Below are 54,259 nucleotides of genomic sequence, written 5' to 3'. Positions count from 1 at the left end.
GTCTGATTCGCCACATCGAATTTCGACGCCCCGAACTCTCAGCGCCCCGCCGAAGGCTGGGGGAGGAACTGCGCGACCAGCCACGACGGCGCCGCAGGCGACCGACGGCATAGCACGGCCCTCCCAGCGGAGCGCTTACGTCGACTCGCGCCGCACCAGCTCCGTCGGCAGGATCACCGCCGCCGGGTCCTCGCCCCCAATCTGGGCGAGCAGCACCCGGACCATCTCGGTACTGATCCGGTCCCAGGGCTGACGGATGGTGGTGAGCTGCGGGGTCACCGCGGTGGCCGCCGGGGAGTCGTCGAAACCGCCGACAGCGATGTCATCCGGCACCCGCCGGCCGGCCCGCTGCAGCACCGCCAGCACGCCCTGCGCCATCAGGTCGGAGGCCACGAACACGGCGTCCAGGTCCGGCGCCTGCGCGAGCAGCCGCTCCGCCCCCGCCTCGCCGCTCGCCTTGCTGTAGTCCCCGGGCACGACGAGCGCCTCGTCGACCGCGATACCGGCCTCGGTGAGGACCTCCTTGTACCCGGCGAGCCGCTCCACACCGCCCGGGGTGTCCAGCGGCCCGGTGATCATGCCGATCCGGCGGCGCCCCACGTCCAGCAGGTGCCGGACCATGTCCCGGGCGCCGTCCCGGTCGTCGGCGGCCACGTAACTCACCTTCGAGCCGAGCCCGATCGGCTTGCCGCAGGCCACCAGCGGAACGCCCGCCTCGCGCAGTTCCTGCGCGACCGGGTCACCGGAGTGACTCGACACCAGCAGCACCCCGTCCACGTGCCCGGCCGTGATGTACCGGGTGATCCGCCGCCGCTCGTCCTTCGTGCCCGCCAGCATCAGCAGCACCGGGATGTCGTGGCTCGCCAGCGCCTGGGTGCAACCGCTCAGCAGGACGTTGAAGTTGGGGTCCTCGAAGAACCGCTCCTGCGGCTCGGTCAGCAGGAAGCCGACCGAGTCCGAACGCCCGGTGATCAGCGAGCGGGCGTGCCGGTTCACGACGTAACCCGTCCTGCGGATGGCGTCGTTGACCGCTTCCGCGGCGGCGGGACTGACGTAGTGCCCGCCGTTGAGCACCCGCGAGACGGTGCCCCGTGAGACACCGGCCTCGCGCGCCACGTCATGGATCGTCGGCGGTTTGCGCCGGCCCCCCGCACTACTGCTCATGGTCATGACTTTACGGCCCCGGACAGCAGGTCAAGGCTCCAGAAGCGCTGAATGACCAGGAAGAGCGCGATCAGCGGCAGCACGGCCAGGAACGCGCCGGTGATCACCAGGGTGTACAGGGCCGGAGTGCTGGCGCCCTGCTCCAGGAGCGTGTACAGACCGACCGTGAGCGGGAACTTCTCGTCGTCGCTGAGCATGATGTACGGCAGCAGGAAGTTGTTCCAGACGGCCACGAACTGGAACAGGAACACCGTCACCATGCCGGGGATCATCATCGGCAGCGCGATCCGGGTGAAGATCCGCCACTCGCTCGCCCCGTCCATCCGTCCGGCCTCCACCACGTCGGAGGGCACGGCCGCGGCCGCGTAGATCCGCGAGAGGTAGACGCCGTACGGGGAGAGGATCTGGGGCAGCAGCACGGACAGATAGGAGTCCGTGAGGTTCGCCTTGGCGAGCAGCAGGTACTGCGGGATGGCGAGGATGACCGGAGGCATCAGCACGCCGGCGAGCAGCACGTTGAAGATCGTCTCGCGGCCCTTGAAGCGGTAGGTCGCCAGGGCGTAGCCGCTGAACGCCGACACGCCCGTCGAGACCACGGCACCGAGACCGGCGTACAGGGCGGAGTTGCCCATCCACTTCCAGTAGATGCCGTCGCGGTAGGCGTTGAGGTCCTTCAGGTTGTCGGCGAAGCCGGAGCCGGGCAGGAAGGTGAACGTGGAGAACAGCTCGCTGCCGGACTTGGTGGACGCGATCACCACCCAGGCCACCGGCAGCAGCGTGTAGATCGCGCCGAGCAGCAGGGTGATCGTCGGGATCAGGGCGATACGGCGACGCAGCGGGGGTCCCTGTGCGGTCCCGGGCGTCGTACCGGCCGCCGGGGCGGCCTTGCGTACGGCAAGAGAACTCACTGTGCTGCCTCCTGCTTGTTACGGCGGTTCGCGGCCCGCAGGAACCCGAAGGACAGCACCAGCGTGGCGATGGCGATCAGGGTCGCCTCGGCGGCTGCCGAGTAGATGTCACCCCGGCGGAAGGCGTCCTGGTACACCTTCATCAGGGGGCTCCAGCTCAGGTTGACGGAGTTGGTGAACGGCTTGATGGTCATCGGCTCGTTGAAGACCTGGAGCGTCGCGATGATCGAGAAGAAGAAGGTCAGCACCAGCGAGGGCGCCACCATCGGGATCTTGATCCGCAGGGCGGTCTGCAGCGGGGTGGCGCCGTCCAGCTTCGCCGCCTCGTGGACCTCGGCCGGGATGGACCTCAGCGAGGTGTAGATGACGATCATGTTGAAGCCGGTGCCGCCCCAGACCGCGATGTTGGACAGGGCGAGGTACAGCGGGCCGCCGTCCAGCAGGTTCGGCTGCGGCAGGTGCAGCTTCGCGAGCACGTAGTAGAAGGGGCTGACGTCCGGCAGGTACAGGAAGCCCCACAGCAGCGCGGCCACCACGCCGGGGATGGCGTACGGCAGGAAGATCGCGAGCCGGGTGAACGGGGCGAGCCGGACCCGCTCGGAGTCGAGCATCAGCGCGAACAGGAGGGCGAGGCCCAGCATCACCGGGACGACGATGCAGCCGTAGCCGAGGACGCGCAGCGCACCGTCGTAGAACTCGTTGTCGGTGAGGGCGTCCTTGTAGTTCTCCAGGCCGGCCCAGACCTCCGTGCGGGCGCCGGCGCCCAGGCCGAGCCCGGAGACGTGCACCTTGCGGAAGCTGAGCCAGACCGCGTACCCGATGGGCAGCGCGAAGAACAGCGCGAAGAGGATCGTGGCGGGGAGAAGGAAGGCGTACGGGGCCCCCTTGACCCCGTACGACCTCCGGCCGGCGGGGCTGGTCACTGAGAGACCTCGAAGCCCTGCTTCTTCATGTCGGCGACCGTGTCGTCCTGCATCTTCTGCAGGGCGGCGGTGAAGTCCGACTTGTTCTTCGCGGCGGCGCCGAACGCGTCGTTGAAGGACGTGTAGGCGACGTTCACGTTCGGGCCCCACGCGGAGGGCGCCGTGGTCTTCGCGATCTCGGCGGCCTTGGTGTAGAAGTCCGACTGGTTCGAGAAGTAGTCGGGCGAGCTGGCGAAGGCGCCGCTGGTCTGGGCGTTCGTGGCCGCCGGGTAGATGCCGCTCTCCTTGGCCAGCGCGTTGAGCGCCTCGCCGTCGGTGTTCAGCCAGGCCGCGAACTTGGCGGCGGCCGCCTGGTGCTTGGAGTCGGTGGTGACGGCGGTGGAGGAGCCGCCCCAGCTGCCGGTGACGTTCTCGGACGCGGACCACTGGGGGAGCGGGGCCATCGCCCACTTGCCCTTGGTGTCGGGCGCGGCCGTGGTCAGCGTGCCCGGCGCCCACACGGCGGAGACCCAGGCGATCTGCTTGCCGGTGTTCAGCGCCTTGTTCCAGGCCGGCGTGTACATCGGCTGGTTGTCGATGACGCCCTCCTTGACCAGACCGCCCCAGAACGAGGCGACCTTCTGGGTGGCCGCGTCGTCGATGGCGACCTTCCACTTGTCGCCGGAGGTGGTCCACCACTTGGCGCCGGCCTGCTGGGCGAGGCCCGCGAAGAGGCCGGAGTCGTTGGCGGAGAACGTGGTCAGGTCGAGGTCGGGTGCCTTCTTCTTCAGCTGACGGGCGTCCTGGGCGAACTCGTCCCAGGTGGTCGGCACCTTGAGGCCGTACTTCTTGAAGAGGTCCGCGCGGTAGTAGAACATCATCGGGCCGATGTCCTGCGGCACCGCGTACACCGCGTCCGTGCCCAGCGTGACCTGCTGCCAGACCCCGTCGGCGAACTTGCTCTTGGCGTCGCCGACGTTCTTCGATATGTCGGCGACCGCGTCGTTGCTGACCAGCGTCGGCAGCGCCTGGTACTCGGCCTGCACCAGGTCGGGGCCGTTCTTCGCCTTGTGCGCGGTGAGGATCTTGGTGACCAGCGTGTCGCCGGACGCCTGCTTCTTCACCGTGACGGTGATCTGATCCTTCTTGCCCTCGCCCTTGTTCCACAGGTCCACGACCTTGTCCATACCGGGCGCCCAGGCCCAGTACGTCAGCGAGACCGGACCGGAGTCGGCCTTGCTGTCGTCGGACGAGCCGCAGGCGGCGAGGGCGGTGGCGCCGAGCGAGATGGCGATGGCGGTTGTCACGAGGCGGCGGCGCTTCGTGTGCGGCATGGATCTCTCCCCTGACCTGGGTCCCCGCCCGTCGCGGGGACCTGCCATGCAGATGTGTGAGCGTTCTCAGACCCGGATCATCGCCCGTCGCGAGTCCGTGTCATGCTCTGTGAGCGTTCACAGTAGAGAAACATCCCGGACACTTGTCAATGGTTGTTGCTGTGCGGTTATGTTGGGCTCACGCCACGATCGATGTGTGTGAACGTTCCCAAATGATCGACTAAACGGGAGAGATCCATGCCGGACACCACCCCCAGGGGCCTGACCAGGCTCGCCTTCGGCGGTGACTACAACCCCGAGCAGTGGCCGGAAAGCGTCTGGCACGAGGACGTCCGGCTGATGCGCGAGGCCGGGGTCACGATGGTGAGCGTCGGGATCTTCTCCTGGGCCCTGCTGGAGCCGGCCCCGGGGGAGTACGACTTCGGCTGGCTAGACCGGGTCCTCGACCTGCTCCACGAGAACGGCATCCGTGTCGACCTGGGCACCCCCACCGTCGCGCCGCCCGCCTGGTTCTACCGGGCCCACCCCGAGGCCCTCCCGGTCACCGCGGAGGGCGTGCGCTACGAGTTCGGCTCCCGCGGGGCCATCTGCCACTCCAACGCCGACTACCGCGCGGCGGCGGCGAACATCACCACCCGCCTCGCCGAGCGCTACGGCGAGCACCCGGCCCTCGCGCTGTGGCACGTCCACAACGAGTACGGCGTCCCCGTCTCGGCCTGCTACTGCGACTCCTGCGCCGCCCACTTCCGCGGTTGGCTCGCCGGCGCCCACGGCACCGTGGACGCCGTCAACGAGGCCTGGGGCACGGCCTTCTGGGGCCAGCACTACACGGACCTGGCGCAGATCAACCCGCCGCGCGTCACCCCGACCGTGGTCAATCCGGGCCAGGCCCTCGACTACAAGCGGTTCGTCGACGCCACGATCCGCGAGAACTTCCGTGCGGAGCGGGACATCCTGCACCGCCTCTCGCCCGGCGTCCCGGTGACCACCAACTTCATGACCGCGCTCAGCCAGTGCGACTCCATGGACTACTGGGCCTGGGGCCGTGAGGTCGACCTGGTCACCAACGACCACTACCTGATCACCGACGGCCGCCGCACCCACGTCAACCTCGCGATGGCCGCCGACCTCACCCGCTCGGTCGCCGCCGGCGCCCCCTGGCTGCTCCTCGAACACTCCACCTCGGGCGTCAACTGGCAGCCCCGCAACCCCGCCAAGGCCCCCGGCCAGATGGCCCGCAACTCCCTCGCGCACGTGGCCCGCGGCTCCGACGGCGCGCTGTTCTTCCAGTGGCGGCAGTCCCGGCGCGGCGCCGAGAAGTTCCACTCCGCGATGCTCCCGCACGGCGGCACCGGGACCCGGGTGTGGCGCGAGGTCGTCGAACTCGGCGCCTCGCTCGACTCGTTGAGCCGGATCAAGGGCACCCGAACCCAGGCCGACGTCGCCGTCCTGTGGGACTGGCAGTCCTGGTGGGCGCAGAACCTCCAGTGGCGCCCCAGCGAGGACCACGACCCGCGTGAACGCGCCGACGCCTTCTACGAGGCCCTCTACGACCGGCACCTCACGGTCGACTTCGCCCACCCGGAAAGCGACTTGTCGGCCTATCCCCTTGTCGTCGTACCGGCCCTGTACCTGATGACGGAGGCGGCCGGGAACAACCTCCGCGAGTACGTCGAGAACGGCGGCACCCTCGTCGTCTCGTACTTCTCCGGGATCGTCGACGAGCACGACGCGGTGCACGAGGGCGCCTACCCGGGCACCCTGCGCGAGACCCTCGGCCTCACGGTCGAGGAGTTCTCGCCCCTGCTCAAGGACCAGCGGGTGCGGCTGACCGGCCCCGACGGGTCCGAGCTGACCGGCGACGTGTGGACCGAGTTCGTCGTCCCGGGTGCCGCCGAGACCGTCTGGAGCTACGCCGACGGCCTCACCGCCGGCCGGCCGGCCGTCACCCGCCACCAGCTGGGGGAGGGCACCGCCTGGTACGTCTCGACGCGCCTGGACGCGCACGGCCTGGACGCCCTGCTCGGCTGGGCCGCCGAGGACGCCCGGATCGCGCCCCGCGCCGAACTGCCGCGCGACGTCGAGGTGGTCCGCCGCACCGGCGCGTCCGGCAGCTTTCTCTTCGCGATCAACCACACCGCCACCGACGCCAAGGTGCCCCTGGAGGCGCACGGCACCGAACTGCTGACGGGCGAACGCGCCGCGGGCCGGCTCGCGGTCCCCGCGGGCACCGTCCGGGTCGTACGACTCGACGGCTGAGCCCGCCCGCCGGGCCGGGCAGAGCCACAGGCCCGGACCCGCCGAGACTCCCCTCCGTCCGCGAGTGCCACGAGAGCCGCGGACGGAGGGGCCTCCTCCGGCCCCGCCGGAGGACACCCCACCCCAGTCACGTCGAAGGGACGACGGACGATGATGTTCCATCCCAGACGCACCCTCAGAGCCCTGCTGCTGCCGCTCCTGGCCGGGCTCGCCCTCACCGCCCTCCCGGCCCAGACCGCCCAGGCGGCGAGCACCCTCACCAACGGCGGCTTCGAGTCGGACGGTGCGGGCGTGGCCACGCCCACCGGCTGGTCGGAGTACGGCGACACGGGCGCCTCGTACACCGAGTCCGGCGGCCACAGCGGCAGTTACCGCCTGAGCCACTACTCGGCCTCCGCCTACAAGGTGGAGACCTACCAGTACCTGTCGGGTCTGACCAACGGGAACTACACCCTCACCGCCTGGGTCCGCTCCAGCGGTGGGCAGAACTCCGCCTACATATCCCTGAAGAACTGTGGCAGTTCGGACCAGAAGACCGACCTGCCGGTCTCCACCGGCAGCTGGGTGCGGATCGTCACCTCGATCGCGGTCACCAACAACCAGTGCACGATCAGCGTCTACTCCGACGCCAACGCGGGCAACTGGATCAACGTCGACGACCTGACCTTCGCGTCGGGTTCAACCGGCCTGTCCATCAAGGGCGCTGACATCTCGTCACTGGCCAAGAGCGAGGCCAAGGGCGGCGTCTACAAGACCAGCTCCGGCACCACCGGGGACGCGGTCACCATCCTCAAGAACGCCGGGATGAACTACGCGCGCCTGAAGGTCTGGGTCAACCCGGCCGACGGCTACAACGACAAGGCCCATGTGCTGGCCATGGCCAAGCGCATCAAGGCCGCCGGCATGAAGCTGCTGGTCGACTTCCACTACTCGGACACCTGGGCCGACCCGGGCAAGCAGACCAAGCCCGCCGCCTGGGCGAACGACTCCTACAGCCAGCTGAAGACCGACGTGTACAACCACACGTACGACGTCCTCAACGCGCTGAAGGCCCAGGGCACCACCGCCGACATGGTGCAGATCGGCAACGAGATCAACGGCGGCATGCTCTGGTCCGAGGGCTCCACCGACAACTGGTCCCAGCTCGCCGGCCTCATCAACTCCGGCTACAGCGCGGCCAAGGCGGTCTCCTCCTCCACCCAGGTCGCCCTGCACCTGGCGAACGCGGGCGACGACGCCACGGTCCGCTGGTGGTTCGACAACGCCAAGACCTACGGCATCAACTACGACGTGATCGGGCTGTCGTACTACGGCTACTGGCACGGCTCGCTGGCCGCCGCCCAGACCACTCTGGACGACGTGGCCTCCCGCTACGCCAAGCCGGTCTTCGTCGCCGAGACCGCCTACCCGTTCACCCTGGCCCAGGACGACTCGCTGGAGAACCAGATCGACACCAGCAGCGAACTGGTCACCGGCTACCCGGCCACCACCGCGGGCCAGCTGGCCTGGATGAACGCCGTCGCGAGCATCGTCGAGGCCGTCCCGAACGGCCGCGGCCTCGGCGTCTTCTACTGGGAGGCGACCTGGACCGCCGTCACCGGCAACGGCTGGGACCCGACCGACGCCACGTCCGGCAACGGCTGGGAGAACCAGGCCCTGTTCGGCTACGACGACAAGGCGCTCTCCTCCATGGCGTGGTTCAGCCACCGCTGAACCGCCACTGACGGGGGCCCGGCCGTAAGGGGACGGTCGGGCCCCTCCGCCGTGTTCCGGACATGCTCCGTGGGCAAGTCACCGACCGGCCGAACTCGTACGGCCGTTCGCTCTCGGACATCGCGCCCCGACTCCCGCGCGAGGGGGCTTCGGCTGCGGGACAGTGGGAACACACACTGCGAGGAGGCAGGGACGGAGGCCGGTCGGATGCTGAGGAACGCCACGAGCGCAAGCCGCCTGGAGATTCTGGACCTGCTCAAGGATCCGGCGGCCCACTTCCCGCCCCAGCGCCACGCCGACCCCGCCGAGGACGGCGTCACCGCCCGGGCCGTCGCCGCCAAACTCGGGGTCTCCCGCAAGGTCGCCGGCACCCATCTGGGCCTGCTGGCCCGTCTCGGCCTGCTCCGCACCAAGCGCATCCGGCACCGCGTCTACTACCGGCGCGACGAGATCCGGATCGCCGAAGTGGCCCGGATGTTCGAGAAGGGCTGGTGAGAGCGGTTACTCCTGCCACCATGGGACTCATGGACCGACCCACGCGCCTCGTCCCCCTCCACTACGTCGCCATCGGCGGCCGGGGCCCGGAAGACGTGGTGACGGATCCCGACGGCCGGATCCTGACCGGCGTCGAGGACGGCCGCATCCTGCGGCTGGACGGGCTCGGCGACCCGGACACCGCCCGGGTCCGGACGCTGGCCCGGACCGGCGGCCGGCCGCTCGGGCTCGACCTCCTCCCGGACGGCGACCTGCTGGTCTGCGACGCGGAACGCGGCCTGCTGCGCGTGGGCCTCGCCGACGGCGCCGTCCACGTCCTCGCCGACACGGTCGAGGGGGAGCCGTTGCGGTTCGCGAGCAACGTGGTCGCCCTGCCCGACGGCACCGTCTACTTCACCGCCTCCAGCCGCCGGTTCCCCCTCGACCAGTGGATCGGCGACATCGTCGAGCACAGCGGCACCGGCCGCCTGCTGCGTCTGGCTCCGGGTGCGAGCACGGCCGAAGTGGCCTGGGAGGGCTTCCAGTTCGCCAACGGGCTGACCGTGAGCGGCGACGGCACCTTCCTGATCGTCGCCGAGACCGGCGGGTATCGCCTCACCCGCTACTGGCTCACCGGCCCGCGGACCGGCCGCGCCGAGTTCTTCGCCGAGCTCCCCGGCATGCCCGACAACATCTGGCGCGACGGCGACCTCGTCTGGGTCGCCCTCGCGGGCCCGCGCAACCCCCCGCTCGACGTCTTCCACCACAGCCCCCTCGCCGTCCGCCGGGCGGCAGCCCGGGCCGCCGTGCACGCCCCCTACCGCCCCGTCGGCACCGTCGCCGTCCTGGCCCTCGACGACCACGGCCGGGTCGTCCACCACCTCGCCCGCCGCAACTCCGGCTTCCGCATGGTCACCAGCGTCTGCCGGACCGGCCGCCACCTCGTCCTCGGCAGCGTCTGGGAGCCCGGCGTCGCGGTCTGCGCGGCTCCCACCGCGAAGTGACCGCCGGGTACGCCCGGCGGTACCCTGAGGCACCCGTCAGGGGCGGTGCCGAACAGGAGACGTACGACCATGACAGCCCCGGAAGCCGAGAGCCTCCGAGTCCAGCCGAGCCCCCGGCGGCGGCCCGAGTGGCGTGCCCAGGCACCGGTCGTCGCGGTGGTCGCCGTCGGCGGCGCGCTCGGCGCCGTGGCCCGCTACGCGCTCGCCCTGGCCCTGCCCACGACCGCCGGGGGATTCCCCTGGGCGACCTTCTGGACGAACGTCATCGGCTGCGCGGTGATCGGCGCGTTCCTGGTGCTGATCACCGAAGGACTCCCCGCGCACCGCCTGGTCCGCCCCTTCTTCGGCACCGGCGTCCTCGGCGGCTTCACCACCTTCTCCACCTACGCCGTCGACATCCAGAAACTGGTCGACCACGGCCGGCCCGCCGTCGCCCTGGCCTATCTCGCCGCGACCCTGTGCGCGGCCCTCGCGGCGGTGTGGTGTGCGGCGACCGCGACCCGCCGTGTCCTCACCCGGAGGCAGCGATGACGAGACCGACCGGCCGCGCCCTGCGCCCGACCGTCTACATCGGCGAGGACGACATCTGGCACCACAAGCCCCTCTACACGGAGATCGTGCACCGCGCCCACGCGGCGAGGGACTCGTGACCTTGGACGACTGCGAGGTCATCAGGTACGTCGGCCGCACGCGCGAAACGGGCGACACGGACAAAGCGGACGTGAAGGGTAAGAAGTCGTTGTGAACTGGCTGTTGGTCGTCCTCGGCGCCGTCGTCGGTGCTCCGCTCCGCTATCTCACCGACCGCGCCGTCCAGGCCAGGCGCGACTCCGTCTTCCCCTGGGGTACCTTCGTGGTGAACGTCACCGGCTGCCTCATCCTGGGCCTGCTGACCGGCGCGGCGACGGCGGGTGCGGCGAGTCCGCACCTCCAGCTGCTCCTCGGCACCGGGCTGTGCGGGGCGCTGACGACGTACTCGACGTTCTCCTACGAGACCCTCCGGCTGACCGAGACCGGCGCCGGGCTCTACGCTGCCGCCAACGTCGTCGCGAGCCTCGCGGCGGGGCTCGGGGCGGCTTTCGCCGGGGCGGCGATCGCCCGAGCCGTCTGGGCGTAGGACTTGCTTCTCAACCGCGCCTGTAAGACTGTCTACAGCACTGTCGACCAAACTCTGCAGAACTGGATCCCATGAGCGCCATCTCTGTCGGCCAGGCCGCCATCCTCGGGGTAGTCGAGGGGGTGACCGAGTTCCTCCCGGTGTCCTCCACCGGCCACCTCAAGATCACCGAGGGGCTCATGAACATCCCCGTCGACGACCAGTCCGTCGTCGGGTTCTCCGCCGTCATCCAGGTCGGCGCCATCGCCGCCGTGCTGGTGTACTTCTTCAAGGACATCAAGCGGATCGTCTCCGCCTGGGGCCGGGGCCTTGTCAACAAGAACGAGCGCTACCACCACGACTACAAGTTCGCCTGGTGGGTGATCGCCGCGACCATCCCGATCGTCGTGGTCGGCCTCGCCGCCAAGAAGCTCGTCGAGGGGCCACTGGGGTCGCTGTGGGTGGTCGCCGGCTCGCTGATCGTCGGCTCCGGTGTGATGTGGTGCGCGGACCAGATGGGCCGCCACAAGCGCGGTGAGGACGACACCTCCTTCAAGGACGCGATGCTGGTCGGCTGCTCGCAGATCCTCGCCCTGCTCTTCCCCGGCTTCTCCCGCTCCGGCGCCACCATGTCCACCGCGCTCATCCTGGACCTGGACCGGGTCGCCGCCACTCGCCTCTCCTTCTTCCTCGGCATCCCGGCCCTGACCGGCGCCGGCATCTACGAGCTCAAGGACGCCCTCGGTGCGGGCGTCGGCGCCGCGCCGCTGGTCGTCGGCACGGTCGTCTCGTTCGTGGTCGCCTACGCCTCCATCGCCTGGCTGCTGAAGTTCGTCGCCAAGCACTCCTTCAACGCGTTCGTGATCTACCGGATCGTGATCGGCCTGGCGCTCTTCGGCCTCCTCGCCGCGGGCACCATCAACGCCTGACCGGGGCCGCCGTTCCGCGAGTCACCGCTCCGCCACGGGGTGTGATGCCTGCATTCAGGCGTCGCACCCCGTGAATGTTTTCTTTCGCGACACCTTGACAGCCTCGTCCCGCAACCCGGAACATCTCATCCGTGAACCTGTCAGACAGCCCGACAGCCGGACAGCCCCCGCGGCGCGTGAGCGCCATGGAGGCGGTGCTGGCGCACCTGCGTGCCGCCATCGAGCGCGGCGAGTACGCCGTGGGCGACAAGCTCCCCTCCGAGGCGGAGCTCTGCCGCACCCTGGAGATCAGCAGGCCCGTCCTGCGCGAGGCCCTGCGGGCCCTGCAGACCATGGGCCTGACCGTCTCCAAGACCGGCAAGGGCACCTTCGTGGTCGCCAGCGCCGTCGAAGACCCCACCTTCGGCGACTACGCGGCCAGCGACCTGCTCGAAGTGCGCCGGCACATCGAGATCCCGGTCGCCGGGTACGCGGCGCTGCGCCGCACCCCGGAGAACCTGGACCACCTGGCCCATCTGCTCGACCGCATGGAGCGGGAGACGGACACCACCGCGTGGGTCGCGATGGACACCCTCTTCCACCTGGCCGTGGCCGAGGCCGCCCAGAACCCGGTCTTCCGCCGGGTCATCGAGGAGATCCGGGACGCACTGGCGCGTCAGTCGGCCTTCCTCAACGAACTGGGCGGCCGCCGCGAGCAGTCCAACCGGGAGCACCGGGCCATCGTCGAAGCGCTGATCGACGGTTCCGAGATCGACGCCGTGGACGCCATGAGCCACCACCTCGACCGCGTCGAGACCACCCTCACCCACATCGTGCGCCCCGCGCGCACGGACCAGCACCAGGAAGGCGGAACCGAGGCGTGAGCGAACAGCACCTCAAAGACGAGACGCGCCCCTCGTCCCGTCACGTCGACGCCGGAGACCACGGCTACAGCAAGTCGCTGAAGCACCGGCACGTCAACATGATCGCCATCGGCGGCGCCATCGGCACCGGCCTCTTCCTCGGCGCCGGCGGCCGCCTCGCCGACGCCGGCCCCTCCCTCTTCGTCGCGTACGCGGTCTGCGGCATCTTCGCGTTCCTCGTGGTCCGCGCGCTCGGCGAACTCGTCCTGTACCGCCCGTCCTCCGGCGCCTTCGTCTCGTACGCCCGGGAGTTCCTGGGCGAGAAGGGCGCCTACACCGCCGGCTGGATGTACTTCCTGAACTGGGCGACCACCGGCATCGCCGACATCACCGCGGTCGCCACCTACACCCACTACTGGGGCATGTTCTCCGACATACCCCAGTGGGTGATCGCCCTGATAGCCCTGGCCGTCGTCCTGACCGTGAACCTGATCTCGGTCAAGATATTCGGCGAACTGGAGTTCTGGTTCGCGATCGTCAAGGTCAGCGCCCTGGTGATCTTCATGGTCATCGGCATCTTCCTGCTGGTCACCCAGCACCCCGTCGACGGCGCGACCCCCGGCCCGTCCCTGATCACCGACAACGGCGGCATCTTCCCCAACGGCCTGCTGCCCATGCTGCTGATCATCCAGGGCGTGGTCTTCGCCTACGCCTCGGTCGAGCTGGTCGGTGTCGCGGCGGGCGAGACCGAGAACCCCGAGAAGATCATGCCGAAGGCGATCAACTCGATCATGTGGCGCGTGGGCCTCTTCTACGTCGGCTCCGTGGTCCTCCTCTCGATGCTGCTGCCCTGGAACAAGTACACGGCCGGACAGAGCCCCTTCGTCACCGTGCTCTCCCACATCGGCGTCCCGGCGGCCGGCGGCGTGATGAACCTCGTCGTCCTCACCGCGGCCATGTCCTCGCTCAACTCCGGCCTCTACTCCACGGGCCGCATCCTGCGCTCCATGGCCGTCAACGGCTCCGCCCCGAAGTTCACCGCGAAGATGAGCCGCAGCCAGGTCCCGTACGGCGGCATCCTGCTCACCAGCGGTATCTGTGTCCTCGGTGTGGGCCTCAACTTCGTGGTCCCCGCCGACGCGTTCGAGATCGTCCTCAACTTCGCGGCGATCGGCATCCTCGCCACCTGGGGCATGATCATGCTCTGCCACCTGCTGTTCTGGCGGAAGACCCAGAACGGCGAACTCACCCGCCCCGGCTACCGACTGCCGGGCTCCCCCTGGACCGAGATCGTGACGCTGGCGTTCCTCGCCTCCGTCCTGGTCCTCATGTACGCCGACGGCGGCGCCGGACGCACCACCGTGCTGTGCCTGCCGCTGATCGCCGCCGCGCTGGTGGCCGGCTGGTACGCCATCCGCCGCCGCCTCCCGCGCCCGTCCACCGGAACCGACGCGTGAACCGCGTACCGGTCCGTCCCACCTCACCCGAGACCAGGCAGTGATGTACAGCAGTTCCCCCGCGGACCCACCCATCGTCCGTGAACCCCTCCACGCCCCCGTCGCCCACCTCATCCGCGGCGGGGTCGTCGAGGGCATCCACTACGGCTCCGTCGTCGTCCTCGGCGCCGACGGGCAGGTCCAGTTCCAGCTCGGCGACATCGAGGCTGCGTTCTACCCGCGCTCGGCCCTCAAGCCCGTCCAGGCCGTCGCCATGCTGCGGGCCGGGCTGCCGCTCGACGGCGACCTGCTCTCGCTGGCCGCCGCGAGCCACTCCGGCGAGGAGCGGCACCTCGCCGGGACCCGGCGGATCCTCGACCTCGCCGGGCTGACCGAGGCCGACCTGCGCAACGTGCCCGACATGCCGTACGGCCCCGCCGTGCGCGACACCTGGATCCGCGAGGGACGGCAGCCGTCCCGCCTCGCCCAGAACTGCTCCGGCAAGCACGCGGCGATGCTGTGGACGGCGAAGCTCAACGGGTGGTCGCTGGAGGACTACCTGGAGCCGGCCCATCCGCTCCAGCAGGCGATCGCGGAGATCGTCGAGGACCTGACCGGGCAGCGCATCGCCCGTACGACCGTGGACGGCTGCGGTGCGCCGCTGTTCTCCGTCTCCCTGCACGGGCTCGCGCGGGCGGTGTCGCGGATCGTCACCGCCGCTCCGGGTACGCCCGAGGCGCGGGTCGCCGACGCGATGCGGGAGCACGCGGAGATGGCGTCCGGTGCGGGGCGGGATGTGGCCGCGCTGATGGCGGCCGTGCCGGGGCTGCTGGCCAAGGACGGCTTCGAGGGCGTCGAGGTGGCTGCGCTGCCGGACGGGCGGGCCGTGGCCGTGAAGATCTCCGACGGGGCGGACCGGGCGCGGGTGCCGGTCGCTGCGGCCGCTCTGGCCAGGGCCGGAGTCGATCCGGAGCTGCTTACCCAGTTCGCTGGTGAGGCGCTGCTCGGTGGTGGGCGTGCGGTCGGGTGCGTGCGGCCCGTGCGATCGCTGGAGCCGGTTGTGGTTTCGGCCTGCGCCTAGTGGGGCGGGCCGATTTGTCGTCGGGCGGCTGCGGGCCGGGTGTGGCTGGTCGCGCAGTTCCTCCCCCAGCCTTCGGCCGGGGGTACCCCCAGCGCCCCTTTCGGGGCGCTTCACCCTCACTCTCTTGAAACAGGACTCATGACTGTTCGTAGCGAACACGATCTGCTCGGCGACCGTGACATCCCCGCCGACGTCTACTGGGGTGTGCACAGCCTGCGTGCCACCGAGAACTTCCCGATCACCGGTACGCCGATCTCCGCCTACCCGCACCTGATCGACGCCCTCGCCGCGGTCAAGGAGGCCGCGGCCCTCGCCAACGAGGAGCTGGGGCTGCTGGCGCCCGCGAAGGCCGCTGCCATCGTCGCCGCCTGCCGGGAGATACGGTCCGGCAAGCTGCACGACCAGTTCGTGGTCGACGTCATCCAGGGCGGCGCGGGGACGTCGACGAACATGAACGCGAACGAGGTCGTCGCCAACCGTGCGCTGGAATTGATGGGGTACCAGAAGGGGGAGTACCAGCACCTGCACCCCAACGAGGACGTCAACCTCGGTCAGTCGACCAACGACGTCTACCCGACCGCCGTCAAGATCGCGACCGTGTTCGCGGTGCGCGGGCTGCTCAAGGCCATGGCCGTGCTGCAGGACTCCTTCGGGCGCAAGGCCGTCGAGTTCCGGGACGTGCTGAAGATGGGCCGTACGCAGTTGCAGGACGCGGTTCCCATGACGCTCGGGCAGGAGTTCTCCACCTTCGCCGTGATGCTCGACGAGGACCGCAGCCGGCTCGCGGAGGCCGTCGAGCTGATCCACGAGATCAACCTCGGTGCCACGGCGATCGGGACCGGGCTCAACGCGCCCGCCGGGTACGCCGAGTCGGCCCGCCGGCACCTCGCCGAGATCACCGGGCTGCCCCTGGTCACCGCCGCCAACCTGGTGGAGGCGACCCAGGACTGCGGAGCCTTCGTCCAGATGTCCGGTGTGCTCAAGCGGATCGCGGTGAAGCTCTCCAAGAGCTGCAACGACCTGCGGCTGCTGTCGTCCGGGCCGCGTGCCGGGCTCGGCGAGATCAACCTGCCGCCCGTGCAGGCCGGTTCGTCGATCATGCCGGGCAAGGTCAACCCGGTGATCCCCGAGGTCGTCAACCAGGTCGCCTTCGAGGTCATCGGCAACGACGTCGCCATCACCATGGCCGCCGAGGCCGGACAGCTCCAGCTGAACGCCTTCGAGCCGATCATCCTGCACTCCCTGTCGGAGAGCATCACGCACCTGCGGAACGCCTGCCTGACGCTGGCCGAGCGGTGCGTCGACGGCATCACCGCCAACACCGAGGTGCTGCGGGCGACCGTCGAGAACTCCATCGGCCTGGTCACCGCCCTCAACCCGTACATCGGCTACACGGCGGCCACCGACATCGCCAAGGAGGCCCTCGTGACCGGCCGCGGGGTCGCCGAACTCGTCCTGGAGAAGGGCCTGTTGCCCGCCGAGCGGCTCGCCGACCTGCTGCGCCCCGAGGTCGTCGCGGGCAGTGCCTCGCCCCTTGCCTGACCTGCGCATACGCACCAGGACCGGTCCGGAGGCACAATGGTGATCATGACAATGACGTCGTCCCAAACCTTCCTGCCGGTCCTGGAGCGCATCGCCGAGGAGATAGCGCGGACGCCCGGTCGCGGTCGTCCCGCCGACTACATCCCGGCGCTCGCCGCCTGCGATCCGCGCAGCTTCGGCATGGCCGTCGCCGAGCTGGACGGCACGGTCCACGGCGTCGGCGACTGGCGGCAGCCGTTCTCCACGCAGTCCATCACGAAGGTCTTCACCCTCGCCCTCGACCTGGCCCGCGAGGGCGACGAACTCTGGGAACACGTCGGCCGCGAACCCTCAGGCAACCCCTTCAACTCCCTGGTCCAGCTGGAGTACGAGAACGGCATCCCGCGCAACCCCTTCATCAACGCGGGCGCCCTCGTCGTCACCGACCGCCTCCAGACCCGTACCGGAGACGCGGCCGGCGAGCTGCTGGCCTTCCTGCGCGCCGAGAGCGGCAACGCCGCCCTGGACTTCGACCGGGACGTGGCCGCCTCCGAGTCCCAGCACGGCGACCGCAACGCCGCACTGGCCCACTTCATGGCGTCGTACGGCAACATCGACAACGAGATCCCGGTCCTCCTCGACCAGTACTTCCGCCAGTGCTCCGTCGCCGCCTCCTGTGCCGACCTCGCCCTGGCCGCCACCTTCCTGGCCCGCCACGGGATCCGGGCCGACGGCACCCGCCTGCTGACCAGGAGCCAGGCGAAGCAGGTCAACGCGGTGATGCTGACGTGCGGAACGTACGACGCGGCGGGCGACTTCGCGTACCGGGTGGGGCTGCCGGGGAAGAGCGGGGTCGGGGGCGGGATCATCGCCGTGGTGCCCGGTCGATGTGCGCTGTGCGTGTGGAGCCCCGGCCTGGACGAGCGGGGCAACTCGGTGGCGGGGGTGGCGGCCCTGGACCGGTTCACGACGCTCACGGGTCTGTCGGTGTTCTAGAGGCCTGGTGCGGGGTCGTGGGACTCGGTCACGGCGTCCGGGACGCCGCCCGAAGCTCGGCGTACAACTCCGCTCCGGTCCATGTGCGCGGGGTGGTCTCCGCCTCGTGCACCAGGGCCGCGAGCCGGGCGTTGGCGGCGGCTCCGTGTCCGTGGCGGCGGGCGACGGCGACGATCTCGCCCTGCAGGGAATCGACCTCTGTCGGCCGTCCGCGTTGCAGGTCCTCCCACATCGACGAGCGCGCGTGCGCGTCGATCCGCAGGGAGGCCGCCGCCACCCGGCGGAACAGGGCATCCGGCAGTTCGAGCAGGTACGGGGTCAGGCGGGGCGAGGCCGGCCCGAGGCGGGCGGGGGCGATTCCGGCGGCGCGGTAGGCGGCGAGAGCCTCGCGCTGGCACAGGGCCAGGCAGCGGCGGTAGGCCCGTCGGCCGAGTTGGTCGCGCAGCGGCAGCCCGGACAGGGCGTTGATCGCGTTGTTGAGGTTCATCAGCAGTTTGGCGTGCTGCACGGCGGACATGTCGGTGCGGGCCTCGACGGCCAGGTTCGCGCCGCGCAGGGCCGCGTGGAGGGTGTCGTCGGGCTCGGTCATGAGCGTGCCCGGCATGCCCTGGTGCACGGTGCCGGGTTCGGGCTGGACCACGTTGTAGGGCACCATGCCGGCGAGCACGGTGTGTCCCGGCAGGGCGGCGCGCAGGGTGGCGGGGTTGTGCAGCCCGTTCTGGAAGCTGACCACGACGGTGCCGGGGGCGAGGCGGGCGGCCAGGTCCTTGGCGGCGGCCGCGGTCCCGGCGGTCTTCACGGTGACCAGCACGTAGTCGGCGCCGGCCGCGGCCTCGGGCCCGGTGGCGAGGGCCAGCCGGTCGGGCGCGAGGCGGACGGGCGGACGGGCCGAGGCGGTGAGCGTGAGCCCTCGCTCACGCAGTACCCGCACGCCGGACGGCCGGCCGATGAACACCACCTCGTATCCGGCGGCGACGAGGTGGCCGCCGAGATGGCAGCCGATGCTGCCGGCGCCGAGGACGGCGAAACGGGGCTTCGACACGGGTGACCTCCAGAGCGTGACGTGGAAACGACAGCGAGCCTGCTGATGACCGGGGCACGGGTGGCCCCCGGCTGTCCCCCCGGCTCGCGCAGACTCCCACGGCAGCCGGCGGATTCCTCGCCCGAACACCGCGGCCGAACTGTGCGCCCTGCCCGTCGAGCAGCACTGAAGCACCGGGCCGAACGGTGGGCACCGCGACTCGAGCGCCCCGGAAGGGGGCCCTCCCAGCCGCACTCGACCGCGATCCACCACCCACAGGTAACAACCAGGCCCCTCCCAAGAAAACACCCCGTCGCTTTCCGGCCACCCGCAATTGACACGCTGACCCAGTGTTGGCCATGGCTTTCCCCGTCGATCTACGCCGCTGCCAGGTTCTTGGCCTGGCCGGCACCGCCTTCCTTGCCCTGGGAGGTGAAACAGCCGGTGCCCTGCCCGTGGAGGATCTGCTCGCACCCAGCTCCGTACAGGCGGCGTTCGGCCTGGTCGGCGTCTATTTCGGCGTCGTGCTGCTGATAGCGGCATGGCTGCTGCTGGGCCGCCTCGTGCGCGGCTCCGAACCGCCCACCCCGCGACAGCTTTTGCTGGTCCTCGCCGTCTGGGCGGCCCCGCTGCTGCTGGCGCCCCCGCTGTTCAGCCGGGACGTGTACAGCTACCTCGCGCAGGGCGCCATGGTCGACGCGCACATGGACGTCTACACGTCGGGGCCCGCCCAGCTCGGCGGCCCGCTGGCCGACGAGGTCGCGCCGGTGTGGCAGAACACCGCCGCCCCGTACGGCCCCGCGTTCATGGGCGTGGCCTCGCTGCTGTCCGGGCTGACCCGTGGTGAACTCCCGGCGGGGCTCTTCGGGATGCGGCTGGTCGCCCTGCTCGGCGTCGGCCTGATGGCAGCCGCCCTGCCCCGGCTCGCCCGGCACAGCGGCGCCGACCCGGCCGCCGCGCTCTGGCTCGGCGCCCTCAACCCGCTGGTGCTGCTGCACCTGGTCGCCGGCGCCCACAACGACGCCATCATGCTCGGTCTGCTGGGCCTCGGCCTGGTCGCGGCGCTCGGCCGCTGGCCGGTCCTGGGAGCCGTACTGGTCACGCTCGCGGCGCTGGTGAAGGCGCCCGCCGCGCTCGGCCTGCTCGCCGTGATCGTCGTACAGGCACGCAAGGGCCGCAGTCCCGTGCGGGCCACCCTGACGACGGCGATCGCCTCCGGGGCGACGACGGTGGTGGCGACCGCCGTCGCCGGGACGGGGTACGGGTGGATAAGGGCGCTCGACACGCCCGTGTCCCCGCACAACTGGGCGCTCAGCAGCCTGCTGGGCCGGGCCACGGGCAGGGTCCTCGAACACTTCGGCAGCGATCTGGCGCCGCTCGCCGTCCCGGCCTGGCATCTGCTCGGGCTGGCGCTCACCGCGGTGACCGTGCTGCTGATATGGGTCCGGCTGCGGCCCCGCCCGGTCTACGCCCTCGGCCTGAGCCTCGCCGCGGTCGCCGCCTTCGGGCCGGCGATCCGTCCCTGGTACGCCATCTGGGGCCTGTTCCTGATAGCGGCCGCGGCGCCCAGCACCTCGGTACGGCACCGGGTGGCGGCCGTCACCGGCGTGCTCGCCCTCGCCGTGCTGCCCAGCGGCGGCCCCGCCGACATCGGCCAGCTGGTCCTCGCCGTCTCCGGCGGGGTGCTCGGCGTGGTCGTGCTCTGGCAGGCCCACCAGGCCGCGCAGGCCCCGGCCGTGGGACGTACGGCATGACGGGCGCCGTGCGACCGCGGACCGACCGGGGGAGGGCGCTGCTCGTCCTGGCCCTCGTCGCCGCCGTGACCGTGTTCACGTCCACCGTGCCGCTGCTGCGCGACTGGTTCGACCTGCGCGTGTACTACGGCACCGTGCACACCTGGGTGCACCACGGCGGGCGGATCTACGACTACCGCGTGCCCGGGACGACGTACGGGTTCACGTACCCGCCGTTCGCCGCCGTCGGCATGCTGCCCATGGCGCTGGTGGGGCTGCACCTGGCCATCGTGGCCTCGCTGCTGCTGAACCTGGCCGCGCTGGCGTTCGTGCTGCGCATCCTGGCCGGTCCTGGCTGGCGGCGCTGGGGCTGGTACCGGTGGGCGCTGGCCCTGTGCGGGCTGGCACTGTTCGAGCCGTTGCGGGACACCTTCAGCTTCGGCCAGGTGAACCTGATACTGCTCGCCCTGGTGCTCGCGGACTGCTGTCTGCTGCGCAGCGGGCGGGGCCGCTGGGCCGGGGTCGGCATCGGGCTCGCCGCCGCGATCAAGCTCACGCCGGCCCTGTTCATCTTCATGCTGCTGATCGGCCGCAAGTGGCGGGCGGCCGGTGTCGCCACGGCCGTGGCGCTCGCCGCGACCGGGCTCGCGGCCTGGGCCGACCCGAGGGCGTCGCGGTTCTACTGGACCCAGGCGCTCTGGGACACCAGCAGGGTCGGCCGGCTCGACTACGTCTCGAACCAGTCGCTGCAGGGCGTGCTGGCCCGGCTCGGCCATCCGGACAAGCCGCTGTGGGCGATCGTGGTGCTGCTCACGCTGGCCGTGTGGGCGTGGCGGACCCGGAAGGCGGTGGCGGCCGGCGACTGGACGGCCGCCTTCGCGCTCACCGGCCTCGCGGCCTGCCTGGTCAGCCCGATCACCTGGGTGCATCACCTGGTGTGGGTGCTGCCGTCGTTCGTGCTGCTGGCGCGGGCCGGGCACCCGCGGATCGCGGGCGCCCTCTACGCGGTGATGTGCACCAGCGTGGTGTGGCTGTGGTTCGACGACGCGTCCGGCATCGACGGGTTCTTCGGCAGCAACATCTACACCTGGATCACGCTGGGGCTGCTCCTGGGCCTGCCGGTCGGTCAGTCCCGCCCGGAGCGTTCGCCCCTGAGCCGCATCGCCAGGGTGACGGCGCCCGCGCCGAGCACCGCGAACCCCGCGACGATGGCGGTCTCCGACCAGTCGGAGTCGTCCTCGGGCGCCGTGGCCGCGGCCACCGCCACGGTGCTCGGGCCCGGCCGGGGCCGCGGCCTGGTCCGCAGACCGTCCAGCGAGCCCACCGGGTCGACCCGTCCGGCCGCCGCGAAACCCCAGTCGAGCAGCTGACGGGCCTCGTCGTACACGCCGCCGTCCTGAGGGTTCAGTACCGTCACGAGGAGGGTGCGCCCGCCGTGCCGGGCGGCGGCGACGAGGGTGTTGCCGGCGTTGGTGGTGTAGCCGTTCTTGATCCCGATCAGGCCGGGGTACCGTCCCACACCGTCCTCGCCGGTCAGCAGCCGGTTGGTGTTCTCGATGCCGAACGACCAGCCGGCCCCGTCGGGGAAGCGGGCCTCGGCGGTGGAGCAGTACCGCGCGAAGTCGGGGTTGCGCAGCCCCTCCCGGCCGAACACCGCCAGGTCGAACGCGGAGGAGACCTGCCCCGGCGCGTCGTAGCCGTCGGGGGACTTGACCTGGGTGTCGAGGGCGCCCAGGGCGCGGGCGTTGGCCTGCATCCGGGCGGCGGTGCGCTCCCAGCCCCCGTCGAGCGCGGCGAGGACGTGCACGGCGTCGTTTCCGGAGCTGAGGAAGACCCCGCGCCACAGGTCGGACACCCGGTAGGTGTGGCCTTCCTCGACGCCGACCAGGCTGCTGCCCTCGGGGACGTCCGCGAGTTCCGCGGGCGTCACCCGGTGCTGGAGGTCCGCCGGCAGGACGGGCAGCACGGTGAGCGCGAACAGGGTCTTGAGGGTGCTGGCCGGTGGCAGCCGGCGGTGTGCGTGGCTGGCCGCCAGCACCTGGCCGGTGTCCGCGTCGGCGACCAGCCAGGAGAGTGCGGAGAGGTCCGGGAGCTCCGGCGCACCGGGGTGCGGCCGCAGCTGCGTGCCGGAGTGGTAGAGCAACGACGGTCCGGGCACCACCGCCCTCGGGGGCGGGGCCGGGTCGAGCGCCGCGGTGCCGGCGACGGCCGCGCCGGGCGCCAGCGCCAGCAGGCCCGCCAGGCAGACGGAGCAGGTCGTCACCGCCGCTCGCCGAGGGAATCGGTCAGAGAATCCGATCGTCATATGATCAACGTAGGAATGGGGGCGGTGTCCAGCGCGCTGCCAGGGCCGGTCGGACGCCGTGAGCAACCCGGATGCCGCACGCCCGGCCCCGCTGTGGGCCTGCCGGGAAGGGCGCCCCGGGCTCAGCCCGCAGGCAGGGTCGGCTGCACGCGCCGCAGGAAGGTCGCGTTGTCCGGGGTCTCCCGCAGCCGCTCCAGAAGCGTCTCCAGGCCGCTCGGGGTGCCTTCCCGGCTCTGCAGGGCCCGGCGCAGTCCGCGTACGGCGGTCAACTCGGCCGGGGTGAGCAGGAGTTCCTCGCGGCGGGTGCCGGACGGGGCGATGTCCAGGGCCGGGAAGACCCGCCGGGAGGCCAGCTCGCGGTCCAGGCGCAGCTCCATGTTGCCGGTGCTCTTCAGCTCCTCGAAGAAGTAGCCGTCGGCCCGGGAACCGGTGTCCACCAGGGCGGTGGCGAGGATGGTGAGCGAGCCGCCCTCCTCGGCCTTGCGGGCGGCGCCGAAGAACCGCTTCGGGCCGAGCAGCGCGCCGGCGTCGACACCGCCGCTGAGGGTACGGCCGTTGGAGGCGGCCGCGTTGTTGTGGGCCCGGCACAGCCGGGTCAGGGAGTCAAGGAGGATGACGACGTCCTGGCCGTCCTCGACGAGCCGCTTGGCGCGCTCGACGACGAGTTCGGCGAGGGCGATGTGCTCCTTGGCGGGCCGGTCGAAGGTGGAGGCGTACACCTCGCCGCGCACCGAGCGCCGCATGTCGGTGACTTCCTCCGGGCGCTCGTCGAGGAGCAACACCATGAGGTGGCACTCCGGGTGGTTGCCGGCGACGGCGGCCGCGAACTGCTGGAGCAGCACGGTCTTGCCGGTCTTCGGCGGGGCCACGATCAGCCCGCGCTGCCCCTTGCCGACGGGCGCGAACAGGTCGGTGACCCGTCCGGCGAGCCCGGCGGCGGGGTGTTCGAGGCGGATCCGCTCGTGCGGGTGCAGCGGGGTCAGGTCGCGGAAGTGCCGGCGACCGCGCAGCTCCTCGGGCGTACGGCCGTTGACGCGCGTGATCTCGGTCAGGGTGCGCCGGTCGCCGCGGACGCCCTCGACGAGGTCGCCCTTGCGCAGGCCGTGACGGCGGATCAGCGCCGGGGAGACCTGCGGGTCGGCGGGGGAGGGCAGGCAGCTCGGGGCCCGCAGCTGCCCCTTCCCGCCCGCGTCGATGTCGAGGACACCGGTGACGGGCCGGGTGGCCGGCCCGTCCTGCTGCTGTACAGGGGGTTCGAGTGTGGTGGTCATGAGAGGTGGTCCTTTCGAGGACGGAAGACATGAGTGAAGGGGGGAGTGGGCCGCGAGCGGGAGGGCATGTGCGCAGGCCTCCGTGCGGCGGGAACGGCACCTCGGGAACGGCGGAAAGACCCTGGTCACGAGGTGGTGCTGAGAAGCCGGCGGGCCGGTCGGGAAACGACGGGCGACACGGCTGAAGGAGTGGAACCGGCACTCGGCGCCCGATGGAGGGGCGCTCACACGTGCTGATCGCACTATACCCGGGGTTCCGCGATCGTCAACATGGCACCGGTCACCGATATTCCCGCCCCGGTGCCGACCGTGGCATCGGTAGCCGCGTCCCGGTGCCGGACGTGACTGGCCGGGAAGTACCCCTTCCCAGGGGCCCGCCGGCGCCTACGATCGGCCGTGTCCGCGTCGTACCGCTGTCAGGAGCCCCTGGTGGAGACCTCGTCCGTGCCGCACCGTCCGGACCCCGCCGGCGGCTGCCCGCACGCCGACAACGCCAGGCTGCTGGCGCGCGGTGCGGTGGCCCCGGTCGTGCTGCCCGGTGGCGTCGAGGGCATGGCCGTGCTGGGGCACGAGGCGCTCAGGGAGTTCCTCCAGCATCCCGAAGTCGCCAAGGACGCACGGCACTTCACGCAGCTGCGGGAAGGCCGCGTCCCCGCGGGCTGGCCGCTGCTGACCTTCGCCACCGTGCGGGGCATGACCACCGCCGACGGCGCCGACCACCGCAGGCTGCGCGGACTGGTCAGCCGGGCCTTCACCCCGCGCCGGGTCGAGGAACTCCGGCCCCGGATCGAGGAGTTGACCGGCGTACTGCTCGACGACCTGGAGCGGGCCGCGGCCGACGGCGACGGTGTCGCCGATCTGCGCCGGCACTTCGCGCTGCCGCTGCCCATGGGCGTGATCGGTGAACTCCTCGGTGTGGACGCCGAGTTCCGCGACCGGCTGCACCAGCTGACCAACCAGGTCGTGGCCACCGACATCGGACCGGCCGAGGCCGTCGCCGCCAACCGGGAGCTGGTCGCGGTCCTCGCCGCCGTCGCCGCCGCCCGCGCCGAACACCCCGGCGACGACCTCACCAGCGCCCTGATCGCCGCCCGTGACGAGGACGGCGACCGGCTCGGCCAGGAGGAGCTGATCGGCACCCTGGTCCTGATGATCATCGCCGGGCACGAGACCACCCTCAACCTGATCACCAACGCGGTGCGTGCCCTGTGCGGCCACCGCGACCAGCTCGAACTCGTCCGCAAGGGCGACGCGAGCTGGATGGACGTGGTGGAGGAGACGCTGCGCTGGGACGCGCCGGTCAGCTACTTCCCGTTCCGCTATCCGGTGCGGGACCTCACCGTCGACGGGACGGTGATCCCCGCGGGCACGCCGGTGCTGGCCGGCTACTCCGCCGCCGGACGCGACCCGGCCGCGCACGGCCCGGACGCCGACCGGTTCGACGTCACCCGGCCCAGCCGCCCCGACGCCGTCCGCCACCTCTCCCTCGGCCACGGCGCCCACTACTGCCTGGGCGCCCCGCTGGCCCGCCTGGAGGCCACGGTCGCCCTGGAACGGCTCTTCGACCGCTTCCCGGCCCTGGACCTCGCCGTCCCCGAGGACGGCCTCGCCCGGCAGGCCAGCTTCGTCGGCAACAGCGTGCGCGTCCTGCCGGTACGGCTGCGCCCGCGGCCCGTCGGCTGAGGCGCATACCAGCCATACGAACCCCCGATGGCGTTTCGCTGACGCATTTCTTGTTCTGGCCATAGGCCCTACCTACGCTGCCACCACCGCACTTCGGCGGCATGGACAAGGGACTTGGCAATCATGGGTCGACTGGCCGGAAAAATCGCTTTCATCAGTGGAACGGGGGCTGGAATCGGCCGGGCCGCGGCACAGGTGTTCGCGGCGGAGGGTGCCACCGTATTCGGCTGCGACATCGACGAGAAGAGCGCCGCGGAAACCGTGGAACTCGTCGAGAAGGCCGGTGGTGTCATGCGTTCCCTGGCGCCGGTCGACCTTTCCACCGAGGCCGGCGCGCGGGAGTGGATCGAGGCCGGGATCGCGGAATTCGGCGCCATCGACATCCTCTACAACAACGCCTCCGCCCTGCGGAACGGTCCCTTCGAGACGATGCCCGCCGAAGACTGGTACTTCACCATCAGGAACGAGCTGGACATCCCCTACTTCTGCACGCAGGCGGCCTGGCCGCACCTGATCGCACGCGGCGGCGGGGCTGTCCTGAACGTCGCCTCCGTGGCCGCCGTGCGCGGCGCGCCGTTCATGCCGATGGTGCCGCACGGCGCCGCCAAGGGCGGGGTCCTCGCGATGAGCAAGCACCTGTGCGCGGCCGGCGCCCCGCACCACATCCGCGTCAACACCGTCGCCCCCGGCATGACCCGCACCGCGGCCACCGCGCCCTTCCTCGACGACCCGAACGGCCCGAAGGCCCAGCTGGAGGCGCGGATCCCGGTCGGCCGGGTCGGTCAGCCCGAGGACATCGCCCGCGCGGCGGCCTTCCTCTGCTCCGACGAGGCCGCCTTCGTCAACGGCGCCAACCTCATGGTCGACGGCGGCGACAGCGCGATGGCGGGCTGAACGCGGATGCACGCACGACTCGACCACGTGGGCGTCAACGTACGCGACCTGACCGCTCAACTCGACTGGTACAAAACGGCCTTCGGCCTGAAGACCGTCTTCGAGTTCCGTCTCGACGGCCCCGGACTGACCGGTGTCGTCCTGGAACACCCGCACGGCTGGCGGCTCGAACTGCTCGCCAGGCCCGGATCCGAGCCCGGCCTCAGGGCACCGGACCCGATGACCGCCGTCCTCACCGAGGGGTACGGGCACTTCGCGGTCACCACCCCCGAACTCGACCCCGTGTACGCCGCGTTGACGGCCCTCGGGGCGGGCGAGGTCCTCGCCCCCGGCCCGTCCCCCGAAGCGGGAGTGCGGATGGCCTGGGTCAAGGACCCCGAGGGAAATCTCATCGAACTCATAGAACGCGGCGAAGTCGGCGAGCACGGCGAACTCGCCGAAGTCGAAGAGCGCGGCACCACCGTTAACCCGTGAGATGGAGTAGGGAATGACCAACGCTGTGAAGAAACTGGACGTGGGCACGCTCATAGCCTGTTGTCTGGCAGTTGCCGCCGCGCAGCTGTGCATTACCGTCCCCTCGCCCATCAACGGGGAAATCCAGAGCGCATTCGGCGCCTCGGGGTCGCAGGTCGCCTGGGTCACCTCGGCGTTCATTCTGCCCACCGCGATTCTGGAACTGAATTTCGGTGTGGTGGGCGACCTGTTCGGCCGTAAGCGGCTGCTGGTCCTCGGCGGATTCGTGCTGGCGATCGGTGAACTCCTCAACGCCACCTCCCAGAACATCACCATGCTCTGGATCGGCCAGGCCCTCGCCGGCGTCGGCGCCGCCGCGCTCTTCCCCAGCTCCCTCGCCGTCATCGCGGCCGCGACGCCCGAGGAGAAGGACCGCGCCAAGGCGGTCTCCACCTGGGCACTGAGCATCTCCCTCGCCTCCGCCGTGGGCCCGCTCTCCTCCGGCATCCTGGCCACGGTCGCCGACTTCCGCTGGGCGTTCGTGCCCCCGGTCGTCCTCGGCATCGCGGTCGGCATCTCCTGCTGGGCGCTGGTCACCGACTCCAAGGCGCCCGAGGGCCGCGCCCTCGACTGGCCCGGCCAGATCAGCATCGCCGTCGGCCTCACCGCCCTGCTGTGGGGCATCATCGAGGGCGGCGACCGGGGCTGGAGCAGCCCCTCCATCGTCTTCGCGCTGGCCCTCGCAGCCGTTGCCCTGGTCGGCTTCGTGACGGCGGAGCGGCGCGCCACCTCCCCGATGTTCAACCTGGAGCTGCTGAGGATCCCGTCGTTCGCGGCGGCCGCGGTGGTCGCGCTGACCGGCATGTTCGGGTTCATCGGCACCGCCTACTGCGTCTCCATCCGGCTCGGCGCGGTGATGCATCTCAGCGCCCTGCGGGCCGGCATGCCGTTCGTCATCCTCCAGCTGATCCCGCTGCTCCTCGCGCCGGTGCTCAGCAAGATGCTCACCCGCGTCGAGCCGCGCTGGCTGCTGATGGGCGGCCTGCTGCCGATGGCCGCCGGCCAGTTCTGGATCGCCGCGCTGCCCATCACCACCACCTCCCTGGCGGCCTTCATCGGCCCGGTGCTGCTGCTCGGCATCGGCTTCATCTGCGTGGTCTCCTCGCTGACCTCGGCCGCCGTCAACGCGGTGCCGATCGAGATGACCGGCATGGCGAGCGGCGCCACCAGCCTGGTCCGCGAGTTCGGTCAGGGCCTCGGCCCGGCCGTGATCAGCACCATCGCGATGAGCGCCGCCTCCTCCGCACTGGTCGGCAAGCTGTCCGGAGCCGACGCCGGCATGGAGGCCGCGGCCGGACCGCTCGCGGTGGTCAACGCGGGCAGCGACAGCGCCAGGGCCGCCGCGCAGGACGCCCTCGCGCACGGCATGGCCCTCGGCGTGGTGATCTGCGGCTGCGCCTCGCTGCTCGGCGCGCTGGTCACCCTGCTGCTGGTCCGCAGGAACACCGCACGAGCGACGGCCCAGGCGCCGGTGCAGCCGGCATCCGCCTGACCGCCGACGTACCGAGAAGGCCGGGGCCGCTGCCCCGGCCTTCTCGGCGTGCCGCCCAACTGGCCTGTAACAAGCGGGGCTTGGCCGGTAGCAGATGTCCCCGGACCATAACGATCCCGGTCCTGACGGGGACTTGACGTCCGGTTATGCCGTATCTTCACGACATGTCCACGCCACCGCAGCAGCCGCCGTCCTCTCCGCAGCAGCCGCCGTCGTCGTCGGCCCCGCAGCAGTCCTCGCCGCCTCCGCAGCAGCCGGACCAGCCCCCGGCGATACCGCCGCAGCCCCAGCCGACCGCGTACCCGTACCCGAGCCCGCAGTCGCCGCCCCCGCAGAACCCCTACACCCAGCCCACCGTCGTCGGCCAGCCCGCCCCGCCGCAGCAGGCCAACCCCTATGCCGTGCAGCCCGGTTACGGCTACCCGCCGCCGGCCGCACCGCCGGCGACCGGCGGCAACGCGGCCGGAAGAGCAGTGCTGTGGGCCGTCGTGGGCGCGGTGGTCGCCTCCGCGGGCTGGGCGGCCGGACTCTTCCTGACCGGAGGCTTCGGGCACAGCGCGGACCTGCGCGGCTACCGGGCGCCCGCGAACCTCTGCTCCAGCGCGGACTACTCGTCGTTCAAGGACGAGTACCCCGTGGACGACTCGTCCCCGACGAAGAACGTGATGAAGGACCCCGCGCTGGACCAGAGTTACTGCAGTCTCAGTCTCAGGAAGACCAGCTCCAGCTACGGGGACGCCTACCTCTCCCTGGAGGTCGACCTGCACAAGAAGACCGACCCGGCACCGGAGTTCACGGCCACCTGGAAGAACTACGGCGACAGCCACAGCGACTACGACGTGACGCCGGTCCAGGGCATCGGCGACGAGGCCTACCTGGTCACCCAGGACACCAGCAACGGCTCCACCACCAGCGGCTCGCGGTACGCCACGCTCGCGGTGCGGGACGGCTGGATGACGTTCACCATGTACTACAGCGCGTACTTCTCCTCGTACGACAGCGACACCGACCCGCCGACCCTCGACGACGTGACCGGCTGGCTGAAGACCGACACCAAGTCCACGCTGGAACAGCTCAAGGACTGACGCTCAGGCCTGGTCGAGGGCGTCGGTGATCGCCTTCACCGGGCCGTGCGCCGCGTAGCCGCCGTCCACGGTGATCTCCGCGCCGTTGACGTACGAGGCCTCGTCGGAGAGGAGATAGACGACCAGCGGCGCCACCTCGTCGACCGTGCCCGGACGGCCCTGCGGCGTCATGGCGAGGTGGGCGGCGACGAACACGGGGTTGGCGGTGGCCATCAGCGGGGTCTCGATGAACCCGGGGTGGATGATGTTCGCCCGGATGCCGCGCGGGGCCAGCTCCAGGGCCGCCACCTTGGACAGGCCCCGCAGCGCCCACTTGCTGGTCGTGTACGCCACCGCGTGATGCGCGGTGAGCCCGGCGACCGAACCGACGTTCACGATCGAGGAACCGGCCGGCATCAACGGGGCGAGGGCCTGGATGCCGAGCAGCGCGCCGGTGGTGTTCACGGCGAACGCCCGGTTCCAGTCGGCGAGCTCGACGTGCCCGAGCCGGGCCCGCATCGGGATGCCCGCGTTGTTCACCAGGCCGTGCACGGTGTCCAGGGAGGCCGCCAGGGCCGCCCAGTCGTCCGGCGAGGTCACGTCCAGGTGGACGTACCGGACGTCCAGGCCGTCGGCGCGCAGGGACGCGGCGAGCTTCTCCCCGGCCTCGTCGAGCACGTCGGTCGCGACCACCGTCGCGCCCTCCCGGGCGGCCGCGGCCGCCTCCGCGGCCCCCTGTCCCTGTGCGGCTCCGGTGACGACGACGGTACGGCCCGCCAGGCGCGTGCGGCTCACGGCTTCCACGGTGTTTCCTCCCAGGGGGCGTGCGGAGATGTCCTCCCGTCCACGCTAGGAAGCCGCGGACAGCTCCGGAAACGCGCTCTCGGGATGGGTGGCATCCGCCTCGGCGATCTCCGGCGGTGCCTCCTCGCCCAGCGCCGCCCCGACCCTGCGGACCGTGTCCCGCAGCCACCGGTGCGCCGGGTCCGCGTGCCGGTTGTGATGCCAGTACATGGCCTCCACCAGCGGCACGTCCGGGAACGGCGCCGGTACGACCGCACAGCGCGCGAAGCCCTCGTAGCGGCGGGCCAGCCGCTCCGGGACCATGGCCACCAGGTCCGTGCCGCTCACCAGGAACGGCAGCACGCTGAAGCCGGGGGTGCTGACCTGCACCTTCGGGGTGATCCCGAGGGTCTCCAGCTGGCGCTCGGCGGGCGTGTGGCTCTTGCCGATGGCGCAGGCCGCGTGCGGCATCTCCGCGAGGTCCCGGAGGGTGAGCCGGCCCTCCACCAGGCGCGGGTTGCCCGGGTCGACGATGCACACGAACCGGTCGTGCATCACGGCCTCGCTGACCCCGGGGAGCTGGTAGCCGAGCGGCACGATCATCAGGTCGTGGCAGCGCAGATGCGTCTCCGTCTCCAGCTGCCCGTCGACGATCGGGTGGAAGTCGATCCGCACGCCCGGCGCCTCGGCCGCGATGACCCGCAGCAGCGGCTCCACGAACACCGTCATCACGTAGTCCGACATGACCACGGAGAATCGCTGGCGGCTGCGGGCCGGGTCGAAGTGCCGGGTCAGCGACAGCGCCTCCTCGGCCTTCTGCAGCGAGCCCTGGACGACCGGCAGCAACCGCTCCGCGAGCGGCGTCAGCTCGTACTCGCGGCCCACCCGGATCAGCAGCTCGTCGTTGAAGTGCCGGCGCAGCCGGGCCAGCGAGCCGCTCATCGCGGACTGGCTGGTGGACAACCGTACACCGGCGTGGGTGACGTTCTTCTCCTCCAGGAGCGCTTCCAGTGCCACCAGAAGATTGAGATCGATCGCTCCGAGACCCACGAGTGTCCCCTTCCGGCCGGCCACGTCCTTGAAGCTTCGGTGAAACGTGAGGTTAACCAGCGGACGGCCGTCGAGGAAGGGGGTCTGGGCGACTCTCAGGAAGATGCGATGCCAGGCATCCCGTCGCCGGATACCCGCAGGTGGGAGGCCTGAGCGTACCACAGGCCCCCCACAGCTTCGGGTGCTAGGGCCGCGGCGTGCGGCCCCTCTTGCGGGCCCGCGGAAGGTACGCGTCCGCCCGCCCGGGCACGATCCGGTTGGACACCGTGCCCAGCCCCTCCACGGTCAGCGTCACCTCGTCGCCGGGCCGCAGCGGGGGCGGAGTGCGTTCCCCGAGCCGCCCCCAGAACTCGGCCAGCGCGCCCCAGCCGCAGGTGCCCGAGCCGAGGATGTCACCGGGCCGCACCCAGGCGTCCCGGCTGGCGTAGGCGATCATCTCGTCGAAGGTCCAGGAGACGTTGGCGAGGGTGTCCCGGCCGATCAGCTCGCCGTTCAGGGTGACCGTCATCTCCAGGTCCAGGAAGCCGTCCGGATCCCGGCGGTCCTCGACCTCGTCGGCGGTGACCAGGTAGGGGCCGAGCGTGTTGGCGAAGTCCTTGCCTTTGGAGAAGCCCAGGCCGAGGTTCTTCTCCGGCTTCTGCAGATCACGGGCCGACCAGTCGTTGAAGACCAGGTAGCCGATGATGTGGTCCTTCGCCTGCTCGGGGGTGAGGTCCCGGCCGCTGCGGCCGATGACGGCGCCGACCTCCAGCTCGAAGTCCAGCACCGAGCAGCCCGCCGGGACCGGCACGTCGTCGCGGGCGCCGTAGGCGGCATGCGGGTTGGTGAAGTAGAAGTTCGGCGCCCGGTACCACTCCTCCGGGACGTGCTCCAGACCGTCCAGCGACTTCGACACGCCCTCGATGTGCGCCTCGAACCCGACGAAGTCCCGGATGGACGGCGGCTTCAGCGGCGGCAGCAACCGCACCTGATCCACCGTCAACTCGCCCGGGGTGTCCAGAGCTTCGATCCCGGCTGCGTACAGCACGCCCGCCTCGACCAGCGTCAGGACGCTCACCCCGTCGGGCAGTGGGTGGATCACCCCGTCCCGCACCACACCGGCGCGCTCCTCGCCGTCGTGCTCGTATGTCGCGAAACGCATCGCTGCTCACTGCTCCCAGTGGTTGGTGTTGGTGACGGTCCCGGCGCTCAGATGGCCGGCGAACACGCCCTTGGGGTCACGGGCGGCGCGGATCTCGTTCAGCCGCCGCCACTGCTCGTCACCCATGAACCTCAGCTGCCGCACCGTGAAGTCGGAGTCACCGAGGTACTGGCCCGCGGTCACGGGCTGCATCGCCGCCATCGCCTCGTCGAGCCAGCCGCGCAGCTCCGTGTCCCGCGCGGGGTCGTCGTACACGACATAACTGGCGCAGTAGATCTCCGACTGCAACGAGAAGGCCATGTCGGGGAGTTGGCGCAGCGGCGCCATGGAGAACCAGATGGTGAAGGTCTGCCGGGTCGGGTGCTCGGTGAACGCCTTGCGGATCGCCGGGACGACCTCCTCGGCGCTGCCGGACAGCCAGGCGTTGTCGACGACGTAGCGGTGGCCTTCGGGGTTGGCCGTGCGCTGGCCCGTCAACTGCTCGGCGATGGTGGTGGGTTGTGCCTCGATTCGGAACAGGGCCTGGTCCGCGTACGGATTGGCGTGCAGCGGCGCGAGTGCCTCGGCCGCCTCCTCCGGGCTGTCCGTCATCGAGACACCCGTGACCAGCAGCACCGGTCCGTCGAGGTCGGGCGGGGTCTGGGTGAGGGCGACGATCTCGACCAGGTCGGAGACCGTGTGATGGGTGTCGTGCAGCCAGGTCATGACCTCGTCGAAGAGGTCGAGCGGGTAGGCGTGCACGGTGTGCGCGAGATGCCGGGGAAGGGGGCGGGTGCGCAGGTGGAAGCGGGTGACGACGCCGAAGAAGCCGGGACCCGCCCCGCGTGCCGCCCAGAACAGGTCGCTGTTCTCGCTCTCGTCGGCCCGCACCAGCTCGCCGTCGGCCGTGACGACGTCGATCGCCACGATGCTCTCGGCCGCCCACCCCCAGCCGCGCGCGTTCCAGCCCTGCCCGCCCTGGAGCAGAAAGCCGCCGATGCCGACGGACGGACAGTGCCCGCCGTTGAAGAAGCGCCCGAACTCCCCGAGATACGGGTTGAGTTCGTCGCCGCCCTTGACGCTGGGCGTGGCCGTCACGATCCCGGTCGTCTCGTCGTACGCCATCTCGCGGAAGCCGCCGAGGTCGATCAGCAGCGCGTCCCGGCGCACCGACCAGGCGGCCCAGCTGTGCCCGCCGGAGCGGACCGCGACCTGCCAGCCGCGCTCCAGGGCGAGCCGTACACCCTCGAGGACATCCTGTTCGGTGACCGCCCTCAGTACGGCGGCGGGGATGCGGTCGGCGGGGCGGCGGGCGTTGAAGACCCTGCCGTGGACGGCCTCCTCGAAGTCCTCGTCACCTGGGAGGTGGAGGGTGCCGGAGAAACGGTTCTCGTTCGGGGGTTCGGGGGTCGTCCCCCGATTGATTGCAGACACGGGGCGGCTCACTTGACTGCGATGGGGTTGACGGGGGAACCGGCCGCGCCGGTCACCGGCAAGGGTGCCGCGACCAGCAGGAACTCGTAGACACCGTCGGCCGCGCAGTCCTCCGCAAGGGTCTCCAGGTCCCACATCTCGCCCAGCGGCAGGCCCATGTGGGGGACGGCGATCCGGTGCAGCGGCGACGACACCGGCTCGGTGAACTCGGGCGGCCGTACTTCGAGGCCCCACGTGTCGGTGGCGATGGCCGCGATCTCCGTGTGGTGCAGCCAGCCGAGGGTGGTGAAGGACAGGCCGGGTGCGTCACCGGCCGCGTACCCGTCCCACGCGCCGAGCCGCCGTACCCGGCCGAGCTGTCCGGTGCGGACGAGAACGATGTCGCCCCGGCGCACACTGGAGGTGGCACCCTGGGCCTCGACGGTGTCCCGCAGGTGTTCCTCCAGGACGGGGAAGCCGTCGGGGAGTTCACCCCGCGCGTCGCCGACCGCCCGGCCGACGTCGAGCAGCACCCCGCGGCCGGTGCAGGCGCCGCGCAGGTCGCCGATGCCGGTCACGGAGTCACCGTCGTCGGTGGTGGCGCGCGAACTGCCGTGCCAGGCCCGCCCGGTGTCGTGGCTGCGGCCCAACCCGTGCCACCGGGTGGCGGCTCGGGGGCGGTACTCGTCGATCCCCTGGGCCAGCGAGAACGAGCGGCCGCGCCGGACCAGACTCGCGGCGTGCGCGCGGATCGCGTCGTCGACGAAGTTGAGCGTGCCCAGCGCGTCCTCGTCGCCCCAGCGGCCCCGATCGCGGTAGGCGGCACGGGCTTTGGCCAGCTCTTCCTCGACGGGCCCCAGGATCATCGGACGTTTCCTTTCAGCAGCAGGTCCAGCGCGTTGCCCCCGGCGATCGCGTCCCGCTCGGCCGGGTCGAGGCCGGCCGCGTCCAGGCGGGCCACCGGGTCGGTCACGCCCATGTCGAAGGGGTGGTCGGTACCGAGCACCACCCGGTCCGCGCCCACCTCCTCGACCAGATGGCGCAGCGCGCGAGGCGTGTAGACGAGGGCGTCGAACCACATCCGCCGCAGATAGGAGCTGGGCGGCTCGGCGCAGCCGCGTGCGTCCGGCCGTACCCGCCAGGCGTGGTCGGAGCGGCCGATGTACGTCGGCAGATAGCCGCCGCCGTGCGCGGCCACCAGCTTCAGACGCGGGAAGCGGTCCAGGACCCCGGTGAAGATCAGGTGGGAGAGCGCGACCGTGGTCTCGGTGGGCTGGCCGACCGTGTTGCCGAGGTAGTTCGAGGCGAGCCGTTCGCCGAGCGAGCAGCCCCAGGGGTGGACGAAGACGACCGCGCCCAGCTCTTCGGCCTTCAGCCAGACGTCGTCGTGCGCGGGGTCGGCCAGCTCCCGGCCCTCGACGGTGGTGGAGACGCTGACGCCGTACAGGCCCAGCTCGGTGACCGCCTTGTCCAGCAGGGCGACCGCGAGGTCCGGGTGCTGGAGCGGTACCGTGCCGAGGCCGTACAGCCGGCCGGGCGCGGCGGCGCAGTGTGCGGCCACCGCCTCGTTGACGGTACGGGCCAACTGCACCGCGAGGCCGGGGCGGGCCCAGTAGTGGTGCATGGGCATCGGGCCGACCACCTGAAGGTCGACGCCCATCGCGTCGAGGTCGGCGAGCCGCATGTCCACGTCCGTCAACTTCCCCGCCAGGCGCTGGAGTTGAGCTCGGTTGGCGGTCAGTGACTCGGGGGAATGGGCGCGCTGCTCGGCGGCCAGCTCGGCCGCGAAGCCTTCGGTGCCGGCCACCAGGGCGTCGGCTTCGGGGACCGCGAGATGGCCGTGGAAGTCGACGACGGGCGTGCTCATGCGGCCACCGTCAGGGAAGCGAGGGTCTCCGACATGATCCGGGCCGGGTCGGCGCCCGGCGTGTCCGGGTGGATCTCCCACTCGGCGAGCCGGAGGGAGTTGTCCAGCACCATGCGGACGCGGGGCAGCCGCCGGGCCATGAACCGTTCCAGCGCCCTGTCCACCGGCTCGTCGGCGGTGACCAGCTCGGCCAGCAGCACCGCGTCCTCCATGCACATCGCGGCACCCTGCGCGATCAGTGGCGGGCAGGCGTGCGCGGCGTCGCCGATCACCATGGCCCGGCCCCGGTGCCAGTCCTCGTCGACCAGCACCGCCTCGATCCAGCGGTAGTCCACCGCCGTGTCGTCCGGCAGCGCGGCGAGGACCTTCCCCCAGGTGCCGCCGTACCCGGCGCCGCGCTCGCGCAGCAGGTCCAGCGAGGCCCGTGGGCCGATCAGGGAGGCGTCCAGGTTCTCGTCGAGGAGGTAGGCGTAGCACTGGTCGTCGGAGATCGGGCTGTAGCCGGCCTTGTAGCGCGGACCGCCGTAGTACACCTCGGCACAGTCCATCTCGGCGGGGCGCCGGGCCACCACCCGGAAGATCGACATGCCGACGGGGCGCGGCTTCGCCGAGATCCCGATGAGCGCGCGCATCGCCGAGTTGATGCCGTCCGCGCCGACCACCAGGTCGTAGCGGCCGGTGGAGCCGTCGGTGAACGTCACGTCCACATGGCCGGCGGACCGGTCGAGGCCGCGCACGCTCAGGCCCAGGCGGACCGTGACGGCGTGCGCGTACACCGCGTCGCACAGCGCGTTCTGCAGGTCGGAGCGGAGCGCGCCCGCCGTGGACGGCAGGTCCGCGCCACCGGTGTGCGGGGTCTCCAGCTCGGTGATCAGACCGCCGTCCGCCCGGCGCAGCCGCATCAGGTCGAACGGCACCGCACGGGTCAGCACCCGGTCCAGCACGCCGACCGAACGCAGCGCCTTGAGCGCGTTGCCCTGGATGGTGATGCCATGGCCCACCCCGAACCACTGGGGCGAGACCTCGACGAGCTCCACCTCGACCCCGCGCTGGGCGAGGGCGAGACACAGCACGCTTCCGGTGATGCCGCCGCCGACGACGAGCACCTTGTTCACGGGCATGGGCGATCCTTGCGAAAGTAGAAAGACAGGTGGTGGGGGTCAGCAGCTTTCAGCCGGTGAAGCGGGGGCCCAGCTCGCGGTAGTGCTCGACGGCCGGCGGCGCGGCGAAGAACGGGCCGACCAGGGCCCGCCAGCGCGCGAACCGCTCCGACTCCCGGAAGCCGACCGTGTGCGCCTCGACCGACTCCCAGCCGACGAGCAGCAGGAACGTCCGCGGCCGCTCCTCGCCACGCAGCAGCTCGGCCCAGCGGAACCCGTCCGCCTCGGCGAGCACCTCGCGGGCCTTGCCGAAGACCTCCTCGAATTCCGCTTCCCGGCCGTCCTCGACGGTCAGCTCGGCGTGCTCGACTACCACGGTGCGCTCCTCGGTTCGGGGTGGCATCGAGCCTGATCGGCGGTAGGTGCAGGGTCAACGGATCGAGGCATCGACAAGGGGGACGTCATCCATCCCCGACGGCGATGGCGGTCCCACGCGGCGCGGCCGCACATCGATGCAGGCCGCAGCCACGCATCGAGGGAGGCGGGGGACGGGTGCGCAGGCGATGGCAGGCATCGCGAACGGCCATTTCCGCCGACCGGACGCGATGCCTAGCGTCGAAGGCGAGCCCCCACCCGTACGAGGAGAGCCGCCCGTGCCCGAACCTTCCCCCTCCCACGCCGGACCCTTCGCGCTCGGCACCTTCAGCGACGGCGCAGCCGCCTTCCCCGGCCTGGTCGCCGGTACGCGGGTCCGCGACCTCTCCGGCCTGGTCGCGTCGGTACGCGCGCTGGTCGAGGACTGGGACACCTGGCTGCCCCGGCTGCACGAGCTGGCCGCCGCCACCGACGGCGAGTGGCACAACCTGGCCGGCCTGCGGGTCCGGACGCCGCTCGAACCCGGCCAGATCCTGCAGAGCGGCGCCAACTACCGCAAGCACGTGGTCGATCTGGTCGCCGCAGAGAAGGAGAGCGTGCACGGCGCCACCCCCGAGGAGGCCCGCGCCGACGCCGAGCAGATGATGGACGAGCGGATCCGGAGCGGCGTCCCGTACATCTTCCTCGGCTCACCGCGCGCACTGTGCGGGCCGTACGACGACGTCGTGCTGCCGGCGCTCGGCGAACAGCACGACTGGGAGCTCGAACTCGCCCTGGTCATCGGGAAGCCGGGAAAGAACATCCCGGCCGCGGAGGCGATGTCGTACGTCGCCGGCTACACGATCAGCAACGACCTCACCACCCGTGACCGGCTGTACCGGCCCGACCTGAAGGCCATCGGCACCGACTGGTTCACCGCCAAGAACGCCGACACCTTCCTGCCGACCGGGCCGTTCCTGGTCCCCGCGGACTTCGTCGGCGACCCGGGCGACCTGCGGATCACGCTGCGGCACAACGGGGTGGTCCGGCAGGACGAGTCCACCAAGGACATGATCTTCGACATTCCCCGGCTGATCGCCTACGCCTCCACGACCACCACCCTGCGCCCGGGCGACCTGCTGCTCACCGGCTCCCCGGCCGGCAACGGCGCGCACTGGGGGGTCTTCCTCAAGCCCGGCGACGTGATCGACGCGGAGATCACCGGCCTCGGCCACCAGCGCAACACCGTCAGGAGCCACGCATGAGCTTCCAGCCCATCACCCATCTGCGCCATGTCGACCTGGCCGTACCGGACTTCGCCACCCAGCGCGCCTTCTACGGCACCACCTGGAGTCTGACCGAGGTCGCGAACGACAGCGGCATCGCGTTCTTCGCCGCCGAGGGCAGCCCCGAGCAGTACATCGTCCGCATCCGCGAGGACGAGCGGAAGCGGATGGACCTCGTCGCCTTCGGCGCGGTGTCACCGGCGGCCGTCGACGAACTGGCGGTGCGTCTGGGGCGGGCCGGGGTGCAGGTCATCCACGAGCCCCGGGCGCTGGACACCCCGGGCGGCGGTTACGGGCTGCGCTTCTTCGACCCGGACGGGCGGGTCGTCGAGGTCTCCGCGGACGTGGCGACCCGCACCCATCGCAAGATCGAGGAGCGGGAGGCCATCCCGGTGCGGCTCTCGCACTGTGTGGTCAACTCCCAGGACCCGGAGGGGCTCCGCGACTTCTACATCCGGCACCTGGGCTTCCGGCTCACCGACACCCTGTACTCCACGCACATGGGCGACCTCATGTACTTCCTGCGGTGCAGCCCGCTGCACCACTCCTTCGCCATCGCGCGCGGCCCCCATGTGTCGCTGCACCACGCCTCGTTCGAGATGCGGGGGGTGGAGGAGTACATGCGCGGCACCGGGCGTGCCCTGCGCGCCGGGACCCGGCTCACCTGGGGTCCGGGACGCCACCTGGCGGGCGACAACACCTTCTCGTACTTCCACGACCCGCACGGCAACACCGTCGAGTACACCACCGAACTGGCCGTCCTCGAAGAGGACCTGTGGCACCCCGGCCGGCACGACGTGGACGACCCGATCACCCAGGACCAGTGGGGGACCGCCGACCCGATGAGCGAGTCGGTCGCCAAGGAGCAGTTCAACGACCCCGACGTGCTCTTCGAAGCGCCCCCGGTGTAACCCCGATCCTTCCGAGAAAGGCCGCAGTTGTGGCAGAGATCCTGAAGCACGCCGTGCCCCGGGCCGAGGTGGCCGCCTCCCTCGACCAGGTGCGTGAGACGGTGACCGGTGTCATCGCGGACATCCGCGAGCGCGGTGACGCGGCCGTCCGCGAGTACTCCGAGAAGTTCGACAGGTGGAGCCCCGACTCCTTCCGACTGGGCGCGGAGGAGGTCGAGAAGATCGTCGCCTCGGTGCCGCAGCAGGTCATCGACGACATCAGGTTCGTCCAGGAGCAGGTCCGCACCTTCGCCCGCCACCAGCTCGACTCGATGGGCGAGTTCGAGGTGGAGACGCTGCCGGGCGTGAAGCTCGGCCAGAAACACATCCCGGTACAGGCGGCCGGTGCCTACATCCCCGGCGGCCGCTACCCGCTCACCGCCTCCGCCCACATGACCATCGTCACCGCCAAGGTGGCGGGCGTACCGCGCGTGGTCGCCTGCACCCCGCCCATCCACGGCGAGATCCCCGCCGCCACCGTCGCCGCCATGCACCTCGCCGGCGCCGACGAGATCTGGCTGCTCGGCGGCGTCCAGGCGGTCGCCGCGATGGCCGTGGGCACCGACACCATGGTGCCGGTCAACCTCATCGCGGGCCCCGGCAACGCCTACATCGCCGAGGCCAAGCGCCAGCTCTTCGGCGAGATCGGCATCGACCTGTTCGCCGGCCCCACGGAGATCCTGGTCCTCGCCGACGACCGGGCCGACCCGTTCGTCTGCGCGGTCGACCTGCTCTCCCAGGCCGAGCACGGCCCGGACTCCCCGGCGGTCCTGATCACCACCTCCCGCGAGGTCGCCGAGCAGACCATCGCCGAAGTCGAGCGCCTCCTGCCCGGCATGCCCACCCGCGACTACGCGGAGCCCGCCTGGCGCAACCACGGCCAGGTGCACGTGGTCGGCTCGATCGACGAACTGTACGAACTCGCCGACGCGTTCGCCTTCGAACACGTCGAGGTGCTGACCGCCGAGCCCCGCCTCGCGCTGGAGCGGATGACCCAGTACGGCGCCCTGTTCCTCGGCGAGGGCACCTGTGTGTCGTTCGGCGACAAGGTCATCGGCACGAACCATGTGCTGCCCACACGTGGTGCCGCCCGCTACACCGGCGGCCTGTGGGTGGGGAAGTACCTCAAGACGGTCACCTACCAGGAGGTCACCGACACCGCCTCGCAGGCCCTGCTCGGACGCTTGTGCGGGCGCGCCTCCCGGGTCGAGCTGTTCGAGGGCCACGCCCGCTCGGGCGACGTACGGGCCGCGAGGGCCGCGGGCGATGCGCTGCCGTGGAACGAAGCGTGAGCCTGGACGGCCGTACGGCCCTGGTCACCGGCGGGGGAGGCCCGCTCGGCCGGGCCTTCGCGCTGGCGCTCGCCGACGCCGGGGCCCGGGTGATCCTGGTCGGCCGGAACGAGCGGGCCCTCGCGGAGGCCGCGGCCAAGGTCGGCGAGACGGCCCGCACGGCGGTGTGCGACGTCTCCGACCCCGCTGCCGTGCGCGCGCTGGCCGTCCAACTCTTCGACGAGGACGTGTCGTTGCTCGTCAACAACGCGGGCGTCGCGGGACCGGTGCGGCCGCTCGTCGACATAGAACCCGGCGAGTGGGACGACGTGTTCGCCGCCAACGTACGCGGCGTCTATCTCATGTGCCGGGCCTTCCTGCCGCCCATGCTCGCCGCCGGACGGGGCGACATCGTCAACGTCGCCTCGGTCAGCGGCAAACGGCCGCTGCTCAACCGTACGCCGTACACCGCCTCCAAGATGGCGCTGATCGGCCTCACCCGGACGCTGGCCGGCGAGGTGGGCCCGCACGGCGTCGCGGTCAACTCCCTCTCCCCGGGCCCGGTCCGGGGACCCCGCATGGACCGCAACTTCCGGCTCACCGCCGAACTCACCGGCTGCACCGCCGAGGAGGCGGAACGGGACTTCGCCTCCCGGGCCGCGCTCGGGCGGCTGGTGGAGGAGGACGAGGTCGCGCGGGCGCTGGTTGCCATGCTCGCGATGCCGGGACTGTGCGGGGCGGACATCGACCTGTCGGCGGGGATGATCGCCCCGGCATAGGCACGTGGTCGAGAACGGCGAGGTGAACGGCGCGCGGGCCGTCCACCTCGCCGTCGTGCGTGCCCGCCGCCGGGGACTGTGGCCACTCTGTGTGATCGCCATGAAGTGGGCTGCACGATCGAAGGCATCGGGTTCCGGGATGCGTGTGCGCAATGCCTGTCCCGGGTTTCCCAGGGCTGATTCACTCCCACCTGCGCACCTCAGGTGCTTTCGTCGCCTTGGTTTCGACGGGCGACTCGTAACTCTGCGCGACGCTGCACTCGCGCACTCCACCCGTGGAAAGGCCCGCAATGACGCTGACATCCCGACGCTCGTTCCTGATCGCCGGTTCCGCCACGGCAGCGGCCGTGCTCGTTCCGGTCGCCGCCGGCACCGCCACCGCCGCGCCGAAGGCGTCGGGCAGGACGATCTCCGTCGCCGCGGGGGAGACCTACGAACTCGCCGCGACCACCCAGGTCAGCCAGTTGACCATCGGGGACGGCGGAAAGATCGTCGCCCCGGACGGGTACGACATCAGCCTCACCGTCGACGGCGTGGAGACCGGCCAGCTGCTCACCGCGACCGGCGCCACCGGGACCCTCATCCAGGCCGGCACCTACCGGGGTGACGTCGTCCTCACGGTCGCCGAGTCCAACGACGTCACCTACCAGACGCTGACCTTCCCGTTCCGGCAGGCCCTGTACGTCGGTTCCGACGGGGTCGACTCCGCCAAGTCCGTGCTCTCCGCCGTACGCGGCGGCAAGGTCACCGACACGGCCGCCCGGAACGTGTCCATCGCCTCCACCGGCGAGTGCTTCAACGGCGTGTACGTCGAGAGCGGCAGCTACACCCTGCAGAGCCCCACCATCACCCTCGACGGCAACGGGCGCTCGGACTTCGCCGGGTACGGCGCGGCCGTGGTCGGCGACGGCTCGGCGACCAAACTGGTCGTGGACGGCGCCCGGGTCAGCACCAAGGGTGTGGTCCGTACGACCGTCATCGCCGACGGCGGTGCCAACGTCCTCGTCAAGGACTCCTTCCTGCGCGCCCGCAACGGCGTCCTGCCCGCCGACTACCAGGCCACCGTCGAGACCCCGTACATGGAGTCGGTGCCCTGGATGCTGGGCCTGGACGGCAACGTCCGCGCCACCAACCTGATCGGCGCGGGCAGCATCGCCACCTACCTCAACTCGACCGTGTTCTCGGAGACCTGGGGCGCGCTGTCGGTCGAGGGCGGCAGCGGCCTGAAGCTGACCGCGATCAACAGCCACGTCGGCAACACCGGCGACTACGGCTACGGCACCTACGCCATCGGTGACGCCACGGTCCGCGTGCTCGGCTCCCGCTTCGACGTCGGCTCCTACGCGACGATCATCGCCGGGCCGGCCGCCGTCGTGCACTACGGCGACAGCACCCGCGACGCGGTCGCCGCCCTCAACACCGAGCTGGAACTCGGCCTGTCCAACGCCGAGTTGCAGAGCATCCCGGAGCGCAGCACGGTGGTGAACTCCGGTCACTTCGGCTACATGTTCTTCGGCGCCGGTCAACTCACCCTGGACGGCGGCACCGTCGTCAACTCCGAGCGGGCCACCTTCCTCAACAAGGGCCAGCAGACCACGATTTCGGTGGACGGTTCGCAGGGTGCCCGGCTCAACCCGCGGGACGGCGTCATCCTGCAGATGATCGAGCTGGACGACCCGGGCCCGGTCAACGTCAACGGCAAGATGATGAACGTCGGGGTCTACACCGAGCCCACCACCGACCCGGTGAAGAACTCCTCGTTCGACGTCACCGCCGTCCACTCCACCGACGGCGCCGCCACCTTCAGCTCCATCCGGCTGCAGGGCGACTTCTACAACGGCATGCGCAACGGCAAGAACATGGTCCTCACCTTCGAGGACTCCCGTGTCGAGGGCGTCATCTCGGCGACGAAGGCCAAGCACCGGGTCTCCTCGATCGACTCCTCCACCTTCTACGAGCTGGGCATCGTCACCAACACCGCGCAGGCCGCCGTCAACAACGGCGTGGTGGTGAAGCTGAACAGCGGCTCGACGTGGACGGTCACCGGGACGTCGTACCTGACCAGCCTCACCCTCGCGGCCGACGCGGCTGTGCGGGCGCCGCGCGGCAGGACCGTGAAGCTGACGGTCGGCGGCATCGAGACGGCGATCACCGCGGGCTCCACCTACACGGGCGCCCTCACGCTCACGGTGGCGTGACACCGGACGGCGCGGGCGTGGCCCCCGCTGGGCCGCGCCCGCGCCGTGTGCTCCCGTAAGCTGGCCGGATGTTCAGCCCCGAAGGCCCGAGCCTCCGTGAACTCACCGTCCAGGCGCTGTCCTCGGTAGAGCGCGGCTACGACCTGCTGGCCCCGAAGTTCGACCACACCCCCTTCCGGACACCCGACCCGGTCCTCGACGCGGTCGCGAAGGCGCTCACCCCGCTCGGTCCGTTCGAGGACGGTCTCGACCTGTGCTGCGGGACGGGAGCCGGTACCCAGGTGCTGGCCCAGGTGTGCCGGCGCAGCGTCACCGGGGTCGACTTCAGTGCCGGCATGCTGGAGATCGCCCGCCGGCAGTCCCCGCCCGAGGGCCCGGACGTCACCTACGTGCGTGGCGACGCCCGGGCCCTGCCGTTCGGGCCCGGCTTCGACCTGGTCGTCAGCTTCGGGGCGTTCGGTCACTTCCTGCCCAGGGAGCTGCCCGGCCTCTTCGACCAGGTCCACGCGGTGCTGCGACCGGGCGGCACCTTCGCCTTCCCGGTGCTCGCGCCGCCGCGGCCCACCAGCCCCGGGTTCTGGATGCTGCTGGGCTTCGACGCCGTGATGCGGGTCCGCAACGCCCTCTGGCGGCCCCCGTTCGTCATGTACTACCGGGCCTTCCGACTCCGCGACGTGCTGGCGGAGTTGGCGCGGGCGGGGTTCGGCACGGACCTGTACCCGCTGCCCGAGTTCGGCGAGCGCGAGGACGGCAGCCCCCGCGCCCGGCTGGTCGTGGCCCGTCGCGGTCAGCCCGCGGCAGGCACCGTGAACTCGTAGACCAGCGCGTCCTGCTGGGCGTCCACCACCAGGTCGGTGATCTCCAGCGGGCGAGCGTACTGGTCGTGCACCCGGCGGGTCACCCGCACCGAGGACGCGTCCGCGACCTGGGTGATGGAGTCCCGGTGGTGCAGGGTGAGGCCCGCCTTGCGCATCCAGTCGTAGGCCCGGCGCAGCTGTGCGGCGGCACAGCCGTCGGCCCGGTCCCGGTAGCGGCCCAGTTCCTCGACCTCGGTCAGGGCCACCGCCGAGAACGAGGTCACGGCGGTGCGCAGGGCGTGGCCGTCGGGGGAGGCGGACTCATAACGGTGCACCAGGGTCGGCCGGTGCGGGGCCAGCCCGAGCGCCGCCGCGTGCTCGGGCGGTGGCTCCTCCCAGGTCACCGTGGCCCGGTCGACCGCGCCGTGCTCCGTGGGCCCGGCGCCCACCGGAAAGGCCAGGGAGACCGGGCTCTCCACCGGACGGCCGTGCAGCGTCGCGTGACTGCCCCGTCGGTCGGTGGCCACCAGTCCGCTGTGCCGCAGCACCTCCAGCGCCTGCCGGACGGTCTCCCGGCTGACTCCGAAGTGCCGCGCCAACTGCCGTTCCGCCGGCAGCCGTTCCCCGGGCGGCAGGGTGCCGTCGCGCAGTTCGCCCAGGAGTTGTGTCGCGATCCGCCAGTACAGGGGCTGCCCTTCGTTCTCGGAGTGGTCGTGGGGGGTGGTGCGGGCCATGCCGCGCCTCCTGTGGGTGACAGGGCTTGGTCACCGGGCACGCGGACAGGCGTGCTGACGCCTGCCGGCGGGCCCGATGACAAGACGTAGCCGTGCGGGTTCGTTCCGCGACCACATCTAGCATTGGTCTAAACCATCAGGGAAGAGCGGCCGCCGGGTTCGGCCGAAACCGTGCGGGCCTCACAGACTCGCGTAAACGGCGTTGACCAGCGCTGTCTTCCGCGGGTCGTCGGCGATCCGCGGTCCCATGCGGTTCATGACGTATCCGAGGGAGATCCCCGCTTCCGGGTCGGCCAACCCGCAGGAGCCGCCGAACCCGTCGTGCCCGAAGGCGCGCGGATTCGGCCCGTACGAGCCGTTCGGTCCGCTCAGCCAGAGTCCGAGCCCGATCTCGGTCTCGTGCTCGAAACCCGCCCCCAGCACCAGGTCGCGGCAGCTGCCCTGGCCCTCCCGCACCCGCTCGGCCGCCTCCGGCGACAGCACGCGCAGCCCGCCGTACTCGCCCCGGCCCGCGAACACCCCGTACAGCGCCGCGACCGCCCGGGCCGTGCCGTGCCCGTTGGCCGCCGGGATCTCGGCCGCCCGCCACTCGGGGGTGTTCGCCGCGGTCGCGCCCACGCCCGGGTTGGCCAGGGCGGCGACCGCGGCGGGCGCCAGCTGGCTGAAGATCGCGGCCTGTTCGCTGTCCGACACGCCCCGGGGATGCACCAGCTCGGCCGCCCGGCCCGATTCCTTCTCCGGCAGCCCGACGGTGAAGTCGACCCCCAGCGGCCCGGTGACCTCCCGTTCCAGGAACGCCCCGGGCAGCAGTCCCGACACCCGCCGCACCACCTCGCCGACCAGAAAGCCGTAGCTGAGCGCGTGATACCCGGATCGGGTCCCCGGCTCCCACCAGGGCTCCGTCGCCGCCAGTCGCGCGGTCGTCAGCTCCCAGTCGTACAGGTCCTGGAGCGAGTGCGGCTCGCGCAGCCCGGACAGCCCGGCCCGGTGCGAGAGCAGGTGACGGACCAGGACCCGCTCCTTGCCGGCCGCCGCGAACTCGGGCCAGTAGTCCGCCACCGGCGCGTCGAGGTCGAGCAGCCCCCGGTCGGCCAGGATGTGCGCACACAGGGCCACCGGGCCCTTGGTGGTGGACCAGACGTTGACCACGGTGTCCCGTTCCCACGGCCGGCTGTGCGCCGGATCGGCCCAGCCGCCCCACAGGTCCACCACCGTCTCGCCGCCGACCGTCACCGCGACGGCGGCGCCCAGCTCCTCCCGGTCCCGGAAGTTCTCCTCGAACGCCTCCCGCACCGCCGCGAAACGCGGATCGCAGTGACCGTGGACCTGCGGCTGCTGGGGCTGGGGCTGGGGCTGTGACTCGTGCTCGGACATGCGCCCTCCGTCGTACGCCGGAAAACCCGGACCGCGACGCTGCGGCCCGGGCATCCCGAACGTACCGACTGGTCGGACTGGAGGGAAGGTCAGAGGAGGAAGAGTCCCCCGGCCGGCTCCTGGTGCCCCTCCGCGGTGTGCCAGTAGTCGCGGGACTCCACCGCGAGGCCCCGCGCGTCGAAGCGCACGAACACGCACCCCGCCAGCGTGGCCGCCGTACCCCCTTCCTCCGACCGCACCCGGAACTCCGCCGCCGCGACCCCGTCCGGGCCCACCAGCGGCGCCGAGAAGCGGACGTCCGTCACCCGTTCCGCCTCGAACGACCAGCGCAGATAGGCGGCGAGTTCGTCCCGCCCCCGGTGCGGGGCGCGGAACGGCATCGAGCGGTGCACGCAGTCCTCGGCGTACAGGGCGAGCAGCGCATCCACGTCGTGCGCGGCCCAGCCCCGCTCCCAGACCCGGACGAACCGCTCGGCGGCCTCCCGCGTGTCCATCTCCGCCGCCTCCTCAGACGTACGAGCGCAGCCAGCGCGCCTTCGCCGCCTCGTGGTACGGGCCGCCGCCCTCGTGGTCGTTGAAGTCGTACACCTCGATCGTCTTGTCCTCGTGCGCCCAGGAGTTGAAGGCCGCGTAGACCGTGGAGGGCGGACAGGTCTGGTCCTCCAGGGCCGCAGAGAACAGCGCCGGGGCGCGGCCGCGCGCCGCGAAGTGCACCCCGTCGAAGTAGGAGAGGGTGCGCTGCACGTCCGCCGAGCGGCCGCGGTGGGTCTTGAGGAACAGGGCGATCTCCCGGTACGGGTGACGGTCCGTCAGGGTGGTTGCCCGCGGGAAGTCGCACAGGAACGGCACGTCCGGCGCGACCGCCACCAGGTCCGGGACCAGACCGCCGACCGCGATGGTGATCCCGCCGCCCTGGCTGGCGCCGAGCACCGCGGTCCGCGTCGCGTCGGTCAGCGGATGCGAACGGGCCGCCTCCACCGCGCGGACCGCGTCCGTGAACACCCTGCGGTAGTAGTAGTTCTCGGGCGCGTCGATGCCACGGGTCATGAACCCGGGGTACGCCGGCGCACTGCCCACCGGGTCCGCGGTGCCGCCCCCGCCGCCCCAGGCGCTGCCCTGGCCGCGGGTGTCCATCGTGAAGTGCGCCCGTCCCGTCGACGCCCAGAGCAGGTTCTCGTGCGCCAGCCCGCGCCCGCCGCCGTACCCGACGAACTCCACGACCAGCGGCAGCGGCTCGGTGGTGCCGGCCGGCAGCCGCAGCCAGCCCTTGACCGGGTGGCCGCCGAACCCGGCGAACGTCACGTCGTAGACGTCGACCGTGGACAGCCCGGCGTCGACCGGCTCGAAACGGGCGTCGAGACCGTGCTCGCGCGTTTCCTGGAGCGTCCTGGACCAGAAGGCGTCGAAGTCGTCGGGCGCCACCGACGCACTGCGGTGTTCCCGAAGCTCGTCGAGGGGGAGGTCGAACAGGGCCATCAACAACCGCCTTGGAGAAGGGTAGGTGCGGATGATCACACCGTACGTGGGTGATCCGATGAATCGCCAGGCCTCTGCACAGTCCGAAAACTGCGAAAAGCATCTGCCGTCAGCTGTGGAGCTGCTGGTCAGGGATGCCGGGCGGCCGGTCGTGGACGGCAGGCGGAAGAACCCCGGGCGACCGGGTGGCCGGGGCGGGTGGTCGGGTCACCTCGGTCGCAGCGGCGAGCGCCGAGCCTGAGGCCCGGGTGTGGGCGAGGGCGGTGGCGGGACGAGGGCGGTGGCCCGGGCCGGTCGACGCGGGCAGCCCGGGCAGGCGTCTCAGGCGCGGCCACGGGTCCAGTCCGGTCCGGTGCGGGCCCACTCCTGCTCCCACTCGGCGAGCCGGTGGCGCAGCGCCACCCGGCGCACGACGCCGTGGCCGAGCAGTACCACGGCCGCCGCGCCGCTCGCCCCGCACAGGCCCACGGTGACCGTGTGCTGCCAGACGGCGACCTCGTCGGGCGGCGGGGCGACCCCGTGCCCCTGCCGGTCGAACCACACGTCCACCACGTCACCGGTCCGGGTCCCCGCCGGCACCCGGGCCGACGCGGTCTTCGTCCCCTCGCCGGGCACGGTCCAGCGGACATTCGTCTGGTAGGCGTGCGCCCGGTCGCCGCCCTGCACCGACGGCAGCTGCTCCGGGGTGCCGCCGACGACCACGGCCCGCACCATGTGCCGCTCGGCCCGCTCCACCGCCGCCACCGACCGCGCCTGCTCATGGGCCCAGAGCCCCGCCACCGCACCCACCAGGGGTGCCCCCACGCACAGCAGGACCGCGACGGCGAGCGCGATCCACGCCTCCACCATGTCGGACTTGCGCCGCAGCGGGTTCTGCCGCCAGCGCCAGCCACGCACCCGGGTACGCATGTCGACCTCCTCGCCGCCACAAGAGCCGGAGGGCCGGACAGCCGGTCCGCAGCTCCCAGCGTGCCCCCGCTCGCATGCGAGCGTCCACACGGGGACTGGTACCCCGTTCGGAGCACCTCGCCCACCGTCCGGAGGTACGGGTGCGGGACCGGCTGAAGCACGGGTTCCGGCGCGCGCCGCCCGCCCGTCCCGGCGCCCCCGGGACCCACTGACCGCACGCCCCCGGACCGCATGTCCGGAGCCGAACGCCCCGGCTCTGCAAGCCCCGCCCCGGCTCCGCGCACCGGTCCTGTGCTGCCCGGCCGGTCGGCCGCCCGGGGCGCCGCGGCTCAGCCGAACCGCTCGATGCGGATCCGGTCCACCGGTTGTCCGGCCGCCACGAGCAGCCGTGAGGCGTGCTCCGCGAACCCGTTGGAGCCGCACACATAGGCCTCCCACCCACCCTCGGGCTGCGCGGCCAGGAGCGGGGCCACATGTGAGGCGGACATACGTCCCACCGGGACACCCTGGGGTGCGGCGCGGGTGAACACGGTCGTGGTCTCGGTGCCCAGCTCCCGCGCGTAGATCAGCTCCTCGGGGGAGCGTGCCGACACCACCATGCGCAGCGGCACGTCCAGGGCCCGGATCCGGTGGTGCCGGACCATCGACATCAGCGGTACGACCCCGGAACCGGCACCGACCAGCAGCGCGGGCCGGTCGCCCGGCCAGGCGAAGAAGCCGCTCAGCGGACCGCGCACCTCGACGGTGTCACCGGGCCGGGCCACCGTGTGGAACCAGCCGGAGACCTCGCCGCCCGGGACGTGGTCCAGCGTCAGCTCGATGTGCCCGGCGTCGTCCGGCGGGGAGGCGAGGGAGTAGTGGCGCTGGGCCGTGTAGCCGTCCGCGGCGGTCAGCCGCAGCATCAGGTGCTGCCCCGGCAGATGCCCCGCCCAGGCCGGCACCGCGAACCGGAAGGTCGCCGCGTGCGGGGTCTCGCGCCGTATCCCGGTGAGCGTGGCCGTCTGCCACACCGCCGCGGCCTGACCGCCGACCTCGATGCGCCCGGGCACCGCGAAGCGCGTCGGGGGAGCGAAGGCAGTCCCGGTGGTCGTCGTCTCAGTCACCGGCGTACCTCTGCTCCTGCCACGGGTTGCCCCGCGCGTGGTAGCCGTTGCGCTCCCAGAAGCCCGGCTCGTCGTGGTCGAGGAGGGTGATGCCGGCGATCCACTTGGCGCTCTTCCAGAAATACAGGTGGGGCACCAGCAGCCGTGCCGGGCCGCCGTGTTCGGCGGGCAGCGGCTCACCCTCGTACTCGAAGGCGATCCAGGCCCGCCCGCCGGTGAGGTCCGCGAGCGGCAGGTTGGCGGTGTAGCCCGTGTGCGAGTAGGCGACGGCATGTGTGGCGGAACCATGTGGGCGCACCACATCGAAGAACGCGTCCAGTGAGACGCCGCCGAATCGGACCCCGAACTTCGACCAGCTGGTCACGCAGTGGATGGCACCCTCGTAGGCCGACGCGGGCAGCGCCTGCGCCGCGTCCCAGTCCCAGGTGCGCGGCTCGGTCACCAGACCGTCGATGCGGAACGACCAGTCGGCCGGCGCCAGCTCCGGCGTCACCTCGGCGGACAGCACCGGCCAGTCCTCGCCCGTGTCGTACTGGCCGGGCGGCAGACCGGCGTTGTGGACACGGGGGCGGCCGGCGAAGCCTCGGGTGACGTTCATGCTTCAACCGTACGACGTCCGATCGGGTGCTCCCGCCCTGGTCAGGCCCCCGATCATTGCGGCCGTATGAACGATCCGCGGGTGCGGGAATAGCCGCCCCGTGCCCGTCCTTGCCGCTGAGTGCGGCTGCCGGGACACCGGTGACAGCACCAGAGAGCGAGGAAACACGATGCCCAAGGCGTACGTCTACACCAGGCACGGCGGGCCCGAGACCGAGGCCTTCGCCGAGCTGGACCGGCCGGTTCCCGGTCCCGGTGAACTGCTGATCGCGGTCCGCGCGGCGGGAGTCAACCCCGTCGACTGGAAGCTGCGGAACGGCTTCCGCCGCCCCGGCGAGGGGGAGGCGCGCTTCCCGGTCGTCCTCGGCAGCGAGGCCGCCGGTGTGGTCGAGGAGACCGGCGAGGGCGTGACCGGCTTCGCGGTCGGCGACGAGGTCTTCGGCAACACGCCCGGCGGTGCGTTCGCCGAGTACGCCCTGCTGACGGCGTCCGTGACCGCGCACAAGCCCGCCGCGCTGTCCTTCGCCGACGCCGCCACCCTGCCGGTCGCCGGAGCCACCGCCTACGACGGCGTGCGCCAGCTCGACCTGCCCGAGGGCGCGACCCTGCTGGTCACCGGTGCGGGCGGGGGAGTCGGCGCGGCGGCCCTGCAGATCGCCCACGCCTGGGGCCTGTGGGTGGTCGGCGTGGCGAGCGAGGGCAAGAAGGACCTCGTGGAGTCGCTGGGCGCCGTGCACGTGCCCTCCGGCCCGGGGCTGGCCGACCGGGTGCGGGCGGCCGCGCCCCAGGGCGTGGACGGCGTCTACGACCTGGTCGGCGGCGAGGTGCTCGCCGAGGCCGCCGGACTGCTCGCGGACCGCACCAAGCTGATCACGGCGGGCGCCCCGCCGGAGACCGTCGCCGCGCTGGGCGGGGCCCGGGTGGAACGCGCCCGCACCGCTGCGGTCCTGGACGAGGTCGCCGAGCTGGTCGTGGCCGGTGAACTCGACCCGCATGTCTCGGGGACCTTCCCGCTGGAGAAGGCCGACGAGGCGCTGCGCGCCGTCGAGGACGGGCACGCCCTCGGCAAGATCGTGATCGAGGTCGCCGAATGAGCGTCCCGAACGCCCGCGAGGGCGCTCCGCACGTCCTGGACAACCCCGCCCGCGCCTCGCTCACCGGCCCGCACGTCCTCTTCGCCGAGCGGCGCGGCCGGATCCTGCGCTATCCCGTCGACGTCTCCCCGTGGCTGGCGCTGCCCGACGATCCCGACGCCGACGACTGGGCGGACCTCGCCGCCCTGGCCGGCCCCGGCGCGGAGGTCCCGCTGCCCGGCTACCGCGGTGAGCTCCCGGAGGGCTGGGAGCTCACGATGAACATCGCGGGCGTACAGCTGGTGGACGAGGGCATGGACGCCGTGCCGGAGCCGGCCGCGGTCCGGCTCGGACCGGCCGACGTACCCGAGATCCTCGACCTGGTCGAGCGCACCCGCCCCGGCCCGTTCCTGCCCCGCACCATCGAACTCGGCACCTACCTGGGCATCCGGCGCGAGGGCAGGCTGATCGCGATGGCGGGGGAGCGGCTGCACCCGCCGGGCTGGACCGAGATCAGCGCGGTCTGCACCGACCCGGCCCACCGCGGCGAGGGCCTCGCGACCCGGCTCATCCGCGCGGTCGCGTACGGCATCCGGGAGCGCGGCGAGACGCCCTTCCTGCACACCGGCGCCGAGAACACCACCGCCATCCGGCTGTACGAGTCGCTCGGCTTCCGCCTGCGCCGCCGTACCGCCTTCGTCGCGGCCAGGGTGCCGGAGCAGCTCGGTCAGTCGTCGGCGGAGCCCGCCGGGGTACCGGCGTTGTAGCGCTCCAGGTATCCGGCGAACCTGACCAGGTCCGCCTCCGGCCAGTCCGCCAGCCGCTCCCGGAAGGCGGCCCGGCGGCTCCGCGTGACCTGCGCCAGGATCTCCTCTCCCGCCTCCGTCAGATGCAGCACCTGGACCCGGTGGTCCTCCGGGTCCAGACGCCGCTCGACGAGCCCCGCACGCTCCAGCGCCGCCACCTGCCGGCTGACCGTCGACTTGTCCAGCGCGTAGTGCGCGGCCAGGTCGGTGGCCCGGCAGCCGCCGCGCTCCTCCAGATGCCCGAGCAGCGTGTACGACACCAGCGACAGCTCGGGGTGCATGCGCCCGGCCGACGCCCGGGCCCGGCGCGCGAACGTCGTCATCTCGCGCTGGATGGTCTCCACTGCCGTCTCCGCCGTAGTCACGGGAACACCTTCGACGGCCGCGCCTTCCACGGCAACGTCCTCATGGGAATGCCTCCTCCGACGATCTAGTTGTATACTACAACTTGCTCGTGAGTTGTATAAGCCAACCAGTTTGGCCCGGAAGGTTCTGGAGGTCGTACGCGATGAGGTCACCGGCCCTGCGCCATGTGCTCACGCACCTGATCACCCCGCTACTGATGTGCCTGGGCATGGGGCTCGCCTACATGGGCGCGTTCGTCCACCCGGAGCCGAACCACATGCCGGTGGCCGTGGTCGGCGCCGGACCGGAAGCGAAGGTGTTGGCGCAGACCATCAAGGACACCGCCGGCGACAAGCTCGACGTCCGTACCGTCCCCACCCGCGCCGCGGCCGTCGACCTGCTCAGGTCCCGTACCGTGACCGGCGCCTACGTGCCGAGCGCCAAGGCTCCGGAGCTGATCGTCGCCGGCGCCGCCTCCGACATGGGCGCCACGGCCGTCGAGAAGGTCTTCGCCCCGGTCGCCGAGAAGAACGGCGCGGCCCTCAAGGTCACCGATGTCGCCAAGCCGGTCGCCGACGACCCCACCGGACAGGGCCTCTTCTTCCTGCTCATCGCCGTGAGCATCGGCTCCTACGCCTCGGTCGCCGCCCTCGGCGCGGCCGGCGCGGCGCTCCCCATGCGGATACGCGCCCTGCTCGCGCTCGGCGTCTCCGCCGTCGTCAGCGGCATCGGCGCGTTCCTCGCCGGACCGGTGTTCCACCTCGCCCACCACGACCTGGCCGGGGTCTGGGGCATGGCCTGGCTCTACTCCGCCGGCATCCTCCTCATCGGCGTCGGCCTGCACACCTTCCTCAAGCGGTGGACCACGCTGGCCATGATGGTGCTGTTCGTGATGCTCAACTTCACCAGCTCCGGCGGGTTGTTCCGCCCCGAGCTGCAGAACGGCTTCTTCGGCACCCTGCACGCCTTCTGGAACGGCGCCGGCTTCGTCGAGGGCGTCCGCAGCCTGCTGTACTTCGGCAGCGACGGCCTGGGCCGGAACGTGTGGACCCTCGCGGTCTGGCTGCTGGCCGGCCTCGCGGTCACCGCGATCGCCGCGGCCCACGAGCGGGCCAAGGCGGCACCGGCCGCCGCCGTGGTCGTACCGGAGTCTCCCGCCGGACTGACCGACGAGGTGGCGGAAGCCGAGGAGGAGGCCGAGGAGACGGTCGGCGTCTGACCGGCAGGCCGCCCGGTCGGC

The 54,259-nt window shown here is 71.5% G+C and carries 50 protein-coding genes and 2 pseudogenes; 29 read left to right on the top strand and 23 right to left on the bottom strand.

Annotation, left to right across the window (positions count from 1 at the left end; genetic code table 11):
• Window positions 1-135: 135 nt before the first annotated feature.
• From ABT137_RS45500 to ABT137_RS45485, 4 genes are read right to left on the bottom strand one after another with little or no spacing between them, the layout of a single operon-like run.
• Window positions 136-1,170 (bottom strand): LacI family DNA-binding transcriptional regulator, encoded by a 1,035-nt coding sequence (locus tag ABT137_RS45500; RefSeq protein WP_351718651.1) that lies wholly within the window; start codon window positions 1,168-1,170, stop codon window positions 136-138.
• Entirely contained in the window at window positions 1,167-2,072 is a 906-nt protein-coding gene (locus tag ABT137_RS45495; protein ID WP_351718649.1) for a carbohydrate ABC transporter permease, read from the bottom strand. The genes ABT137_RS45500 and ABT137_RS45495 overlap by 4 nt, the downstream gene beginning before the upstream one ends.
• Window positions 2,069-2,995: a carbohydrate ABC transporter permease gene (locus ABT137_RS45490; RefSeq protein ID WP_351718646.1), complete on the bottom strand. Its 927-nt coding sequence runs from the start codon at window positions 2,993-2,995 to the stop codon at window positions 2,069-2,071. The genes ABT137_RS45495 and ABT137_RS45490 overlap by 4 nt, the downstream gene beginning before the upstream one ends.
• Window positions 2,992-4,308 carry an ABC transporter substrate-binding protein gene (locus ABT137_RS45485; RefSeq protein ID WP_351718644.1) on the bottom strand — a complete coding sequence of 439 codons (1,317 nt, stop codon included), beginning with the start codon at window positions 4,306-4,308 and terminating at the stop codon, window positions 2,992-2,994. Before ABT137_RS45485 ends, ABT137_RS45490 begins: the two co-directional genes overlap by 4 nt.
• Before the next feature lie 237 nt (window positions 4,309-4,545).
• Between ABT137_RS45485 and ABT137_RS45480 the strand changes: the two genes are divergently transcribed.
• The 13 genes and pseudogenes from ABT137_RS45480 (at window position 4,546) to ABT137_RS45420 (ending at window position 17,658) form a co-directional block, all read left to right on the top strand.
• A complete protein-coding gene (locus tag ABT137_RS45480) occupies window positions 4,546-6,567 on the top strand; it encodes a beta-galactosidase (protein ID WP_351718642.1) in 2,022 nt (673 codons plus the stop codon).
• A 153-nt stretch (window positions 6,568-6,720) separates the two neighbouring features.
• Window positions 6,721-8,280 carry a glycosyl hydrolase 53 family protein gene (locus tag ABT137_RS45475; RefSeq protein WP_351718640.1) on the top strand — a complete coding sequence of 520 codons (1,560 nt, stop codon included), beginning with the start codon at window positions 6,721-6,723 and terminating at the stop codon, window positions 8,278-8,280.
• A gap of 207 nt (window positions 8,281-8,487) precedes the next feature.
• On the top strand, window positions 8,488-8,775 hold the full coding sequence (locus tag ABT137_RS45470) for an ArsR family transcriptional regulator (RefSeq protein ID WP_351718638.1): 288 nt from the start codon (window positions 8,488-8,490) through the stop codon (window positions 8,773-8,775).
• A gap of 29 nt (window positions 8,776-8,804) precedes the next feature.
• The gene (locus ABT137_RS45465; RefSeq protein ID WP_351718635.1) at window positions 8,805-9,758 is read left to right on the top strand and encodes an SMP-30/gluconolactonase/LRE family protein; all 954 of its coding nucleotides are present in this window, start codon (window positions 8,805-8,807) and stop codon (window positions 9,756-9,758) included.
• A 69-nt stretch (window positions 9,759-9,827) separates the two neighbouring features.
• Window positions 9,828-10,289 carry a fluoride efflux transporter CrcB gene (gene crcB, locus ABT137_RS45460; protein WP_351718633.1) on the top strand — a complete coding sequence of 154 codons (462 nt, stop codon included), beginning with the start codon at window positions 9,828-9,830 and terminating at the stop codon, window positions 10,287-10,289.
• Window positions 10,286-10,396 (top strand): annotated as a pseudogene (locus tag ABT137_RS45455) (DUF190 domain-containing protein); the annotation flags it as partial. The gene crcB (ABT137_RS45460) and the pseudogene ABT137_RS45455, both read left to right, overlap by 4 nt.
• Before the next feature lie 103 nt (window positions 10,397-10,499).
• Window positions 10,500-10,874: a fluoride efflux transporter CrcB gene (crcB, locus tag ABT137_RS45450; RefSeq protein ID WP_351718631.1), complete on the top strand. Its 375-nt coding sequence runs from the start codon at window positions 10,500-10,502 to the stop codon at window positions 10,872-10,874.
• Between the two features lie 71 nt (window positions 10,875-10,945).
• Window positions 10,946-11,782 (top strand): undecaprenyl-diphosphate phosphatase, encoded by an 837-nt coding sequence (locus tag ABT137_RS45445; RefSeq protein WP_351718628.1) that lies wholly within the window; start codon window positions 10,946-10,948, stop codon window positions 11,780-11,782.
• A gap of 185 nt (window positions 11,783-11,967) precedes the next feature.
• Entirely contained in the window at window positions 11,968-12,645 is a 678-nt protein-coding gene (locus ABT137_RS45440) for a FadR/GntR family transcriptional regulator (RefSeq protein ID WP_351718653.1), read from the top strand.
• Window positions 12,642-14,081 carry an amino acid permease gene (locus tag ABT137_RS45435; protein ID WP_351718626.1) on the top strand — a complete coding sequence of 480 codons (1,440 nt, stop codon included), beginning with the start codon at window positions 12,642-12,644 and terminating at the stop codon, window positions 14,079-14,081. Before ABT137_RS45440 ends, ABT137_RS45435 begins: the two co-directional genes overlap by 4 nt.
• Before the next feature lie 43 nt (window positions 14,082-14,124).
• Window positions 14,125-15,141: an asparaginase gene (locus ABT137_RS45430; protein WP_351718624.1), complete on the top strand. Its 1,017-nt coding sequence runs from the start codon at window positions 14,125-14,127 to the stop codon at window positions 15,139-15,141.
• A gap of 138 nt (window positions 15,142-15,279) precedes the next feature.
• Complete coding sequence (gene aspA, locus ABT137_RS45425) at window positions 15,280-16,683, top strand: aspartate ammonia-lyase (protein ID WP_351718621.1); 1,404 nt, start codon at window positions 15,280-15,282, stop codon at window positions 16,681-16,683.
• A 36-nt stretch (window positions 16,684-16,719) separates the two neighbouring features.
• Window positions 16,720-17,658 carry a glutaminase gene (locus ABT137_RS45420; RefSeq protein ID WP_351718619.1) on the top strand — a complete coding sequence of 313 codons (939 nt, stop codon included), beginning with the start codon at window positions 16,720-16,722 and terminating at the stop codon, window positions 17,656-17,658.
• Between the two features lie 28 nt (window positions 17,659-17,686).
• On the opposite strand, the gene ABT137_RS45415 is transcribed toward ABT137_RS45420, so the two are convergent.
• Complete coding sequence (locus ABT137_RS45415; RefSeq protein WP_351718617.1) at window positions 17,687-18,700, bottom strand: 2-dehydropantoate 2-reductase; 1,014 nt, start codon at window positions 18,698-18,700, stop codon at window positions 17,687-17,689.
• Between the two features lie 338 nt (window positions 18,701-19,038).
• On the opposite strand from ABT137_RS45415, the gene mptB reads away from it, so the two are divergent.
• Together mptB and ABT137_RS45405 are read left to right on the top strand one after the other, a co-directional pair.
• Window positions 19,039-20,433 (top strand): polyprenol phosphomannose-dependent alpha 1,6 mannosyltransferase MptB, encoded by a 1,395-nt coding sequence (mptB, locus tag ABT137_RS45410; protein WP_351718615.1) that lies wholly within the window; start codon window positions 19,039-19,041, stop codon window positions 20,431-20,433.
• Window positions 20,430-21,782 (top strand): glycosyltransferase 87 family protein, encoded by a 1,353-nt coding sequence (locus ABT137_RS45405; protein WP_351718613.1) that lies wholly within the window; start codon window positions 20,430-20,432, stop codon window positions 21,780-21,782. The genes mptB and ABT137_RS45405 overlap by 4 nt, the downstream gene beginning before the upstream one ends.
• An 89-nt stretch (window positions 21,783-21,871) precedes the next feature.
• On the opposite strand, the pseudogene ABT137_RS45400 reads toward ABT137_RS45405, so the two are convergent.
• Window positions 21,872-22,717: pseudogene (locus ABT137_RS45400) on the bottom strand (D-alanyl-D-alanine carboxypeptidase family protein); the annotation flags it as partial.
• Window positions 22,718-22,839: 122 nt separating this feature from the next.
• On the bottom strand, window positions 22,840-23,988 hold the full coding sequence (gene rho / locus ABT137_RS45395; protein ID WP_351718611.1) for a transcription termination factor Rho: 1,149 nt from the start codon (window positions 23,986-23,988) through the stop codon (window positions 22,840-22,842).
• 429 nt (window positions 23,989-24,417) lie between these two features.
• On the opposite strand from rho, the gene ABT137_RS45390 reads away from it, so the two are divergent.
• From ABT137_RS45390 to ABT137_RS45370, 5 genes are all read left to right on the top strand, one after another.
• On the top strand, window positions 24,418-25,671 hold the full coding sequence (locus tag ABT137_RS45390) for a cytochrome P450 family protein (RefSeq protein ID WP_351718609.1): 1,254 nt from the start codon (window positions 24,418-24,420) through the stop codon (window positions 25,669-25,671).
• Window positions 25,672-25,794: 123 nt separating this feature from the next.
• Window positions 25,795-26,565, top strand: a complete 771-nt coding sequence (locus ABT137_RS45385; RefSeq protein WP_351718607.1) for an SDR family NAD(P)-dependent oxidoreductase — start codon at window positions 25,795-25,797, stop codon at window positions 26,563-26,565.
• A gap of 6 nt (window positions 26,566-26,571) precedes the next feature.
• Window positions 26,572-27,039 carry a VOC family protein gene (locus ABT137_RS45380; RefSeq protein ID WP_351718605.1) on the top strand — a complete coding sequence of 156 codons (468 nt, stop codon included), beginning with the start codon at window positions 26,572-26,574 and terminating at the stop codon, window positions 27,037-27,039.
• 13 nt (window positions 27,040-27,052) lie between these two features.
• Window positions 27,053-28,570, top strand: a complete 1,518-nt coding sequence (locus ABT137_RS45375; RefSeq protein ID WP_351718603.1) for an MFS transporter — start codon at window positions 27,053-27,055, stop codon at window positions 28,568-28,570.
• A 164-nt stretch (window positions 28,571-28,734) separates the two neighbouring features.
• Window positions 28,735-29,655, top strand: coding sequence for a hypothetical protein (locus tag ABT137_RS45370; protein WP_351718601.1), 921 nt, complete (start codon window positions 28,735-28,737; stop codon window positions 29,653-29,655).
• Between the two features lie 3 nt (window positions 29,656-29,658).
• Here the strand turns inward: ABT137_RS45370 and ABT137_RS45365 are convergent, their stop codons facing one another.
• The 8 genes from ABT137_RS45365 to ABT137_RS45330 form a co-directional block, all read right to left on the bottom strand.
• The gene (locus tag ABT137_RS45365; RefSeq protein WP_351718599.1) at window positions 29,659-30,429 is read right to left on the bottom strand and encodes an SDR family NAD(P)-dependent oxidoreductase; all 771 of its coding nucleotides are present in this window, start codon (window positions 30,427-30,429) and stop codon (window positions 29,659-29,661) included.
• Between the two features lie 54 nt (window positions 30,430-30,483).
• A complete protein-coding gene (locus ABT137_RS45360) occupies window positions 30,484-31,467 on the bottom strand; it encodes a LysR family transcriptional regulator (RefSeq protein ID WP_351718597.1) in 984 nt (327 codons plus the stop codon).
• A 184-nt stretch (window positions 31,468-31,651) separates the two neighbouring features.
• The gene (locus tag ABT137_RS45355; protein ID WP_351718594.1) at window positions 31,652-32,608 is read right to left on the bottom strand and encodes a fumarylacetoacetate hydrolase family protein; all 957 of its coding nucleotides are present in this window, start codon (window positions 32,606-32,608) and stop codon (window positions 31,652-31,654) included.
• 6 nt (window positions 32,609-32,614) lie between these two features.
• Window positions 32,615-34,021 (bottom strand): FAD-binding oxidoreductase, encoded by a 1,407-nt coding sequence (locus ABT137_RS45350; RefSeq protein WP_351718592.1) that lies wholly within the window; start codon window positions 34,019-34,021, stop codon window positions 32,615-32,617.
• A gap of 8 nt (window positions 34,022-34,029) precedes the next feature.
• Window positions 34,030-34,866, bottom strand: coding sequence for a cyclase family protein (locus ABT137_RS45345; RefSeq protein WP_351718591.1), 837 nt, complete (start codon window positions 34,864-34,866; stop codon window positions 34,030-34,032).
• Window positions 34,863-35,867 carry an amidohydrolase family protein gene (locus ABT137_RS45340; RefSeq protein ID WP_351718588.1) on the bottom strand — a complete coding sequence of 335 codons (1,005 nt, stop codon included), beginning with the start codon at window positions 35,865-35,867 and terminating at the stop codon, window positions 34,863-34,865. Before ABT137_RS45340 ends, ABT137_RS45345 begins: the two co-directional genes overlap by 4 nt.
• The gene (locus ABT137_RS45335) at window positions 35,864-36,988 is read right to left on the bottom strand and encodes an FAD-dependent monooxygenase (protein WP_351718586.1); all 1,125 of its coding nucleotides are present in this window, start codon (window positions 36,986-36,988) and stop codon (window positions 35,864-35,866) included. Before ABT137_RS45335 ends, ABT137_RS45340 begins: the two co-directional genes overlap by 4 nt.
• A 49-nt stretch (window positions 36,989-37,037) precedes the next feature.
• Window positions 37,038-37,343, bottom strand: a complete 306-nt coding sequence (locus ABT137_RS45330) for an antibiotic biosynthesis monooxygenase family protein (RefSeq protein ID WP_351718584.1) — start codon at window positions 37,341-37,343, stop codon at window positions 37,038-37,040.
• A gap of 277 nt (window positions 37,344-37,620) precedes the next feature.
• Between ABT137_RS45330 and ABT137_RS45325 the strand changes: the two genes are divergently transcribed.
• From ABT137_RS45325 to ABT137_RS45300, 6 genes are all read left to right on the top strand, one after another.
• On the top strand, window positions 37,621-38,586 hold the full coding sequence (locus tag ABT137_RS45325) for a fumarylacetoacetate hydrolase family protein (protein ID WP_351718581.1): 966 nt from the start codon (window positions 37,621-37,623) through the stop codon (window positions 38,584-38,586).
• A complete protein-coding gene (locus tag ABT137_RS45320; protein WP_351718579.1) occupies window positions 38,583-39,518 on the top strand; it encodes a VOC family protein in 936 nt (311 codons plus the stop codon). Before ABT137_RS45325 ends, ABT137_RS45320 begins: the two co-directional genes overlap by 4 nt.
• 29 nt (window positions 39,519-39,547) lie before the next feature.
• Window positions 39,548-40,849, top strand: a complete 1,302-nt coding sequence (hisD, locus tag ABT137_RS45315; protein ID WP_351718576.1) for a histidinol dehydrogenase — start codon at window positions 39,548-39,550, stop codon at window positions 40,847-40,849.
• On the top strand, window positions 40,846-41,607 hold the full coding sequence (locus tag ABT137_RS45310) for an SDR family NAD(P)-dependent oxidoreductase (RefSeq protein WP_351718574.1): 762 nt from the start codon (window positions 40,846-40,848) through the stop codon (window positions 41,605-41,607). The genes hisD and ABT137_RS45310 overlap by 4 nt, the downstream gene beginning before the upstream one ends.
• A 290-nt stretch (window positions 41,608-41,897) precedes the next feature.
• Entirely contained in the window at window positions 41,898-43,805 is a 1,908-nt protein-coding gene (locus tag ABT137_RS45305) for a hypothetical protein (RefSeq protein WP_351718572.1), read from the top strand.
• Window positions 43,806-43,873: 68 nt separating this feature from the next.
• Window positions 43,874-44,623: a class I SAM-dependent methyltransferase gene (locus tag ABT137_RS45300; protein WP_351718569.1), complete on the top strand. Its 750-nt coding sequence runs from the start codon at window positions 43,874-43,876 to the stop codon at window positions 44,621-44,623.
• Here the strand turns inward: ABT137_RS45300 and ABT137_RS45295 are convergent.
• From ABT137_RS45295 to ABT137_RS45265, 7 genes are all read right to left on the bottom strand, one after another.
• Window positions 44,593-45,336: a GntR family transcriptional regulator gene (locus ABT137_RS45295; protein WP_351718568.1), complete on the bottom strand. Its 744-nt coding sequence runs from the start codon at window positions 45,334-45,336 to the stop codon at window positions 44,593-44,595. The genes ABT137_RS45300 and ABT137_RS45295 overlap by 31 nt on opposite strands.
• A gap of 180 nt (window positions 45,337-45,516) precedes the next feature.
• Complete coding sequence (locus tag ABT137_RS45290; RefSeq protein ID WP_351718566.1) at window positions 45,517-46,710, bottom strand: serine hydrolase domain-containing protein; 1,194 nt, start codon at window positions 46,708-46,710, stop codon at window positions 45,517-45,519.
• 89 nt (window positions 46,711-46,799) lie between these two features.
• Window positions 46,800-47,204: a nuclear transport factor 2 family protein gene (locus tag ABT137_RS45285; protein ID WP_351718563.1), complete on the bottom strand. Its 405-nt coding sequence runs from the start codon at window positions 47,202-47,204 to the stop codon at window positions 46,800-46,802.
• 13 nt (window positions 47,205-47,217) lie between these two features.
• Window positions 47,218-48,186 (bottom strand): acetylxylan esterase, encoded by a 969-nt coding sequence (locus ABT137_RS45280; protein WP_351718560.1) that lies wholly within the window; start codon window positions 48,184-48,186, stop codon window positions 47,218-47,220.
• A 321-nt stretch (window positions 48,187-48,507) separates the two neighbouring features.
• A complete protein-coding gene (locus ABT137_RS45275) occupies window positions 48,508-49,095 on the bottom strand; it encodes an Rv1733c family protein (protein WP_351718557.1) in 588 nt (195 codons plus the stop codon).
• Window positions 49,096-49,424: 329 nt separating this feature from the next.
• Entirely contained in the window at window positions 49,425-50,198 is a 774-nt protein-coding gene (locus ABT137_RS45270) for a ferredoxin reductase (protein ID WP_351718556.1), read from the bottom strand.
• Entirely contained in the window at window positions 50,191-50,796 is a 606-nt protein-coding gene (locus ABT137_RS45265; RefSeq protein ID WP_351718553.1) for a sulfite oxidase-like oxidoreductase, read from the bottom strand. The genes ABT137_RS45270 and ABT137_RS45265 overlap by 8 nt, the downstream gene beginning before the upstream one ends.
• A 169-nt stretch (window positions 50,797-50,965) precedes the next feature.
• Between ABT137_RS45265 and ABT137_RS45260 the strand changes: the two genes are divergently transcribed.
• Window positions 50,966-51,889 carry an NADP-dependent oxidoreductase gene (locus ABT137_RS45260; protein ID WP_351718551.1) on the top strand — a complete coding sequence of 308 codons (924 nt, stop codon included), beginning with the start codon at window positions 50,966-50,968 and terminating at the stop codon, window positions 51,887-51,889.
• Complete coding sequence (locus tag ABT137_RS45255; protein WP_351718548.1) at window positions 51,886-52,635, top strand: GNAT family N-acetyltransferase; 750 nt, start codon at window positions 51,886-51,888, stop codon at window positions 52,633-52,635. The genes ABT137_RS45260 and ABT137_RS45255 overlap by 4 nt, the downstream gene beginning before the upstream one ends.
• On the opposite strand, the gene ABT137_RS45250 is transcribed toward ABT137_RS45255, so the two are convergent.
• Window positions 52,596-52,997 (bottom strand): MarR family winged helix-turn-helix transcriptional regulator, encoded by a 402-nt coding sequence (locus ABT137_RS45250; protein ID WP_502984679.1) that lies wholly within the window; start codon window positions 52,995-52,997, stop codon window positions 52,596-52,598. The two genes, ABT137_RS45255 and ABT137_RS45250, sit on opposite strands and share 40 nt — an antisense overlap.
• A gap of 185 nt (window positions 52,998-53,182) precedes the next feature.
• On the opposite strand from ABT137_RS45250, the gene ABT137_RS45245 reads away from it, so the two are divergent.
• Window positions 53,183-54,238, top strand: coding sequence for an ABC-2 transporter permease (locus ABT137_RS45245; RefSeq protein WP_351718543.1), 1,056 nt, complete (start codon window positions 53,183-53,185; stop codon window positions 54,236-54,238).
• Window positions 54,239-54,259: the final 21 nt, after the last annotated feature.

The sequence above is a fragment of the Streptomyces sp. NPDC001980 genome, assembly GCF_040296885.1.
Classification (GTDB): Bacteria; Actinomycetota; Actinomycetes; order Streptomycetales; family Streptomycetaceae; genus Streptomyces.
This window is presented reverse-complemented; position numbering and strand designations above follow the sequence as displayed.

Bases quoted from the DNA above. Each gene is read 5' to 3' on its own strand.
- ABT137_RS45420 (WP_351718619.1), top strand. From the start codon at position 16,720: ATGGTGATCATGACAATGACGTCGTCCCAAACCTTCCTGCCGGTCCTG.
- ABT137_RS45405 (WP_351718613.1), top strand. From the start codon at position 20,430: ATGACGGGCGCCGTGCGACCGCGGACCGACCGGGGGAGGGCGCTGCTC.
- ABT137_RS45295 (WP_351718568.1), bottom strand. From the start codon at position 45,336: ATGGCCCGCACCACCCCCCACGACCACTCCGAGAACGAAGGGCAGCCC.
- ABT137_RS45440 (WP_351718653.1), top strand. From the start codon at position 11,968: ATGGAGGCGGTGCTGGCGCACCTGCGTGCCGCCATCGAGCGCGGCGAG.
- rho (WP_351718611.1), bottom strand. From the start codon at position 23,988: ATGACCACCACACTCGAACCCCCTGTACAGCAGCAGGACGGGCCGGCC.
- ABT137_RS45480 (WP_351718642.1), top strand. From the start codon at position 4,546: ATGCCGGACACCACCCCCAGGGGCCTGACCAGGCTCGCCTTCGGCGGT.
- ABT137_RS45245 (WP_351718543.1), top strand. From the start codon at position 53,183: ATGAGGTCACCGGCCCTGCGCCATGTGCTCACGCACCTGATCACCCCG.
- aspA (WP_351718621.1), top strand. From the start codon at position 15,280: ATGACTGTTCGTAGCGAACACGATCTGCTCGGCGACCGTGACATCCCC.
- ABT137_RS45285 (WP_351718563.1), bottom strand. From the start codon at position 47,204: ATGGACACGCGGGAGGCCGCCGAGCGGTTCGTCCGGGTCTGGGAGCGG.
- ABT137_RS45465 (WP_351718635.1), top strand. From the start codon at position 8,805: ATGGACCGACCCACGCGCCTCGTCCCCCTCCACTACGTCGCCATCGGC.
- ABT137_RS45320 (WP_351718579.1), top strand. From the start codon at position 38,583: ATGAGCTTCCAGCCCATCACCCATCTGCGCCATGTCGACCTGGCCGTA.
- ABT137_RS45250 (WP_502984679.1), bottom strand. From the start codon at position 52,997: ATGACGACGTTCGCGCGCCGGGCCCGGGCGTCGGCCGGGCGCATGCAC.
- ABT137_RS45290 (WP_351718566.1), bottom strand. From the start codon at position 46,710: ATGTCCGAGCACGAGTCACAGCCCCAGCCCCAGCCCCAGCAGCCGCAG.
- ABT137_RS45370 (WP_351718601.1), top strand. From the start codon at position 28,735: ATGTCCACGCCACCGCAGCAGCCGCCGTCCTCTCCGCAGCAGCCGCCG.
- ABT137_RS45355 (WP_351718594.1), bottom strand. From the start codon at position 32,608: ATGCGTTTCGCGACATACGAGCACGACGGCGAGGAGCGCGCCGGTGTG.
- ABT137_RS45485 (WP_351718644.1), bottom strand. From the start codon at position 4,308: ATGCCGCACACGAAGCGCCGCCGCCTCGTGACAACCGCCATCGCCATC.
- ABT137_RS45305 (WP_351718572.1), top strand. From the start codon at position 41,898: ATGACGCTGACATCCCGACGCTCGTTCCTGATCGCCGGTTCCGCCACG.
- ABT137_RS45260 (WP_351718551.1), top strand. From the start codon at position 50,966: ATGCCCAAGGCGTACGTCTACACCAGGCACGGCGGGCCCGAGACCGAG.
- ABT137_RS45375 (WP_351718603.1), top strand. From the start codon at position 27,053: ATGACCAACGCTGTGAAGAAACTGGACGTGGGCACGCTCATAGCCTGT.
- ABT137_RS45380 (WP_351718605.1), top strand. From the start codon at position 26,572: ATGCACGCACGACTCGACCACGTGGGCGTCAACGTACGCGACCTGACC.
- crcB (WP_351718633.1), top strand. From the start codon at position 9,828: ATGACAGCCCCGGAAGCCGAGAGCCTCCGAGTCCAGCCGAGCCCCCGG.
- ABT137_RS45335 (WP_351718586.1), bottom strand. From the start codon at position 36,988: ATGCCCGTGAACAAGGTGCTCGTCGTCGGCGGCGGCATCACCGGAAGC.
- ABT137_RS45275 (WP_351718557.1), bottom strand. From the start codon at position 49,095: ATGCGTACCCGGGTGCGTGGCTGGCGCTGGCGGCAGAACCCGCTGCGG.
- ABT137_RS45470 (WP_351718638.1), top strand. From the start codon at position 8,488: ATGCTGAGGAACGCCACGAGCGCAAGCCGCCTGGAGATTCTGGACCTG.
- ABT137_RS45445 (WP_351718628.1), top strand. From the start codon at position 10,946: ATGAGCGCCATCTCTGTCGGCCAGGCCGCCATCCTCGGGGTAGTCGAG.
- ABT137_RS45345 (WP_351718591.1), bottom strand. From the start codon at position 34,866: ATGATCCTGGGGCCCGTCGAGGAAGAGCTGGCCAAAGCCCGTGCCGCC.
- ABT137_RS45430 (WP_351718624.1), top strand. From the start codon at position 14,125: ATGTACAGCAGTTCCCCCGCGGACCCACCCATCGTCCGTGAACCCCTC.
- ABT137_RS45300 (WP_351718569.1), top strand. From the start codon at position 43,874: ATGTTCAGCCCCGAAGGCCCGAGCCTCCGTGAACTCACCGTCCAGGCG.
- ABT137_RS45500 (WP_351718651.1), bottom strand. From the start codon at position 1,170: ATGACCATGAGCAGTAGTGCGGGGGGCCGGCGCAAACCGCCGACGATC.
- ABT137_RS45255 (WP_351718548.1), top strand. From the start codon at position 51,886: ATGAGCGTCCCGAACGCCCGCGAGGGCGCTCCGCACGTCCTGGACAAC.
- ABT137_RS45280 (WP_351718560.1), bottom strand. From the start codon at position 48,186: ATGGCCCTGTTCGACCTCCCCCTCGACGAGCTTCGGGAACACCGCAGT.
- ABT137_RS45385 (WP_351718607.1), top strand. From the start codon at position 25,795: ATGGGTCGACTGGCCGGAAAAATCGCTTTCATCAGTGGAACGGGGGCT.
- ABT137_RS45475 (WP_351718640.1), top strand. From the start codon at position 6,721: ATGTTCCATCCCAGACGCACCCTCAGAGCCCTGCTGCTGCCGCTCCTG.
- ABT137_RS45265 (WP_351718553.1), bottom strand. From the start codon at position 50,796: ATGAACGTCACCCGAGGCTTCGCCGGCCGCCCCCGTGTCCACAACGCC.
- mptB (WP_351718615.1), top strand. From the start codon at position 19,039: ATGGCTTTCCCCGTCGATCTACGCCGCTGCCAGGTTCTTGGCCTGGCC.
- ABT137_RS45340 (WP_351718588.1), bottom strand. From the start codon at position 35,867: ATGAGCACGCCCGTCGTCGACTTCCACGGCCATCTCGCGGTCCCCGAA.